This window comes from Lamprobacter sp. (assembly GCF_034860625.1).
Lineage (GTDB): Bacteria > Pseudomonadota > Gammaproteobacteria > Chromatiales > Chromatiaceae > Lamprobacter.
Genome location: NZ_JAYESN010000038.1, coordinates 1 through 42,319, shown reverse-complemented (window position 1 = coordinate 42,319; position 42,319 = coordinate 1). Strand labels below are relative to the sequence as shown.

Genomic DNA, 42,319 nt, shown 5'->3' with positions numbered 1-42,319 from the left:
AGCAAGGTCGGATAGAGCTGATTCTCGGGCTCTTCCACGCACAGCAGCGGACGCGGATCAGGGTCATAGAGTAAGACCAGATACGCGAACAGCTTGATCGTCCCATCGCTGACAGAGCGGTCGATGAACGGATCGGTGAATTGCTCGTTCTGGAAACGCAGGATCAACCGACCATCTTGCGTTAAAACGGGCTCGACATTGCTGACCCCAGGGACTCGATGCTGCATGGCCGAGACGATTTTGGCAAAGCGCTCCGGTTCGTTCTCGAAGAGATTGCGCGCAACGAGCTGTAGATTATCGCCCGTCACCGAAAGATGACTCGATTCACCAATCGCGTCTTTACTGCCTCTAGCAAGATTGATATGGAAATCGGAGACATGCCAATTTTCTAGGAGTTGGCGCAGGGCGTTCGCTGCCTTGAAGCGCTCGAACTGGCCAAGACCCTTGATTGCAAGCGCATCGGGAGCAACCGACTGCTGTTCGCGTTCTGGCGCATCATCCAGCTTGTCGACAGCCTCCTCGTTGCTTACCGCGTAGCCCGTGCCATTGGCAAAATCGATGAAGTGAAACGGAGAGCCATCGCGTCCGCGCTGATAGCGTAAGACCTCGCGTTTGACGACTGGCTTGCGATCATCGAGTCCGATCTTCAGCAGATAGGTCACGAGGCGCTCAACACCGGCGATCTCCATCCGAAAGCACAGCTCGATTTCGATCGATTCACCTAGATCGACATTGCGACTGATGACTTCCTGAAAACCACCGCGTGCTTGCAGCGCCTGGCGGACATTGAAGGTCAGGCAGTCCTTGAGAAAGCCAAAGACATCGAACAGCGTCGATTTCCCGGAACCGTTAGCTCCAACGATAACGCAAAAGCGAGGAATATCGTCGATGCGTGCATCGCGAAAATTCTTAAAGTTCTTGAGTCGAATCGATTCGATTTTCATGACAGCGCCAACCCAATCTGTTCGCCCTGTGATCCAGTCTCATGCGAAGCGTCGACGATGGCGCTCCAGGAGGCGATGAGTTCGTTGTAGGCGCGGGCCTCTTCGGCCCACTTCTTGCGCTCGCAGAGGGTGTAGAGGTGATAGGCGAGCTGGCGGATGTATTCGCTCTGCTCGGGCATCTGGGCGAGCAAGGCACCGGCGGTGCTTTCGCCGTCTTGCTCCAGTCGGCCGATCATCTGATGGCAGGCCTCCCAGACCGGCACCCGATCATCCTGCAGCGGGCTCCAGTCGGCGGGATACTCGGCCCATTTGAACAGCCGCACCTTGCCGCCGCCCGATTCGATCACGCCGGCCTCGCGCACACCGTCGACCGAGGTGCCCTTGGCGCGAGCCAGGGTGTCGGCCTCGCCGAAGGGGCCGGCGCTCCAGCCGTATTGGCTGAACCAGTCGTTGCAGAACAGGGTGTCGGCGTCGAAGCCGCTGCCTTCCGGGTTGAGATAGTCGGAGATGGCGCGGTTGATCATCACCAGGGCGTCGTGGACGCCCATCGGCGAGCCGTCTTGGTTCAACACCGCTTGGTATTTGGAGTAGATGGCCATGCCGGGGCCGATGGCGGCTTGAGCGAGATCGACCGGGGCGATGGGGGATTGGCCGGTCTGGCCGCCGATCATGGTCTCCAGGGCCTCGGGCATCTGCTCGCGCAGTTCGCGTTGGAAGTCGCGGCGGGATATGGAATCGGCGTTGGGATCGCGTTTGCGGCAGACGAGGACGATGGAGGATGCGAGGGCGTTAGTGCCTGAACCGATCATGCGGTTGCCCATCTCCGTGCGCATCGGCCAAGTTCCGTCGATCGAGAAACCGGCCTGAATCACCGCCTCGAGGAAGCTGACCCAGCCAGCGCTGGTGGTGCTGCCCTCCTTTGTTTCTGACTGCTTGAAGGCATAATAGATCGTGGTTGGAAACGCCGGATGGCTTTGATCGGCTAGATTCTCGATCGCACGAGTCATCCCATCCATAAAAAACTTTTCAGCCTTTTCCTTGTTGCCATGGCGGTAGGGTGTCGCAATAAGTTCCTCGGCTTTCGGAACCGCCATGGTCCCGAACAACGTAGGATAGATGTTCTTTAGGGACCGTCGTAACCAGACATAGAAAAAATCAGATAGATCTGCATAGCCAATGTTGTCGTAGTACGGGGGGTCACTCGAGATGACTTTGTGGGTACTCATTATTTGAGACCCAGCATCCGCCTGCTCGGCGAAGGATAATGGCAAGCTGGAGAGCGTTTGGCGTTCAATAACCCGGATAATGCTCCTAAGGCTCGTCTGGAAGTCTCCCGCAGCTTCTCCAAACAAATTATTTTCGGCGAAATCCCATATCATTGGGATCGCCTGTCGACCAAACAGATTACGAACTTGAGTCTTTGTGATTTCCCAACGACACAATGAATTGGCGATGTCTGACAAGCGGCTGACACCAAAACCCAAATAAACCGCCAAAGCATCCCCGTAAGCCGTCGCCCCCATCCCACCTTGATCGATCCCCAACCCATCATCCGCCATGTCCGCTGCCTTGGCATCGGCAATTGCCTTCTCTCGCGCCTCTTGCACGAGATCGGAGAAGGTCGTCAGAGCGAGAAGCTGGCGTGGGGTGAAGTAATCGCCGAAGGTCCTGAAACCATAGATTCGGCCTTGGGCATTACTAGCCCAGGTTCCACGGCTAGGAGTTTCCGGTTTCCAGCTGGGTTGAGCGGTTTCAGCGAGTTCTACTTGTTCAGCAATAGGGCTCAGATAAACACGCCCTCTCTTGCCCTCTGCGACAATTGCCATAAGCCGTTGCGACATCCTTCCAACATTCGCCTCATCGTCAATGTAGGCGTAGGTCATAGCGCTATTCGAGCAGAGACAACGGAAGCTGCCTCGACTGACCTTGGTGCCTTCCTGCGCCTCAGCCAGCGGCGTCCCAACCCGTACCTCAAACCGATACTGATCCCCCTCCACCACCGGCTCCACCCAAGCCTCCTTGCCCTTCTTGCTCGACAGCACGAAGCTCGACGCCAACGGCACATCGACATGGCTGAACGCCGGGTTCGGACTCTTCACCGTCCGCGCCCAGAGCCAGGCGATCACCGTCAGCGACTGCCCCTCGTAGAGCTTCAGATCGGGCCGCTTGGCGACCATCGCTGGCGTGATCTCGACCTTGGGATACAGATGCCCGATGCGCTTGAAGGCCTCTTCGCGCATCCAGTGCCCATAGCGGCGCACGTCTTCGGCAAGCCCGGTCGCACCCGGCCAGGGGGAAGAAAAGAGTTGAGAGGAGTGAGGAGTGAGTTCAGAGGAGTGAGGGGGCAGTTTTAGCGGCGGTGTTTGCGGCGCAGGGTTGTGAGGATTCGGCTGGTTTCGTCCAATAGGCCCCTGAGGATCTGCGTCTCCTCCTCCGGGAACCAACCGATCTGCTCGCAGAGTGTCAGCAACGTCTCCGTCTCCGCGAGTGATCCTTGCGCAATCGCTAGAAACTGCATCTTCTCCCGATCCGACTCCCGCGTCCAACCCTCGGCGATGTTCGCCGGAATTGAGACCACCGCCCGCGTGATCTGCGAGCGCATCCCGTAGGTCTCCTCTCTCGGCAACCTTGGCACCAGACGATAGACCGCCCTTGCCGCCAACATCGCCTTCTGCCAAACAATCGCCTCCCGATAATGCATGCCACTCACTCCTCACTCCTCTCAACTCACTCCTCACCTCAGGTCCGACCGGCGCACGCCCCGCGAACTTGGGCGGGATCTCGATCATCGCCTTGTTGATCATCACCGCGACCGGGTTCAGGTCGCTGGCGTAGGCCTCCAGGCCCAGGCGCTGCGCCTCCAACGGCAGCGACCCACCACCGGCGAAGGGATCATGGAAGGCCGGCAGCTTGTCGGGGTTGAACAGCTCGGCGGCCTGCGGATGGTCGCGGTTCAACTGGCAGGTCTCGCGCCAACTCTCGCGGATGGCCTCTCGGGCGCGTTCGAGCACCTCCTCGTTGTTGGTGTTCTCCCACTTGACCAGGTCGCGGAGGATGGCAAACAGCTTCTCGCGCTTGATCTCGGCCTCTTGCTTGTTGACGCCGTATTTGAAGCCACCGTCCTGCTGATAGCCGGGGTCATTGACCATCTGCGCGAAGATCACCGCCCGCGCTGCGGCGAGTGGTCGCCGCGCCCACCACAGATGCAGGGTGCTCGGATGCCCGTGGCGGATCGATTTCTCGCGCGATGCGGCGGCGTTGATGTCGTCGAGCGGCAGGGCGACTTCGATCAGCTTTTTGGGGGATTTGATGGTTGGTGTTGTCACGCGCTTATATCCGTTTCGTTCTCGAACCAGTTGTCGATGCGCAAGCCATTGAAATCGCGAAAGTCATTGACGTTCCGGGTGACCAAGATGCAGTCGTTGACGGCGGCGATGGCGGCGATCTCGGAATCGGGATACGCGGGCGTCTTGCCGGCCTTGCTCAGGCGCGCGCGCTCGGCGGCTTGCCAGTGCGCGGCGCGCTCATCGAAGCTCAGGATCGGCATGGTGGGCCTGAGGCGTTTGAAGAGATAGTCCTCGATCTGATCGCGACGGCGCCCCGGCGTCAGTCGAAACATCCCATAGAGCAGCTCCTGCCAGGTGATCGCACAGAGGGCCAGGGCGCGGCTGTGTTGGCGTAAGCCCTCAAGCACGGCGGCATTCGGGTGCTTGACCAGTGGCTCGGACAGGATGTTGGTATCGAGCAGGTAGGTTAATCCGGCCATGCGAACTCGCGGGGCGGCTGGCGATCGCGCCAGGCGTCGATCTCCTGCGCAGTCCAGTCGATGGGCTGAAAGTCAGGATCGGCACGCATTGCCTGAATCTGATCCCAGAAGTTTGGCGGATCGACGCTTTGGCAGAGACGGGTATAGGCATCTTCGGAGACGAGTACCGCCACAGGCTTGCCCCGACGGGTGATCCGAATCGCTTCACCGCGTTCAGCGCGTTGAATGAGTTGCGTCAGATGGGTCTTGGCCTCGGCGATAGAAGTATCAGGCATGGGTCAGATTCCTTATAGTCATCAAGATGGCCATCCTAGGCAGGGCCTTGTGCCGTTGTCCATCGTTCGGCCCGCGTCAGTCGGTAGAGTTGATGCGGACCTTGCAGCGCCCGACCCAACTCGCGCGGGTCATCATGCTCGGTCAGTCGCTCCATAAATGCGACCAACCGCTGTTGCACTGGACGATCCAGCTTCGCCAGCTCACGCTTAGCGCGCGGCTTTAGGGCAATCTGCCAGGGCATCTTAGAGCCCCAGTTCGCGCTTCACTTCCTCCAGCGAAATTGGCTGTTCGCCATCATTGAGGGCGGCCAGTGCGTCGCTAAGATCCTTGGCGTCTTCCAGATAATGCTCCACCAGGGCGGCAACCAGTTGTTCTGGAGTCTGGCCCTGAAACCTGGCTAATCCAGCCAGTGCAGTGGCCGCCTGATCAGGGATGTGAACGCTTAGATTCGTCATGCGCGACCCCGCAATGGGCGTGGATGTTGATCAAAGCTCGTCGCCAGGCAATGGCGCCACATCAGGTGAGGAATCCAAAAAGCGCTGATAAGCAGCACGATCGCCACGAGCGCCTCTTTTTTGTAAATGCTCAATTGTCATGATCGCGCTTATCTTCTCGGCAGCAGCGGATGAGAGCAATTGGTCGACGGTAATGCCTTGATCCTGGGCGATTTGCCTCAGTCGACCAGCAAGACTATCCGGAATATTAATCGTCAGGGTGCTCATGCCATCGTCTCCAATCGTCTCAACAAGAGGCCGGGAGGTAGAGGCTCAATCCCCCACCGCTCGACCCCTCTAAAATCGCGAAGGTTATGGGTAACGATGTACCGGCAACTTGCGGCAACTGCAAGCTCCAGCACAAAGTCGTCGTCAGGGTCCACGAGAACAGGTCGCCACCGATAGTAAATCTCTTGCAAGTGGCTGATTGAAATGAGGTAGTCGAGAAAGTCATCGACCTCCCTCGGCAGTCTTCCCGCCAAATTCTCACGACGAAGCAAGGTCGCTCGATATTCCTCGAACAAGGGCACCGACAGCGCAGGTTGAATCCGTGCGTCGGGAAGTAACGACATCAGCGCGCGAGATGCCCCATAACGAGATCGCGCGGCAGCCACAAGCACACTGGTATCAAGCACAACTCTCACGTTAGGCGCCTCTCAGCCTTGTCGCCAGGTGCGAAATCGCTCTGTGTTGTCGGGGGCGAACATTGCACGTTACTCACTGATTGGCGATCAGGTGATCGCGTGATTGGTCATCCTAGCGTATCTGGCGCAACGGCCCGCGCCAGGAGTTCATCCAGGCTGTAATTGATGCTCGCCACCCCAAAATCCGGCTCACGGCTGAACGGATTGCGCAGGTAGAACGGCCCCTCGTGCTGCTCGCCGTCGACAATCACAATCGCCAAGATGAACTGCTCAGCCTGGTTCAGCCCATAGAGGATCTCGTTGCGGCTGACGGTGATGGTGCGCTGGCCCTTGGCGCGGCCCTTGACCTCGATGTGCCGATCCGGCGGCAGCGAGCCATCGGCTCGCGGCGATGGTCTCGCGGTGAGGTCCCAACCGCATTTCTCGGCGCTGACATCCTTGACCTGATGTCCGAGCGCGGTCTCGACGGCGGTCACCGCTTGCATCGCGATCTGCTCGACGCGGGCGCGGGCGGCGGCATCGGCCTGGACATCGGTTGAGTGAGGCGTCTCGCCCTTACGCGCGGCGAGCAGCCCTTGCGGGATCACCAGCGCGCCGCTCATCACCACCGGCGTGCTGGAGACCAGGGTCTTCATCGCCGTCAGCTCGGCGGTGCGTTGTTGCAGGCGCGCGCTCAGCTCATCGACCCGGCGCCTGGCCATCTCGGGTTGCATCCGTGGCTGCCTGCCGGCCTTCACATCATCGGTCAGCTTCATGTAGCGGTCGGACCAATGGCTGATCTCCTTGACCAGCCGCTCATGGATCGCGTTGAGCTGCTTGTCGGCCTGGCGCTCGCGGCGGTCCTTGACCTCGGCGAGGTGCTCGGGGACCAGGTGCGCGGAGGCGTGGCTCAGGGCCAGGGCCTCGAGGTCGGCGTTGAGCCAGGGGGCCTTGAGCAGATCGCTGATCAGTGCCTGATCTGCGGGGTCGATCGGCACCAGGTCGAGGTGCGGTGCCCAGCCGGCGCGGGTCGCCTTGGCCTGTTGGTCGATCTGCACGAACTGCAGGCGGCGCGAGGCGAGGCCCTGCTGGCCTTGGGCGTCCGCGGTGCTCTCGCGCACACCGTGCTCGATCATGAACAGGACCTTGGGCTCAAGGCTCTCGTCGGTGGGGTCGACCAGCACCGCGCCCTGCTTGAGCTTGGGCCGGTGGGCCTGCAGGATCAGGTCGGTGGTGGCCTGCATCAGCGGATGCCTGGGGTGGATCAGGTCGGCCATCGGCTTGCCGGCTTGGCGGACCTGCTGCTTCTCAAAACAGATCCGCTCGTATTGTTTCAGCACCGGGGTGCGGGTCTCACCGATCACTCGATCGCGCTCGCGGATGATGGCCGGGACGTGCTTGACCTCGAAGCGGCCGGCCTCGCGCGGGCGCAGCTCGCCGCCGAGTGTGGTGAAGGCTTCGGTGAAGAAGGCGCGGATGAAGTAGGGCTGCAGCTTGCGCGCCTCGGCCTTCTCCATCTCCTCCTTGACCGCATAGAGCGCTTCCAGCCCCATGTGCTGATCGACCAGGGCGTTGCGGCGCAGGATCTCGTGCAGATGCTCGGCATCGAGCGCGCCCTCGATCACCTGGCTCATGCGCGCCTTCACCTCGGGGTCGTCGCCGTAGCGGATCGCCTGGACCAGCAGGTCTTTGAGCGAGAGGTTATCGAAGGCCTCGCCGAGCACGTCGAAGACCTTGCCGCCCAGGGCGGCGCGCTCGGTCTCGATCTTGTCGAACAGCTTCTGGAAGACCTCGCCCTCGCGGGTCTCGTTGGCGACGATGTTCCACAGGTGGCAGACCTCGGTCTGGCCGATGCGGTGGATGCGCCCGAAGCGTTGCTCGAGCCGGTTGGGGTTCCAGGGCAGGTCGTAGTTGACCATGAGGTTGGCGTTCTGCAGGTTGACGCCTTCGCCGGCGGCGTCGGTGGCGACGAGGACGGTGACCTCGGGGTCGTTGCGGAACTCTTCTTGGATCTTGCGCCGCTCGTCGCGGTGGGTGCCGCCGTAGATGATGCGCACCGCGTGCGGGTTGCCGAGCAGGTCTTGGATGCGCGCGAGCAGGTAATTGAGCGTGTCCTTGTGCTCGGTGAACAGGATCAGCTTGCGGCGACTGCCACCGGCGGTGAACATCTCCGGCTGGTCTTGCAGCAGGCTGGAGAGTTCTTCCCACTTCTTGTCGTTGCCGGAGGCGACCAGGCGCTGGGCCTGCTGCTCCAGGTCCTTCAGGATCAGGATCTCGGCCTCCAGCTCGGGGATGGTCTCGGCGGCGGAGGCTTGATCGACCACTTGGTCGGCGAAGCGCTCGTAGTCTTCGGCGCTCAGTTCGTCGTCGAGGTCGTCGGGGAGTTCGAGGAGTGAGTGGGGGAGTTCAAGGAGTGAGTGGAGAGGAGTGAGGAGTGAGTGGGATGTTGGCGAGGGATGGACTCTTTCCTGACTTCTCTCCACTCTTTTCTCTGCATTCACGTGCAAGCCGAGCTTTTCCTCACCGAGGCGGCTTTTTAGGCGCTGGCGTCGACGCTTGAGCGATTGGTAGATGGCCTCGGGGCTGGAGGCGAGGCGGCGTTGCAGTTGCGTAAGGGCGAAGCCAACGGTGTTGCGCTTGTTGCCGCCAAGCCGGTCGGCGCGGTTCATCTCCTCGCGCACATAGGTGGTGACCTGCTCGTAGAGGGCGGCCTCCAGCGGTGAGAGGGCGTAGTTGGCGGTGTAGGCGCGGCGCTCGGGGAACAGCGGGGTGCCGTCGAACTTGAGCAGCTCTTCCTTGACCATGCGGCGCATCATGTCGGAGACGTCGACCTGGTGCGCGCCTTCGCGGAACTTGCCGTAGAAGCGATCCCCGTCGAGCAGGGAGAGCCAGATCTGGAAGTCTTCTTCCTTGCCGTTGTGCGGCGTGGCCGTCATCAGCAGGAAGTGGCGGCTGATCGAACCAAGCAGCTCGCCGAGCTGAAAGCGCTTGGTCTTGGCGACCTTGTTGCCGAAGTAGGTGGCCGAGAGCTTGTGCGCCTCGTCGACGACGATCAAATCCCAGTCGGTGGTCCGCAGCTGGGCCTGAACGTCCTCGTTACGCGAGAGCTGATCGAGCCGGCAGATGAGCCGGTCTTGCTCGTCGAAAACGTTACCTGAAGCGCACTGCTCCTGTTTCTCGCGGCTGAAGACCTCGAAGTGCAGGCCGAATTTCTCCAGCAGCTCGTCTTGCCACTGCTCGGTGAGGCCACCGGGGGCGACGATGAGGATGCGCCGGGCATCGGCGCGCATCAGCAGCTCCCGGATCAGCAGGCCGGCCATGATGGTCTTGCCCGCGCCGGGGTCGTCGGCGAGCACGAAGCGCAGCGGCTGCTTGGGCAGCATGGCCTCGTAGACGGCGGCGATCTGGTGCGGCAGCGGTTCGACGTTGGAGGCGTGCACCGCCATCATCGGATCGAACAGAGCGGCCTGGCTGATGCGGTAGGCCTCGAGGCCGAGCTTGAAGGCGGCGCCATCGGCATCGAAGGCCCAGGCGCGACCGGCTTGGGCCAGTTCCAGGCGGGCCTCGTCGGTGCGGAACAGCATCTGCTCGCCAAGGCGGCCTTGGCTGTCTTTGTAGTAGGCGGTGAGGGCGTGATCGCCGATCGGCTCGACCTGGACGATGCGGACGATCTCGTCGTTGAGGATGCCGCGGATCTGGGCGCCTTTCTTGATGGCCTCGAGTCTGAGCATCCGGCGTCTCAGGAGGGCCGCGTCAGCACAACGCATTGAAGGCGGATCGGGACACCTTGGACTCCGATGGTGTCACCGTCGTGCACATGGATCGCGTGACCGAGGGGCGTCTCGGCGTTCGGTCGGCTAGGGTCAAGGCCGCAAGGAGCCAACTGGGCAAGAAACGCCCTCGACAGGTTCCACCTCATGTGATGCAAGACCGATACTCCTCCAACCCTTCCATGTCACCGCCCGGCTGCAGGCGAAGACCATCATAAGCTGCCTGATGAGACGGCTTAGGCACCTCTAACAGCAGCCACTAACAGAGACTAGCCCAACCATGCCGCTTTGCCAAACGGATCCTCTTTCTGAATGGCCAGCAAGGTGACCCCCTATCCCTACGACGAGGCTGCTGCTGCATGCGCTGGAAACATTTGGCGGCTAGACGATCTGCTCAACCTGGTCTAGCTGAGTCATCACGCGGTCAGCACTGACGCCAATCAGCTTAGGGTCGTCTTCCCGAAGTCTGAGTGATCGCGCATCGCCAGCAAAGAGCGCGGTCTTGAGTCCAAGCTGTTGTGCTGGCCAGATGTCATTACGGCGATCGTTGCCGATGTAAAGCACTTGTTCTGGCGGGATGCCGTGCTTGCGTGCGAGGCCATCGAGGGCGACTTGGTAGATGATGGTTGATGGCTTGGCTTCGCGCAGTTGGTAGGACCAGGCGCTGCAGCTGGGCTCGAGTCCGAGCTCGGCGGGTGCTTGGCCAAGAACGGCTTCCAGGATCAAGGGTGTGTAGAACTGGGCATTGGAGACGATGCCGAGCAGTAAGCCGCGTTGGCGTAGCGCGCCGAGTAGGTCGGCCAGACCGGGCATCGGCCAGACCGGATTGATCCGGCACTCGTACTCCACTGCAATCCGTTCCAACTGTTGTGGGGTTGCCTGGTATCCATGCTCGGCAAGCAGGGTTGCCCAGATTGCTCGAATATCCACTTCCGGGTAAAGCTTGCCACTGGCCCGAGCATCTGCGTGATCGGCGCGGATGGCAGCGCTCAGACGCTCGCCGATGGGGGCTCTCAGCTGTTGCTGGATGCCGCTCCGCGATGGCCGGGTGTCGGCGTTAATGCCTGCATTTGCGAGCAGTGCTGGGAGGCCGATCGACCCCGACGGGTTGCCGCCGAGCCCAATATCGCCGCTGGCGGAGATCAATAGCGTGCCGTAGACGTCGAAGAGCACGGCTTTGATCCCCTGGAGCGGCTCCAGCCATGGCTCCATGCCGGTCGGCTTGGGCTCGAGTGGGGTGCTGAGGTCGCGGATACGCGCGATGAGTGTCTGGTCGGTCATGCGCCGCTTCCAACCGGGGTATGGGCGTGATAGGCGTTTGTCATGCTAGAGCTTGTGGTGTCTGGCTCAGGTTCGCAGCAGGTGGAGCCGCTCCGGGGCCTGGAAACGGGCGATGAGCGCTCGGCCATCGGCCTGGTCGCGCAACGGGGCGGTGGGGGCGTTGAGCAGAGATTGGTAGATCGCTTCAAGCCGGCGTCGGTAGCCGTCGATCAGGTATTCGCGCTCGACCACAGCCTGGTTGCGCGCGATCAGCTCGGCCTCGGCGGCGAGCGGCGGTGAGGTAGCGTCGAGGGCGGAGCCGGCGGCTGGGTCGGCGCGGACGTGCCGTAGCACCTGTGTTTGCGCGTCTTCGTCGAGGCGGCCGAAGTCGACCCGGCTATCTTCATCCAGGGCCACACGCCAAGCGCGTTCGAGGTCATCCGCCTCGCGCTCGCGACCATAGGCACTGGCGGCGGCTGCCAGGGCTTGATCAAGGCGCCGGCGCAGCGCTGCCGCATCGAGCCAGTCAAGCGGCACCGGCAGGCGCCGATAGAGCCCGCTGAGGTCGAGCCCGTCGGCGCTGAAGTCGGCAGTGATCTCGGGCAGATCGCGTCCGGCGACGGGTCGGCCGATGAGCCAGGGCTCGAGAAACGCGAGGCCGAAGCCTTCGGCGACGCTGGTGGTCATCAGCGCATGACTGGAGGCGAGTAGGGCGCCGAAATCGCTGTTGCCGGCACCAAGCTCGAGGTCGACCGGCAAGGCTAGCTCCCGAGCCAGTGAAACCCAACGCTGGTAGATGGGCTGCTCCAACGGATTCTGGGGTGCTAGGGTCGTTGCAAAGCGATCGTCAGGGCCGGCGAGCGCGGCCCAGAGCAACAGCTCGCCGAGATTCTTGCGGCGGATGGCACGGGTCGGATAGAGCCAGCGGCGATGATCGATGCCGACTGCGGTTTGCTGGCGGCTGGGCGGACGACTGGCCTTGCTGTCCTGCTCGCCCGCGAAGGAAACCGCATTGGGAAGACGATGGAGTTGCGTGCTCGGCACGCCCGCTGCAGCAAAAAAGCCATGATCACGCAGATTCAAGGTTGCGTAATGGATCTGCGGCGCCACTGGATAGAGGTGCGCGGAGAGTCCTGCACCATCTTGGGCGCCGATGGTCTCAAGCATGCGCCGGTAGAGGGCAGGGCGGCCGTCCTCAGCGAAATCATGCGGCTGCAGCAACAAGCGATGACCAGCCTCGGCGAGCGCGCGGAGGGCGTCAGGGAGGGCGAGGTTCTTGCCGAGGCAATGGTTGTGCACATGCCAGAGGTCTGGAGCAGCGCCGAGCATGCGCTTTGCGGCCTGCTCCATGGCTTGCTGTAATGCCTTCGACCCCAGGGGCGGGCGGCGCTCCTCGTAGCCGAGCGCGGGGATTACCTCGATGCGGGCCGCGAGCGAGCCTGGTTGCTGCGCTGGCTCACCGCTCAGCACCAGGACCGAGTGACCTGCCGCGGCAAGGGCCGCGCAGGCGTGCTGGATCACCCGGGTGACACCCCCGGTCTGCAGATGGAAATGGACGATCGCGATACGCATGCTGTGGGATCATAGCCTGGATCGCTTGCCGATTTGATGATTCTGCTGTGACGCGACCGGCGCTGCGGCCCTGTGTCGAAGGCGACTGAGCGCGATGCTGGCTGTTCGCGGCCTGGTTGGGCACAGGTTATGCCGCACCGGGCGCACTGTGGCGCCCTGCAACCTTGGCCAGCAGGATCGACGGCAATGGTCTTGAGCGCTCGCGATGGATTCGTGGCAGGGTCGATGATCGAGCATCAATCGCCGGATGATTGCCGATTGCAGCTCGGCCTCCTTGACGACCGCGTAGACAGTTCTTCAAACAGATCCCCCGCAGTGCGCATGAAGCAACCGGAAAACATTGGTTTCGTCTCGACTCGCTTTGCCGGTACCGACGGTGTCTCATTGGAGGCGGCGAAATGGGCCGAGGTGCTCTGGCAAAGCGGGCATGTGAGCGCCTGGTATGGCGGCGTGCTCGATCGCGATCCGGCGATGAGCCTCTGCATCCCGGAGGCCTTCTTCGATCATTCGGAGAACCAGTGGATCAATGCCCAGCTTTGGGGCCGCACCCGTCGCAGTCCTGAGGTCAGCCGCCGCATCCGCGAACTGGCGCAGTATCTGAAGTCGACTCTTTATGCGTTTCGTGCGCATTTCGACCTCGATGTGCTGATCATCGAGAATGCGCTGACCATCCCGATGCAGATCCCGCTTGGGGTGGCGATCACCGAGTTCCTGCTCGAGACCGGGATGCCGGCGATCGCCCATCACCATGATTTCATGTGGGAGCGGCAGCGGTTCCAGATCTCGGCGGTCGATGATTATCTTGAGATGGCCTTTCCGCCGCGCGTGCCGCATATGCAGCATGTGGTGATCAATCAGGCTGCGCGTGAGGAGATCGCTTGGCGAAAGGGGTTGCCAAGCATCCTGGTCCCCAATGTCTTCGATTTCGAGAACCCTCCAGGTCCGCCCGATGCTTACGCGGCCGATGTGCGCCAGGCCTTGGGGCTGCACGACCAAGAGCTGCTGGTGTTGCAGCCGACGCGGATCGTGCCGCGTAAGGGCATCGAGAACGCCATCCATCTGATCCGCCGGCTCAAGCTGTCGCACGCGCATCTGGTCATCTCGCATCACAGCGGCGATGAAGGCTACGAGTATGAACGCCAAATACAGCAACTGGCGCAGGATGAGGGGGTGTCGCTGAAGCTGTTCGGCGAGCGTATGGCCGACCGTCGCCAGCTCGATCAGACGGGGCAGAAGGTTTATGTGCTCAGTGATCTCTATCCACATGCGGATCTGGTCACCTTTCCGAGCCTCTATGAGGGATTCGGTAATGCGTTACTCGAGGCGATCTACTTCCGACTGCCGATCGTGATCGGCCGTTACAGCGTCTATCAGCGCGATATCGAGCCCAAGGGCTTTCGCTTGCCGGTCATCGACGGCGTGATCGACAAATCCACCGTCGAGCAAACGCGGACGATCCTGGCCGACCCTGGCTATCGCGCCGAGCTGGTCGAGCACAATTACCGCGTGGCGAGCCGCTTCTACAGCTACCGTGTGCTGCGCGATAGCCTGCGCAGCCTGATCAATAACGTGCGCAACATGACGGAGTGAGCCATGGTGGTGGTTGAGCGGCGTGTCTATGAGCGCATAGGTGAGCGTCTCAGACGACTCTATGGCGAGGATAGACTACCGCAGCTGATGGATCGGTTGCAGCTGATCATCGGGCGCTATGGCGTCGGCGCTGATTGTCCACCCGAGGCCCTCGGCTGCGCGCCTTGGGATCAGACTGATGCGGTGCTGATCAGCTATGGCGATATGGTCTGCGCCAGCCAGGAGGCGCCTTTGGCAACGCTGCGGCGCTTCCTCGAACAGCATGTTGGCGACGCCATTTCGGGCTTGCATCTGCTGCCCCTGTTTCCATACAGCTCTGATGATGGCTTTGCCGTGATCGACTATCGGCAGATCGATCCGGTGCTTGGCCGCTGGTCGGATGTCGACGCGCTGGCCGAAGACTATCGGTTGATGCTCGACTTGGTGGTCAACCATGTCTCTAGCCAGAGCCGCTGGTTCCGTGCTTACACCAATGGCATGGCACCAGAGCGCCACTACTTTATTGAGGTTGATCCCAAGGCTGACCTGTCGGCGGTGGTGCGACCGCGCACCTCAGCGTTATTGCGGTCCGTGCAAACGCCCTATGGCGAGCGCCATGTCTGGGCCACCTTCGGCCAGGATCAGATCGATGTCGATTTCAGCAATCCAGATGTGCTCTTTGAATATCTGGATATCCTACTGTTCTATGTGCACCACGGCGCGCAGATCATTCGTTTGGATGCGATCGCCTATCTCTGGAAGCAGCTCGGTAGCCCCTGTATCCATCTGCCGAAGACACATGAGGTGGTCAAACTGTTGCGTGACTTGCTGGCGCTCGTGGCGCCGACGGTGCTTTTGATGACCGAGACCAACGTCCCGCACGCCGAGAATATCAGCTATTTTGGCGAGGGTAACGAAGCGCATATCGTCTATCAATTCAGTCTACCGCCGTTGTTGTTGCATGCCATGCACAGCGGTAATGGGCGCTATCTAACCGAGTGGGCCGCCTCATTGGCGCCGCCGCCTCCGGGCTGCACCTACTTCAACTTCACCGCTTCGCATGATGGCATCGGGGTGCGCCCACTTGAGGGTCTGTTGCCGCAGTCGCAGCTCGATGCCTTGGTCACGGCGATGGAGGAGCGGGGTGGGCTGGTGTCGCGGCGGAGCAATCCGGACGGCTCGGCAACGCCTTATGAGCTGAATATCACCTATTTCGAAGCGGTTGGAATCCCCGGCGATCAGGAGGTTTCAATCCGGCGTTTCCTCTGTGCTCAGACCATTGCGATGAGCCTCCAAGGCATTCCGGGCATCTATTTCAATAGCTTGCTTGGGGCTTCTAATAATCTGCGCGGGGCTGAACAGAGCGGGCGCGCGCGGACCATCAATCGGCAGAAATGGGCGTTGCCGGAGCTTGAGGTCATGCTCGGCGAGGACTCCAGCCATCAGGCGCGGCAGCTGTTGCCTGAATACCTGCGGCGGCTTAGGATTCGGCGCGCGCAGCCGGCCTTTCATCCTGATGGCCCGCAGCAGGTGCTGGAGCTATCGGCTGGCCTGTTTGGGGTGCGTCGTCTGGCGCCGGATAACAGTCAGTCGCTCTGGATGATTGCCAATCTCACCGGTGCGCCGGTTCAGCTTGGCTTCGGGCGTTTGGTGCGACGGCCGCGCGAGCTGAACTGGACCGAGCTGATTGGTGGTTGGCATCACAACGGCGAGCAATTGCCGAGCCGGTTCGAGCTAGAGCCCTACCAGGTCGCTTGGCTGGTCGGACGCTGATGGGCGTCCTGGTGGCTGGGTCGATCGCAAACAGAGCCTTTAAGATGCCGTCCATGTTGCCGTCCATCTTCTCCTTCTTGATGATTGCCAAACGCTGGCCTTCAAATCCTAAGGATGCTGGCAGGCCTCTGCCAGGTCTCCGCAGCAGCTTCTATGCTGCTGCGCTGCCGCTCCTGTTGCTACTAGGACTGTCGCTGGTTGGCTGTGGCGGCGGCTCCGGGCCTCGGGACGCTGCCGATCTCTTGCATGTGGGCTGCTTGCAGCAGCCTGAGCGCGGACGCTGTGGCCAACCCCGTCCAGCCTTCTACTATGACTATCAGTCCGATAGTTGCCGCCCGTTTATGCAGGGCGTTTGCGACCCTGATTGGCTGTTTCAGTCGTTGCGCGACTGTGTTCGCATCTGTGGCGGACGTCCCGCCCCTTGAGAAGGACAAAAAAGTTGCTTGCTTATCAGCTTGATTGGGCGGTTTCTTCCTCTTCTTGAGGGTGCATCCTTCTGACTTGGGTCTTGTCAGGCGAGGGGCTCGAGGTGCAGGTGCGGATGCTGCTCATCCATGCCAGCGGCATCGCCAGGGCCATGCGGATGCGCCTCTTCGCTGGCGCTCACTGGCAGAATGGCGAGGTGGCCGTGATGCACGCCGGGCTGGGCGATGACGGCATCGGCGAAGGTTTGAACCCGGTTGCTAGGCCCGCGCAGGATGACGGTCTCCAAGCAGTAATCGTGACTCAGATGCACATGCATGGTCGAGACCGTGAGGTCGTGATGATCATGGTGGGCCTGGGTGAGCCGCGCGGCGAGTTCGCGCTCATGATGGTTGTAGACGTAGCTCAGGGTCGCAATGCAGTCTCCCTCAGGCTGGTCCGCGAGCTGTTCGCTATGGAGCCGGTCGCGGATGAGGTCGCGGATGGCCTCAGAACGGTTGTGATAGCCGCGCCTGGACATGTAGCCCTCGAAGGCGTCGGTGAGGGCGTCGTCAAGTGTGATGGTAAGGCGTTGCATCCTGGTGAGTAGTGAGTAGTGAGTGGTCTTGTTGGGGGGCGGTTGCTTGTTGATGACCGACGACGGAGGGCTTGTCGGCCCGTTGCAGTGGCTGACCCTAAAAAGAGCATCTTAACCGCAGATGACGCAGATGACGCAGATGAATGCAGAGCTTTCAATACAGGGCTGAGAGCCGCAGGCTTCCGCTTGGGTAAGGTTCTGATGAGACAAGCCTTGGGGCGAAGCTGGTATGATCTTTTTGCCGATTCTGCTTATTGTTGTCGCTTATGGCCCACATCCCTGATGGAGTTCTCTCTGCGCCTGTGCTCGTCACCGGCGCCCTGATCTCAACCGGTCTGCTCGCGATCGCGCTGCGCCGCCTGCGCGAGGCTGATCTCCCGCAGGCGGCGGTGCTGGCCGCCGCCTTTTTTGTCTCCTCGCTGATCAGCGTGCCACTCGGCCCGAGTAGCGTGCATCTCTTACTGAATGGGCTGATGGGGCTGCTGCTGGGCTGGGCGGCACTGCCCGCGATCTTTGTTGCGCTGTTATTGCAGGCGGTCTTTTTCGGCTTTGGCGGTCTGTTGGTGCTAGGCGTGAATACCATGAATCTGGCGCTACCTGCGCTGGTTGTCGCGCTGCTGCTGCGGCCGATGCTGAAACGCGTACTGGGGCCTGCGCCGCCGCAAGGCTTGAGCGATTCTACTGAGGCGGCCGATGTTGACGCGGTGCTCGATGTTGACGCGGTGCTTGATGCCAACGCAGGCGAGAGCGCTGCTGTATCTTCTGCGACGGCAGCCGAGGCCGAGGTCATCAGCCCGCGGCAGCGTCATCAAGCCTTCGGCTTTGGTGTTGCTGCCGGCCTGCTTGGCGTTGCGCTGACTGCCCTGATGCTCTGCGGGAGCCTGCTCATGAGCGGTGAGCCCTTTGCGCCGGCTGCGCGCCTGATCGCCATGACCTTTGTGCCCTTAGCCTTGGTCGAAGGGCTGCTGACCGGCGTCGTGGTCACCTTCTTACTGCGGGTCGAGCCAGCGCTGCTGAGATTGGGCGAGGTTGGCCAAGATGCTGAGTGATCTACGCGCTCAGTGCCCTGATTGGCGGGTTCGCGCTTGGGTTGCCGGCAGGCTGCCGCGACAGGCGCCGGGGTTAGCGTCTTCGCTGGGCCCTATCCAGGTTGCCGGGAGGCTGCTGGTCGGCCTGGCCCTGTTGATCCTCAGCGGTCCTGTGCAGGCCCATCGGTTGCAGGTCTTTGCCAGCGCGGATGGGGACCAGATCCAGGGGCGAGCCTATTTTGTTGGCGGGCATCCCGCGCGTGGCATCGAGATCCAGCTGCTGGACGCCGATGGCCAGCGGGTAGCTGAGCTGAGCTCGGATGACGAGGGGCGGTTTCGCGCTCAGGTGCCTGCCGCAGAGGAGTATCGAGTCGTTGCAAAGTCGGCTGACGGTCATCGTGCCGAATGGCCGATCGCGGCCTCCGAGCTGGTCGGAGCGTTTGATGCTGTCACAGCATCGGCTGCACCTGCTGCGGGCGTCTCGAGCAACGGCCTGAGCCCGGACCTCATTGTGGCGATGCCAGCGCTGGCGGAGCCCGCGCGCCAAGACGATAGGCTGTGCTTTCCTGCCGGCACCGACCTCGAGCGGGCGCTGAGTGCTGCGATTGAACGAGGGTTTGAGCAGGGGGTCGGGCTGCAGCTTGAGCAGCGGCTTGAGCAATCGATGGCGCGACAGTTGCTCCCATTGCGCGAGGCCCTGGCTGAGGCGCAGGGGCGAGCCTCGTTCCGTGACCTCTTGGGGGGGCTTGGCTATATCGCTGGCCTTGCCGGACTCGGCCTCTGGTGGACGCGGCGTCGCGAGCAGCAGCGCTCCGTCCGGGACAATATCGATGACTGATCCGCTAGGGCCGGGCCAGGCTGGGTCTGATCCGTTGACCTCGGGTGAGGCCAAGTTCGGTTGGGCCGATCCTGCTCGGGCCAAGTCTGCTCAAGGCGGGCTCGCGCGGGTTGAGCGCATGCAGTCCAAGCTGGGATTGGGCCTGCTCGAGCAGGCCTTCGGTGAACGACCGGATCGACTCGCCGTATTCGATCCGCGCGCACGGGTCATCATCGCGGCCCTGTTTGCGACTACAGTGGTCTCGCTGCAGTTACTGAGCACGGCAGGCCTGGCCTTGTGCGGCGCGATCTTGGTCGCCTGGCTTGGCGGTGTCTCGGTGAGTCGTTTGCGCTATCTGCTGCCGCTCGAACTGTTGATGCTGGTGCTTGTGTTGACGCTGCCGTTCTCGGTGCCCGGGGCTCCACTGCTACAGCTAGGGCCTTTTGCAGCCAGTGCTGAAGGGCTTGCGCTGGCGCTGCTGATCCTGCTCAAGGCCAATGCCGTGGTGCTGATCCTCTTCGGGTTGGTCGGCGCCATCGGCCCCGGCCCAACGGTACATGCGCTGGCGAGCCTGGGGCTGTCGGCTAAGCTCTGCCATCTGCTGTTGCTGACGTTGCGGCAGATCGAACTGGTCGGTGCTGAATATCGCCGTATGCGCCTGGCGATGCGGGCTCGCGCCTTCGTGCCACGCAGCGATCGGCATAGCTGGCGCGCGCTGGGCTGGCTGATCGGGATGTTATTGGTGCGCAGCCTGGCGCGCGGCCAGCGGGTTGCTGATGCCATGCGCTGCCGGGGCTTCGCTGGCGAGCTTCGGCTGTTGCAACGATTCCACTGGCAGCGATCCGATACGCTGCTGTTGTTCAGTACATTGCCGGTGCTCGCGGGCCTGCTGCTGGTCGATTCAAGCTTGATTCAAACGTGATAAAACTCGATTCAAACGAGACCTCCAATGCCCAGCCCGAGCTTATGTGGATCGCGAAAACAACCCATCTGGACGCCCTGAGATGGATGATCCTGGTCTGACCAGCGGCAGCGGTGATCTGCTCGTTGAGCTTGCCGACCTGACCTTCGGCTACGGGGGCAGGCCGCTCCTGAGCAGGGTCAATCTGCGGATCAGCCGGCGCGAGCGGGTGGCGCTGATCGGCCCGAATGGCGCTGGCAAGAGCACCTTGCTCCATCTGATCGTCGGCCTATTGTCGCCGAGTGCCGGTCAGGTGCGGGTGCTGGGCAGGAATTGTTGTACTGAGGCCGATTTCCGCTTTGCGCGCGCCAGGGTTGGACTGGTGTTCCAGCACAGCGATGATCAGCTGTTTTGCCCGACCGTACTCGATGATGTTGCTTTTGGGCCGTTGAATCTGGGGCGTTCGCCGGCGGAAGCGGCCGCTGCCGCCGAGCGCAGGCTGGCCGCGTTGGGTCTGGCGGGCTATGGACCCCGGGTCACGCATCGCCTCTCTGGCGGTGAGAAACGCTTGGTGGCCTTGGCCACGGTGCTCGCCATGGACCCCGAGTTGCTGTTGCTCGATGAGCCGACCACGGGGCTGGATGCGGCCAGTGAGGCGCGTCTGCTCGACCATCTGGATGCGCTGCCGCAGGCCATGTTGATCGTCTCGCATGAACAGCGGGTGCTCGAGCGCCTCAGCACCCGAGCGCTGTTGCTGCAACAGGGTCGGTTGGTCGAGGCCGAGTTGCATCGGCATCCGCATCAACATCGTCATGCCCATCTGCATTTGCATACGCCCGGCCTCGAGCATGATCAGGACCGCTTCGGTCAGGACCATATCAATGCCTTGCCCTTGCATGCGCATGCGCATCCCGGTGATGCCGACGAGTCCTGAGATCCTTCCCCAATATCCCGCCGCTCTGCGGCGTCTTGGCACGACTTGCACTGTTCCCGTCAGGCACCAGTCCGAGCGATTCGTTTATTTTCGTCGACTGTTCTACACTAGTGTGAACCAGTTCACAGTTTGCGTTCAGGACAATCGATGGATAGTCAGGTTGATCCGGGTGATACATTGCAGGTCTATCTCAGCACGTTGCAAGAGGAATTCCGCCGGTCGCTGGCCGAATCATTATCGTCGAGACGTTCGGGTTACCCAGAGCAGACTGAACAGGATCTACAGGACCCAGCGGCGAGCCAAACTGCGGTCTTCACGTTTGTCGTCGATGGCTCGCGCAAATGCAGTTCCGCCAGTCCGATCAGTCCGATGTGATCGAGTTCGCCAAGATCCCCTCATCCAGTGGTGACGTGGCCAGGCTGCAATCCCATGGCATCCAGATAGGCGCTCACGCTAGCGGCCTGACTGTAGTCGGTGACGGCCTGTTGGAGCCTGCTCGCCGGAAGCGGGGCGTCAAGTGTTTGCAACATGGCGCTGGCCATCGCCTTGCTATCGCCAACCGGGACGAGAGGGCCGTAGCGTCCGTCTAGGAGCAGCTCGCGCGGGCCGCTCGGGCAGTCGGTTGCCACGGCCGGGATTCCCAGGGCCAGGGCCTCGGTGAGCACGTTTGGCGAGCCTTCCCAGGCCGAAGAGAGGACGAAGAGATCGGCGCGTGCCAGCCAGGCATAGAGATTGGTCTGATAACCCGGCAGCTCAAGATCGCCATCGGGACCGAGCCGCAGGCCCAGCGTCTTGGCGAGGGCCTCGAGTGCATTGCGACCGCGCCCATCACCGATGATCAAGAGTCGGCAAGCGCGCTCGCATCTGACCAGGCTGAATGCGCGCACGAGCGTCGGGAAATCCTTCTGGCGCTGCAAGCGGCCGGCACCGATGATGACGGGTATCGATTCGGCCTCATCTAGCCAAGGGTGGGGGCAGGCTGCGGCGGCCAGCGCTTTCATGCGCGGTGTGATGACCGGGTTGCGGATCACTCGGATCTGGCCGCGGGGGAGCTGTGCGATCTGCGCGGTATCTTCGGCCACCCCCTTGGAGACGGCGACGATCTGCTCGATGGCGGGATAGAGTCGACGGATCGGTAGCAACCGCAGCCAGCGTTTCAGTGGGTTGCTGGTGGATAGGGCGGCGGACAGGTTGGTGCCGAGCCGCAACACCAAGCGCGTGTCCGTGCGCGCGAGCGCGCGCGCCATGACGGCAGCACGACCAGCGCGATCCTTGACCGCCAGCACGACGGCTGGGCGTTCGCGACGCAGCCAATCTGCCAGCGCAAAGCTGGCCAGCAAGGTATGACCCGGCCTGAGCGGGATGCGCCGAACCGTGGCCGGCAGTTGCTCGAGCGCGGCACTTGTTGCTCGCACCATCAGCAGGTCTACCGCATAGCCTTGGTCGCAGAACCCCTGGATCAGATGCACGAGCATGCGCTCGACGCCACCTTGGCCAGAGAAGGAGGCAAAGATCGTGATCCGTGTCGTTGGTGCAGGCATCGCTCTGGCGAGACGCTGGAATGTCAGTCAATGCCGGCAGTGATTCGTGAGTGATCAGCCATCGATCAGCGAGTAACGAGCCCGCGAGCGCGTCGCAGCATTGAGCGCAGATCCTGGGTCTGGCTGGCTCAGGCGGTGCTGCTTGCTGCGCTTGAGGCGATCTCGCGAAGACAATTGGGACAGAGACAATCCTCGTATTGGCCTTGTAGGCTCTTTAGCACGGGTAGCGATACCTTGACGGCGACGCAGTCGCAGTTGCGCAGGTCGTCGACCTTGCACTCGAAGTCGGCATGGCAGCGCGGGCATGCTTTGCTGCCTTGGGTGATCGGCTGGTTCCAGGTCATGGATTCGTCCTCATATCAATTCGTCCCCATCGGGTCTTGGGCTCGGCGTCTTCTATGTCTTCAGGCTCTGGCGCTTGAGTCTCTGGGCGCTTGAGTCTCTAGATGGTGCAAGCCGCCGCTGTTTCCAGGGCTCAGCTTTTCCTTAAGCTCTTCCTCTGTACCGTTTGTCTTTAACTGAAGTCGCCGCGGCGTGCGGCCTCGGTGATCAAGGACAGCGCGGGATGTTTGATGCGGCGCTCGGCGGTGATCGCGTAGAGCCGCTCCTTCAATTGGGGCGCGCGCCCGATGACTCGCACCTTGTATTTAGCGAGCACATCGGCTTCAACCGACCGCGGTGCGGTGAAGACACCGGCGCCGGCCTCGCCGAAGGTCTTCATCAGCGCGCGGTCTTCGATCTCGGCGACGACCCGCGGCTGTATCCCCTCGCGCTCGAGCCAGAGCTCGAGGGCTCGACCGAGGGCGCTTGCGCTGCTCGGCATGAGCATTGGTGCCCCGTTTAGGCTGGCAGGGAAGTTGTCGATGAGCGCATCCGCGCTGGCCGTGGCCGCAAAGAAGCTGGTTGCGGATTCACCGAGCGCATGCGAATAGGCGCGAATATTCAGCGCTGGGCTGATCGGGCTATCGGCGAGCACCAGGTCCAATTTGTGGACGGAGAGGTCGGCGAGCAGATCGATGAGCGGCCGCTCGGCACAGACCAGTCGAACAGGCTCCGGCATGGTTAAGACTGGCGCCAAGACGCGATGCGTCAGGAGCTTGGGGACCACCATGGCGATGCCAACATTGAGCCTGAGGCCACCTGTTGGCGTGCGGCCAGCTAGGACATCTTCCAGCTCATCGCCGAGGCGGAAGATATCGTCGGCATAGGAAAAGACCAACCGACCGGTTTCGGTCAGGGCCAAGCCTCGCCCCGATTTAGTGAACAGTTTGTCGCCCACCTGTTCTTCGAGCTCGCGGAGTTGGCCACTGATGGTCTGGGGTGTCAGATGCAGGATCTCAGCGGCGCGCGCGATCGAGCCGTGCGTCGCAACAGCCCAGAAGTAGCGCATGTGCTTGAGGTTTAGGTGGGGCATTCCGGGATTGAGGTGGCTGCGAAGCCGCCGTTAGGTGCTCGCGTCGATGATCAACGGGCTGTCGAGCGGCTGGCCGTCGAGCTGTGTGCGGCCATCGCTGCCGAGCCTCAGTCGGCCCTCGGCAAACCAGCGCACCGCGAGTGGGTAGATGCAATGCTCCTGCTTCAACACTCGCGCCCCGAGTCGGTCAGCATCATCGTTTGCCTGCACTGGCACCCGTGCCTGCAGAATCGCCGGCCCACCGTCGAGTTCAGCGGTGACGAAGTGAACCGTTGCCCCGTGCATCGGGTCGCCGGCCTCGAGCACCCGCTGATGGGTGTGCAGGCCGCGATAGCTTGGCAACAGCGACGGATGGATGTTGAGCATGCGGCCTTGCCAGTATTCGACAAAGCCTGGCGTCAGGATGCGCATGAAGCCGGCGAGGGCGATCAGCCCGGGGTCCGCCGCGCGCAACAGCTCGGCGAGGGCGGTGTCGTAGGCTTCGCGCGTCTTGAAGCCGCGATGGCTCAGCGTTTGCGTTGGGATGCCGACGCGCTCCGCTCGCTCCAAGCCGAAGGCGTCAGCACGATTGCTGATGACCAGCGCAACCTGAAAGGGGGCCTGATCGTGCTGGCTAGCATCGATCAGCGCCTGTAGGTTACTGCCGCTGCCCGAAATGAGCACAGCAAGCCGGAGCGGACGGTTGCCGTCGAAACGGGTTTCCGCCGTCTTGGGACTGTTGTCGGTCATCTGCTCTGGCCTTTTCTCGATCAGGTTAGCGATCCGCGATAGCGCACCGACGGAAGTTCGGCATCGCTGGCCTCGATGGCACCGATGATCCAGGCCTGCTCACCCTGTTCAGCGACGGTTGCGCAGGCGGCCTCGGCCTGCTCGGCGGGTACACAGGCGATCATGCCAACGCCGCAGTTGAAGGTGCGCAGTAGCTCGGCATCGGCGATGTTGCCCTGCTCGCGTAGCCAGCCGAAGATCGGCGGTAGCGTCCAGCTGTCGAGATCGATCAGCGCCTGGGTGCCCTTGGGCAGCACCCGCGGCAGGTTCTCGGTGATGCCGCCGCCGGTGATGTGGGCGAGGGCATGGACCTCGAGCGCCTGGATTAACGCGAGGGTTGACTTCACATAGATGCGGGTCGGGGCGAGCAGCTGTTCGCCGAGGCTGCGCCCCCTGGATACTGAGGAAGATAGGATCGGAGCGGGTTGCGCAGAAGACGCCTGTGCTGAAGATGCCTGTGCTGAGGGCACTTGATCAGATGGCGGCGGTGCTGAGGACGCTTGTGCTGAGGACGCTTGATCAGATGGCGCCTGCGCTGAGGATGCCTGTGCCAAGGATGCTGGCGTATCGAGCGGCGTTGTCAGCGGTATCGCGCTCAGCTCGAGCACCTTGCGGATCAGTGAATAGCCGTTCGAGTGCGGGCCGGATGAGGCGAAGGCGATCAGCGCATCGCCAACCCGTACCTGCTCCGGGCTGATGATGGCGGATTTCTCGACGATGCCGACGCAGAAGCCGGCCAGGTCATAGTCGCCCTGCGCGTAAAGGCCAGGCATCTCCGCGGTCTCGCCACCGATCAGCGCGCAGCCGGCTTGCCGACAGCCTTCGGCGATGCCGTTGACGACTGCGGTTGCGACCTCGACATCGAGCGCACTGGTCGCGTAGTAGTCGAGAAAGTACAGCGGTTCAGCGCCGCAGACGATGATGTCGTTGGCACACATGGCGACCAGGTCGATGCCGATGCTGTCGTGCTGGCCTAGCTCGATGGCCAGCTTGAGCTTGGTGCCGACGCCATCGGTGCCCGAGACCAGCACCGGCTCGCGATAGCCGCTCGGCAGCTCGAATAGGCCGCCGAAGCCGCCGAGTCCAGAGAGGACGCCGGGCCGATGGGTGGTCTTGACCGCGGGTGCGATCTGCCGCACCAGGCGTTCGCCGGCGTCGATATCGACACCAGCGTCTTGGTAGCTCAGCGATGGTTTGCTCATTCGGGCCTGTGACGATAGCGAGTGAACAGTGCCGCGCCCAAGAGCGCGCTCGGTTCGAGAAGGCTCGGCGTGAACAGCCGAGATTTGAAAGCCTGCCATTCTAGCGCGATTTCAGCCCAATCCGAGCCTTCCAGAACAGGCCTGTTGGGCATCCGATCACAAACCAGAGGTTGGCCGAGAGCAGGGGCTCGCCTGGGGTGTCTGCTGCTGCGGTGCGAGGATTGCTTGCGATCCTGAGTCTGCGACGGCGCGGTCAGCGGTGCAAGAACGCATTGCAAGCGAATGTTGATTCCGGTTCAGTACGCCTTGCTGAACAGCATGGAGAATGGACCCGAGCGCGGTTTATTGGCGGTTCATCCGCCGTTCATCCGAGGTTGATCGACCGTTTCTAGGTTGAAAACTGGCATAGCACGCGCATTCAGCAGTTGAGCAACCTTTATCAGAGGGCCGTCGAGCCGATGTCTACCGTCAAGAGTACCTGTTACGAATGTGATGCCAACTGTGCGATCGATGTCACCCTCGACGCGCAGGGCGAGCCGGTGTCGATCGATGGGCCGGATTGCCCACGCTGCTATGTGCAGCTCGATCGACGCAATCATCCCGATCGGCTGCTGTATCCGCTGAAGCGGGTCGGACCGCGTGGCAGCGGCGAGTTCGAACGCATCAGCTGGGATGAGGCGCTCAGCACCATCACTGAGCGGCTCAGTCAGACCCGTGACCAACATGGTGCACCAGCCGTCGCCTTCTTTGCCGGCTATACCAAGGAGGCGCGCCCGCAGTTGCAGCGCCTGGCGCATGCCTTTGGCTCACCGAATTACATGACCGAGAGCGGCTGCTGCTTCTCGGCGACCAAGGTGGCTGAGGAGGTGACCTTCGGTACCAAGATCAAGACCACCTCCACCGTCGCCTCCTACAAGACTAAATGTCTGTTGGTCTGGTCGACCAATCCGCGTGGCTCTATTCCGCCCTTCCATCTGCATCCGCAGGCGCATGCCAAGCCGGGGCGGCCAATGATCGTGGTCGATCCGCGCCGCACGCCGCTGGCCGATCAGGCCGATGTGTTCCTGCAGATCCGTCCCGGTACCGATGGCGCACTGGCGCTCGGTTTTCATCATCTGATCTTCGCCAATGGCTGGCAGGATCAGGCCTTCCTCGATGAATGGGCGAGCGGCGTCGAGGCCTTCCGCGACTATGTCGCCGAGTTTCCACCCGAGCGCGTCGCCGAGATCTGTGGCATTGACCCTGCCGATCTGCGCCATGCCGCTGAGCTGTTTGCGACCCTGCATCCCGCGCAGATCATGCTCTCACCGACCGCGACGGTGCAGCACAGCAACGGCTTCCAGAATCATCGCGCGGTGATCCTGCTCTCGCCGGTCACCGGCAATCTCGACCGCGAGGGCGGCAACCGCTTCTTCAACGACAAGCTCAACCCGAAGCCGATCGAGCTGTTCGATCACTGCGTCAACGATCTACCACCGCGCGTCGGCGATGAGGTCTTCCCGGTCTGGACCCGACATTGGCCGGCGGCACAGAGCATGCTGCTGCCCGATTGCATCCTCGATGGCAAGCCGCAGCGCATCCACAGCCTGCTGGCGATGGGCATCAACACCGCGATGTGGGCCAATTCCAAGCGCGTCGAACAGGCATTGGGCGCGCTCGACTTCTTTGCTGCCTCGGATTTCTTCCACAATCCGGCTACCCGCATGGCCGACATCGTGCTGCCAGCGGCGACCAACCTGGAGCGTGAGGCGCTGATCGCCTATCCCGGCTGCGCCTTCCAGGGCGAGCTGCGCTATCGGTATCCGGTGGTTACGCCCAAGGGTGAGGCGCGCCCCGACGCCCAGGTCTGGCTCGAGCTTGGCGTGCGCCTGGGCATGGCGGAACAGTTCTGGAATGGCGACCTGGCGGCCTGCTGGGCCGAGGCGGCCTCAGGGTTCCCGGATGACGTGCGTGAGGAGGTCTATTCCAACCCGGACGGCGTCACCGTGTACGCGCAGACGATTGATGATCTGGTCGAGCACGGCTATCTCGATGCCGACCGCCAATACCGGCTGCATGGCTTCAAGACCGTTAGCGGCAAGGTCGAGTTCGACTCCCAAGAGTTGCGCGATGCCGGCCATGATGGCCTGCCGATCTGGCGCGAGCCGGCCGAGAGTCCGCTCTCAACCCCCGATGTCGCGCGCGACTTTCCGTTGGTGCTGACCAGTGGTGCGCGGCACAAGCACGCCACCCACTCCCAGCACCAGTATCTGGAGCGGATGCGCAAGGCGATGCCGGATGCGCTGGTCGAGCTGCATCCGGATGATGCCGCGTTGCGCGGGATCAGCAACGGCGATGAGGTCATGGTGTCGACGCGCCGCGGCAGCGTGCGCTTCACGGCTCGAATCACAGATCGCATCAAGCCCGGCGTTGCTCATTGCGCCCACGGTTGGAACCATGCCAACGTCAACGAGCTGACCGACGATACCGCGCTTGATCCGATCAGCGGTTTCCCGCCGTTCAAGTCGCTGCTCTGTGACGTTGCGCCGGTGCAGGGTGCCGGTCTTAAAGCCGCTTGATGGGTGATACGATGCGACAAGGAGGTCGCCGCTGATGCCCAAGGCCGGTCAGTGTTTTCAACCGGTGGCGGCCAGCGGCAACAACCGGTAACAACCGATAACAGCGCGTCAGATACTCATCGGAGACTGGATCTGTGATTAACCGAGGGCGCCGGCGGTTCATACAAGGGGTGTCGTCAGCGGCCGTCGCAGCCGGCTTTCCGGCCATCATCAAGGCACGTGATGCAGGGCCGACGCTGCGTATCCTGGGCACCCATGCCACGCTGCAGGAGCCCATCCGCCAGCAGGCCGAGCGCGATCTGGGCTTCCGCATCGAACTGCTGCCAGGTGGCAGCTCGCAGGTGCTCCTGCAGGCATCCACCGAGCCAGATAGCTTCGATGTCTACGAGCAATGGTCCGACAGCATGCGCTTGCTCTGGCAAGCCGGGACCATCCAGCCGATCGATGTCAGCCGCCTGAGGTACTGGGACGAGGTCAACCGTCTGAGCAAGACCGGCCGCATCACCGAAGAGGCGCCGATCGGTGCCGGTGACCCGCCCAATACGATCCTCTATGTGCAGCCGGATGGCGCGCTGGGGCCAACGCCGCAGGCACAGATTAGCTACTTGCCCTACGTGCATAATGTGGACGCCTTCGGCTACAACAGTCGCGTCATCCCTGAGGCTGAGCCCTATGTCGGCGAGAGCTGGGGTTGGCTGCTCGATCCCGCCTACGCCGGGCGTGTCGCCCTGGTGAACGCGCCGAGTATCGGCATCTTTGACTTGGCATTGGCCGCTCGAGCGCGCGGGCTGATCGATTTTGCCGATCTGGGGGCGATGACCGCTGAGGAGGTCGATGAGCTGTTCAAGATCGCGATCGCCTACAAGCTCGATGGCCAATTCCGTTCCTTCTGGCGCTCGATACCACATTCTGCCGAGCTGATGATCTCGGATGATGTCTGTCTCGAGAGCATGTTCTCGCCGGGGGCGTTGATGGTGCGCGCCGCTGGCGTGCCTTGCGTCTACGCCGCTCCGCGTGAGGGCTATCGCGCCTGGTTCGGCGTGATGTGCTTGTCGCGGAGCTGTACGGACGAGCGTCAAGAGGCCGCTTACGCCTTCATGAACTGGTGGCTCTCGGGCTGGGCCGGGGCCTACATGGCTAGGCAGGGCTACTACATCTTCAACGCAGAGCGCTCGCGGCCATTCCTCGGCGCCGACGAATGGGGCTATTGGTACGCGGGGCAGCCAGCGCAACGGGCGTTGCCTGGCACCGACGGCCGCATCGTGGTCAAGCCCGGAGAGGTGCGCCATGGCGGTTCCTACGTCGAGCGCTGGTCGCACGTCGCCGTCTGGAACACGGTGATGCCGACCTATGACCTGAGCGTGCGCCGCTGGAGCGAGCTTGTTCTCGCCTGAGCGCAATGCGGTACCGCTCGCTGCGCGCTGGCTGCCACTGCGCCAGCGGGTTGCGGCCACGGTGTATCTGACGCTGCTGCTTGCCCTGCTGTTTGGCGTTGGTGCCGTCTGGATGGCGCAGATGACGCGCTCGCAGGCCAATGAGCTGGTGCGTCTCGCGGATGCTTCGAAGGCGGTTCGCGGCTTCCGCACCAACGTCGACAAGATGCAGTTTGCCGCCTATCGCTTCGTTGCCTCCAACCATGGCTCGGCGGTGATCCAGGTCAGTCGCCTTTACTCAGAAACCCGAGCCTCGCTGACGGACTGTCTTGTCACGCACTGCGTCGACGCCAGCGCAGAAGGGCGAATTGAGGCGTTGATGGAGGGCTTGGATCGATTCCACAAGGCCTTCGTCGACGCCGTCGCCCAGCGCGGTGTCTTGATCTCGATCATCGATCAGCGCTTTAAGCCCAATCTTGACTTTGTGCGTCAGCAACTGCCAGCGCTCGTCCAATCCGAGTCGTCAGGGGCTCGAGCCGACTCGGCGCAAGCGCTCGATGCCGTTAGCCTGCAGGCGATTCAGCGGCACTTGCTGGCTGTCGAAGGGGCGACCGATGCCTTGCTCTACAGTGCGAATCTGCCGTCCTATAGCGGCTTGGCCATCGACTTCGAGTGCGAGCGCGGCCACCTTGCCCGGCTTTCGCCATCCGTATCCGAAGCCTCGGTCGCCGCTATTCAAGCCGCGTTGGAGCAGATGGAGCGCGTTTGGGGCACCCTGTTGCAGCGCGCCCGCGGCTATCTGTTTCTGGTGAATGTGGTCATGGCGGCGGATGCGCATGAGATGCAGGTCATTGCCGGTCAGCTCGAGCAACAGATCGAAACGGCGCTGGTCGACGCGCACCGGGGTACCGACGCAAAGCTCCTTGGGTTTGCATCTGCGCTCATCCTGTTGCTGCTGCTCGGGAGTCTTGCCGTGTTTGTCCTCGGGCGCGCCATGGCGACGAGCGTGACTCAGCAGCTCAAGGCGCTGACACAGACCTTCAACGATCTCGCCGCCGGCTCCCGCGCGCAGATCCGTATCGAAAGCCCGCACAACGACGAGATCGGCGAACTGGCGATGGCGGCGGCCCGCTTTCGCGACGCGAATGCCGAAATTCATGACCTGTTGGCGCGTTATCAGACCTTGAATGAAGCCTTGGAGTCGAAGGTTGCCGAGCGCACCTCCGCGCTGGAAGAGAGCAACCGACAGCTCGAGCGCTTGGCGCATACCGACCGGCTCACCGGGGTGCTCAATCGCCGAGCCCTAGAGCAACGGCTTGAGGACGAAGTGAAGCGCAGCCAGCGTTACGGTCGTCCATTCTCACTGATGTACCTGGATCTCGACCACTTCAAAGAGATCAACGATCGCCATGGGCATGAGGTCGGCGATGCCGTGCTGGTACGGATTGCCCGCGAGGTTGGTGCCGTGTTGCGCGCGCATGATCGGCTTGGCCGCTGGGGCGGTGAGGAGTTCCTGATCCTCTGCTCCGAGACGACCAGTGAGGACGCGCGCTCCCTGGCGGAGCGCATTCGAGCGCAGGTCGAACAGCTTAAGCTCGAGTCCGTTGGTCAGGTCACCCTGAGCATCGGCATCGCGAGCCTGGCGCCGACACAGACGGTGGAAAGTCTGCTTGCCGAGGCCGATCAGGCCATGTATCGGGCCAAGTCGCTGGGGCGTAACCGCTGTGTGTTGGCGCCATAGGCTTCATATCGGCCGAGCAAGTCAACGCACTTGAATGTCCACCCGTTTTCCGGCGCGGTGCAGCAGTCCGACCAACTTGTCGACACTGAATCGATCCGTTTTGCGGTTCAAGATTTCAGAGATACGCGTGCGTGGCACGCCAAGCTCGTCCGCCAGCGCTTGCTGCTTCTTGCCGCGTTTGCGTAGCTCCTGCTCAAGCGCGATCAGCAACGTTTCGCGCGCCATCATAGCGGCGGCCTCATCAGGCGGAAATCCCAGATCTTCGAACACGTTGCCGCAGCTGACGGTCATTTTTTCGCTCATGTCATGCCCCGATCTGCTTGAATCGCTGGCGCCCAAGTGCAATGTCGCTTGGGCTGGTCTTCTGTCCTTTCTTCCGGAAGGCGTGCAGTACATAGACAGCGTTACCAATCGTCGTGACGTAGAAGGCGCGGAACTCGCCGTTGATGCTGATCCGTACTTCACGCACCCCGCTGCCGACGGTCTTCATTGGCTTCCAATTCGTCGGATTAGCTCCTAACTGAATGCGAAGCAACTGGCGCCCCATCTCGCGACGGGCCCCCTCGGGAAAATCCCGAATAGCATCGCGGCTGGTGCCCATGAAGATGAGCGTTTGCATGCGAGTAAATGTACAAACTTTTGTACATTTGCGTCAAGAACTAAGGAGGTAATTGCTTATGCCCTTCATCGGTGTTCTTCCCGAGCGCAAACCGCTCTTCAAGCCCGAACCACGTTGCGATCTGCCCGTGAGTGACGCGGCCGCCTGGCGGCTGAATCCGGCACATCGATATCTCTACGACAAGCTGCGCCTCGCGCTCGATGCCGGGCTCACCGCCGCGCCCTGTGGCGTCAGTCCAATGGATCTTGGCATGGCCGAGGATGCCGAGGTGTTCGTGAAGCCGATCACCAACCTCGCGGGCATGGGGCTGAGTGCGCGCTCGGTGCGCGCCGACGCGGTGCCGATGGAGCCCGGGAGCTACTGGTCTGAGCGTCTGACCGGACCACACAGCAGCAGCGATTGCCTGGTGCAAGACGGCGAGCCGCGCTGGTTTGCGCATACCCGTGGCTCTGACGAGAAGGATGCCTCGCGTCCGATCTATTGGGAGATCGGTGCCGAGCTGCCCGATGCCGAAGCCTGGATTAGCGCTTGGGTGCGCCGAAATCTCGCCGGCTACACCGGCATCTGTAATATCGAGCTGATCGGCGGCAAACCGATTGAGGCGCATCTGCGCGGCTCCAATGGCTTCTTTGATTTCTATGGCCCAGGATTCATGCCAGCTTGGGTCGCGCTCGTGGATGGCGATGACTTCAGCCCGCCACCGCCGATCCCGGGCGGTTATGTCATCTCGGTGTTTGGTGAGGCTGATCTCAGTGAGGAGAACGTGCAGGCGGCTGAGTCAATGGGTGTCAAGGTGCAGCCCGATCCGAGCACGCCGGGCCGGGCGGCGATTCTGCGCTGTCGTGAGTGCGAGGCGGGGTTTGAGGTCTATCGGCGGCTGACGGGGCGGACGTTGGCCTAATAACACTACTCATCCTCCCAGAGGTGCCGCGGGTAGTCTTTGTAAATGGCCTTTAGACCCTCGTGATACTGACGGCTTGCCCAGGCTGTGCGCGCCATCTGGGTTGGTGAGGCGAGATGACGGTTGACGCGCATGGGAACCTTTTCGAGCGCTGTGTGGGACTGTTCAGCAAAGTTGTGGACGAACTCCTTTAGCGGCAGCTCCGTAGGCGTCAACGGGTGCATGCAGTCATGGATGTCGTGAGGATTGTCGACCCAAATTCGCGGTCTTATGGCCTCGTAGTCTGGTGTGCCTGGGGATGGCGTGCAGACAGTGAAACTGCATTGCAGCGGCGGTAGACCGCGAACGTAGTCGCCGAGACGGTTAAACTCCGCCGTGCCATATTCAGGCTGAACCATGAAGGCGGCATGCACGGCAATGCCCATGCTCCGCAAATGGTCTAAGGCGCGCTCATTGGCCGCAACGGAGCCGCCCTTGGCAGAGCGTTTCAACTCCGCATTGGTCGGGAACTCAAAGCCGAGGAAGGCGGCGTCGAGACCGATCTCACGCCAGCGTCGCAACAGCTCCGGCGAGCGGTTGACCGTGGTCGCTCGCGTCCAGGCAAAGAAACGCTTCTTGACACCGCGAGCGGCCAGGGCGTCGGCGAGCTTCCAGGCGAAGTCCTCGTCGATGAAATTCTCGTCATCGCTGAAGTAGACATGCTCGGCGTCGAGGGAGGCGATCTCCTCCACCACAGAGGCCACTGGTCGCGGTTGGTGCAGTCCGCCGCACAGGTGCGGCACGATGCAGAACGAGCATTTCATGCGGCAGCCCCAGGAGGTTCGCACCATGGCAACCCGTGGGAACAGCGGATGCCAGCGTGGTAGCTTCTCTGCGGTCCAGATGCTGCGGTAATGGCGTGTGTCCCAGAGATCTCGGCGTGGCAGCGGCAGCGTCGCCGGGTCCGGAAACAATGGCCAGTTTGTCTCCTCGTCATCGGACCAAGTGCCGTTCGGTGCCAGCACCTGCGGGATGCCCTCCAACGAGCGCCCGGCGGCGATGCTGTCCACGACCTGTTTGAACGGTTCGCAGCCCTCGCCGCGGACGATGGCATCAATCGCCTCGATGCGATAATCCCGCGGGTCGACCGTGGCATGGTGGCCGCCGACGACGATGCGAGCAGAGGGCAGGTATCGACGCGTGATCTGGGCGATCTGTTTGACGATGGACGCTTCGTGACTGTAGCCGGTGATGCCGACCAGGTCCGGCCGGAAGCCTCGTAGTCTGTGCAGCAGTGCGAGCCGCGGCCAGGCGGTTAGGCGCAGATCGAGGATGCTTGTCTCGTACTCCGGACCGACGGCCGCGGCCAGGTAGCCGAGTTCGAGCGGCTCCATGAGCTGAAAAGCTTGCAGACCGAGCACCGAGCGCAGCCGGGCCTTGGGTTTGATCAGTAAGATGCGCATCGCGAAAGGGTCTCCGCGCTCAGGAGGATTGAGATTTTAGAAGCAGTCCGGGTCTGAGGGGCAGGGGGCTGGTCTATCGCTGAGGGTTTCCATGGTTGGGTAGCTGCCGGTCGCGGTCTATACCTTGCTGGCCATTCCGCTCAGGTGACGCGGGCTAGCATGCGCTGGTTGCCTGTCAGCCGCGCCCAGAGCTTGCCGGTGGTGAACCAGGTGACATAAAAGGCCTCGAGTGGCCAGCGCGCGAGCCATGAGGGGCGCAGTGCGGCGCCGATGCCCTCGGCAGCGCAGGGCCGGTGCGGCAGGCTCAGGCTGTCCGCCATCTGGACGACACGGGCCAGATGATAGCGGTTGGTGATCAAGGTGAGTGGCTGCGGTTCAGCCCCTGCTAGCAGTTCGCGTAGATTGCGCAGGTTGGTCAGGGTGTCTGCTGAGGCCTGCTCAAGGCCGATGTTCAGCATTGCGCCGCCGGGCAGCATCCGCAGCAGTTGTGCACCGGCTTCAGCCTCGCTCAGGCTGGCATCTCCAGTGCGACCGCCGAGGATCAGTATGCTGTGCTGCGGCCGCCCGGATGCAAGCCGCGCGGCCGTCTTCAGCCGGTCGCAATAGTCCCGGTCAGGCCGATCCTCAACCAGTCGTTTGCCGAACACGACCAACAGATCGCTATCGGGGTCCTTGACGGTTTTGAGTCCAACGTTCAGCACTCGTGCTGCTGCAATGAGCAATGGCAGGCCTGCGGTGGCGGCAACCAGCACGAGGGTGAGCGCGAAGGTTCCCAGCCCATCCCAATCGATGCCGTTGGCCCTTATCATGGTGGCGCCGCCTGTCTTGAATTCCGGCTGAGGCGTCCGTTAGGCCGCAACCCATCGTCGGCCTCTGGCCGAGGCTTAGAGTGACGCGAGGCGCGCCCGGATTTGGTTGTCCAGGTTTTGCACCCAGCTGTTGTAGTTGGAATGGATGGTGCGCTTCGAGGCGTCGTATTTCAGATTGGTGCTGCTGGCGTAGCGGATGCTATAGCTCGAGCTGGAGTATGGGATCTCGACCTTTGCCATGTGGTCGCGGAGATAGATCGTCCCTGTGATCAGGCCCGGTCGGGTCTGTTTCATGGCCCAGCCAAGGCTGTTGCCAGCAGACTGAATCGTCTTGCTGACCTCTGCCGCGGAGACCCCCGGCGGTACTGGCTGACCGTTGAGTTCGCGGACGGGAGAGGTGCGGCAGCCGGCAAGGCCGATCAGCGTGAGGGCGATCAGCAGTGCCGAGAGCAGGCGCTTATCGAACAGGCGTCGGGGAAAGGTGATGGTGAACTCGCTTGCCATGTGCTGTTTCCTAGGTTTGTCATTGCCGCCGCGGCCAGCCTTTAGGAGACCTTCGCGGTGTCTCGTTGCCACCGCGTGCGCGGTGGCCCCTGCCTCCCAATCGATCGGATCTTGGGTCCGGTCGAGAAAGGATTTCTGTGTCCGTATCAGTCGCTGTCGCCAAGCGGTAGGCGCGCGCTGAAGCGGGCTCGATCTCGTAGCGAGCGCATCAGGCCGCTTGGATACATGCCGCGGCGCAGTAGTCGACTGCCAACCAGCCGGATGATGCTCCAGGTGTCGCGCCAGGGTCGGTAGTGACTGGGCCTGGCGTCCGCGCTGTAACGGGTTTCGATGGGCACGCAGCGCACTGCGGCGCCGGCGTTGACGGCGTCGATGAGAAGTGCTGTCTCGGCGGCGAAGCCCTGGCCTGGGCGCGGGCGCAGATCCAGCTGTGCGATCACCTCCGCTGGGTAGAGACGGAAGCCGGACTGGGTGTCTTCAATGCGTTGCCCACAGGCCCAGGAAATCCAGAAGTCCGCCGTTTCGTTGGCGAAGCGACGCAGCGGCGGAGCCTGCTCGCGATTGTGCGTGCGAGCGGCGATGACCAGCGCGGCTGGAGTCAGCGTCGCGGCTTGTTCCAGACGTGGGATGTCGCTGCAGCCATGCTGGCCGTCGGCATCAAGCGTGATGATGCGTGTGGCGCCTGCCTGCAATGCGCGGGCGATGCCGGTGGCGAGAGCGAAGCCCTTGCCCAAGTTGGACGGGTGGCAGATTAGCTCCAACCTGGAATCCGTGACTGCTTGGACGCGCGCGACCGTGTCGTCGCTGGAGCCGTCGTCGACGACGATGACCCGGTCGGGGTCTTGTGCAAGCGCGCCGGCGACAACAGCAGCGATGGTCCGCGCCTCGTTGAAGGCGGGGATGACGATCAGGGTGCCTTTCATGCCATGGCTCCATTGACGTTGATGATCTGGCCAGACAGGTAGCCGGAGTCGCCGCTGACCAGCCAGCCGACCAGGTCTGCGATCTCTTCTGGCCGTCCGGCTCGGCCCATCGGCACGAGGCGGCGGATGGTCGCGGTATCGAACTGGGTCTCGGCGTCGGTGCCTCCGATGATGCCTGGGGCAATGGCATTGACCGTGATGCCACGTGAGGCTAGCTCTAGGGCGAGGGCCTTGGTCGCGCCGTGCAGGCCGGACTTGGCCGCCGAATAGTTGACCTGGCCGCGGTTGCCGATGACGCCGGAGACCGAGCTGATGTTGATGATTCGGCCCCAGCGCTCGCGGATCATCGGCAGCAGCAGCGGCTGCGTGACGTTGTAAAAGCCGAGCAGGGCGACATCGACGACCCGAGTCCATTGGTCTGGCTTCATCCCGGCCAGGGGGGCATCGTCGTGGACACCCGCATTGTTGATCAGGATCTGGATGGGGCCGTCTTCCAGCAAGCCCTCGAGCGCGGCGCGGGTGGCGTTGCTATCGCAGACGTCGAAGACCACTGCGGCGGCCTGTCCGCCATCGGCGCGGATCGCGTCGCAGACCGCCTCCGCACGCTCTGGGTGGCCGTGGGCATGCACATGGACCTGACATCCCTCGCGGGCTAGGCGCAGCGCGATGCAGCGACCGAGCGGCCCGCTGCCGCCGGTGACCAGTGCCCGCTTCATGCCCGGGCCTCCCGGCGCTGCATCAGCGTAATGGCGCCGCGTGCGCAGCAACCTCCATCGCTGTCCAGTCTGAAACGGTAGATGGCGTTCGCGCCGGACCGGGCCTCGAGCCCCACGCTGACCTGCAGCGGTGCCTTGAGCCCGTCGAGCCGGGGCACCTCGAACTCCAGGTCGTGCACGGCGGCGAGCAAGAGGACTTGGCCGCCCTCCAGCTCGCTGCAGAGGACACCGTGGATGGCAGCGGCCTGGGCCGCGTATTCCACTGCATTCACGGCGCTGAGTCTGCCATCCTGGCGCAGTGGATTGGTCGTTGATCGGTGCGAGTCCGTCATGCATTGGATGCGGTCGCGGTCCCACTCCAGTACCTGATCGAGCAGACGCATGTCGCCAGCGTGGGGAAGCTTGGTGTAGAGGTCGTCAAGCGCATTCATCGTGCCGGCTCTAGGTCCGCGACGAGCCGAAGCTCCGGCCAGTAGGGAAGCAATACAGGCGTCGCTCGGGCGCTGGCAATGGCGGCGAGTAGGGGGAGAGCGCGAGCAGCTGGATTACCGATGCGCAGGGTCTCGAGCTTCTCGTCTGCCATCGCTGTTTCTGGCTGCTCGGCGGCTGCGGCGTCCAGGTTCAGTTTGATCGTCGCGCCCTCATCGCCGTCAGCAGCAGGCGCCAGCAGCAGCGCGCACGCAAAGGCACAGGAAAACGGCCGATGCGGGCTCAGCAGTATGGGCGCTGGCACATCAAAGGCGACCAACAACACAGCAGCCCGTTTACAGGCCACCTGCGTTGCCGCCTCCAGCAGTCCGGCGGCGAAGCTGCTATCGCCGGCAGCAACGCTGGTAGATGCCTGGCGGCACCCCGTGGCGATCGACCAGTAGCCAGCGACGGCATTGTGGACCGAGTTCTGAAATACCGTCGGCGACGGCGGCTGCTGATGTTCATAGATGGCGCGGCACATGCTGTCGATGAGCGCCATGTCGCCATCCGCCGACGCGAACACGCTGCCTAGATCCTGGCCAGCAAGGCCGGCTGCTGCCGTTGCCTGTCGTGCCGCCTCCAGCGCGAGTTTGGTTGCCAACGTCGCGCGCCGACGCTCGTTTGGGGTGAGGCGAGCGGGTGGGGGCGCCTGCAGCGTTTCATGCTCGTAGTGTTGGTCGCCGCGCAGCACGGCGGTGGCGTAGGACCAGTCCTTGAGTCCAGGGGCAATGATGCCAAGTCCGAGCGGCCGTACTCGCATCAGGTCCGTCCTAGCGCGAGTACGCAGTTGTTGCCGCCAAAGCCGAAGGAATTGCTCAGCACGCGGTCAATGGACCGGTACTGGCTGCGGCGTATCAGTGGCGCGGACAGGGCGGGGTCCAATCGCTCAGTATTCAGTGTGCCCGGCAGCAGGCCGGCCTCGATGCTGAGTAGCGAAAGCACCGCCTCAACAGCGCCGGAGGCGCCGAGGGTGTGCCCGGTCCAGCCTTTGGTGGCGCTCACTGGCACGCTGTCGCCGAATACAGTTGAAATGGCCTGGTCCTCGGACTGATCGTTTGCCGGCGTGCCAGTGCCATGTAAATTCACGTAATCGATGTCGGTCGCGGCGAGGTCGGCGGTCTCCAGTGCTGCACGCATGGCGAGGGCAGCGCCGGCGCCTTCCGGGTGGGGTGAGGCGATATGGTAGGCGTCGTCGCTTTCGCCGTAGCCGAGGAGGGCGAGATGGTCATCGCCTTTACGTTTCAGTTCTAGCAGCGCGAAGGCGGCACCCTCGCCGATACTGATGCCGCTGCGACCCTGGCTCCAGGGTGCGCAGGGGGTGGGTGATAACAACCCAAGGGCGTGGAAGCCCATCAAGGTCGTGGCGCACAGGGTATCAACGCCGCCAACCACAGCGGCGTCGCAGACGCCCGCCGAGAGTGCGCGGTGGGCCGCCGCAAAGGTCTTGGCGCCGGAGGAGCAGGCGGTGGAGACGACCAATGCTGGCCCCTCTAGGTCGAGCCGGCGGCGGCAGAAGTCGACGATCGAGACATAGGCATGGGTGGTCGCGAAGCGCAGATCCTCGCCGAGCCCAGGAGTGCCTTGCTCGAAGTGCTGTTGATAGCAATGCTCACTGTGGCGAATGCCAGAGGTGCTGGTTCCGAGGAAGAGGCCGATGCGGGAGGCGCCGACGCGTGCGCGGGCGGCTGCGACCTGCTCGGCGAAGCCGTCGCCCTCCAGCGCGAGGGCGGCGAGCCGGTTGTTGCGGCAGTCGAAAGCAGCCAGGTCGCCGCCGAGCGGATTGTCGTCGAGCCCATCCACCACACCGACCCAACATGGCGCTGACACCTCGGCCATGTCACCAGGACGCAGCACCGGGCGCATGGCGGCCAGCGGCTCGAGGTGCGCGGCGAGACCATGGCCCACCGCAGTCGTGGCGGTGTAGGCGCTTATACTTGCGGGTTCAATCGGCATAATCCCTGTGCATCGGCGTGTCTGACCCAAGTAAAGGACTCGCTTGCGGCCATTGTAGCGAGTCAGGCGCTGCTCTCGCCAGCAGCAGCGAGAAGAAATAGGCGCAGAGGATGCCGGCAGCGACTGTAAAGCCGATTGCGTTCAGCGCCGGGATTGCCGACAGCGAGAGCATCGCGAACATCGCGAAGCTGGAGCCGGCGCCGACACTGACCGAGAACAGGCTGCGCTGTCGGTCAGCTGCGGTGGCGGTCGGGCGGCTCAGGAAGAGGCTGTAATCGATGGCCAGCCCCGCCACCAGCAGCAGCGAGACCAGGTGGAAGAGGTTGGCGCTGCCATGCACTAGCAGCACCAGCAGAAAGCTGATCACCAGTGCGATAGTCATTGGCAACAGGATTTGCGCCAGCCGTGACGAGTTGCGCAAGGCGAGCGCGAGCGTCACCAGGAGGATGGCTGCGGCGATCAGCAGCTTCTCTAGGACCTCTGTAAAGAAGTCAGAGAGCAGCTTGGCGGTTCCATCGCGCAGATCGAGATAGGTCATGCCATGGCGTTCGGCGATGTCATTGAGCGCATCGACGCCGGCACCCTCGACCACTCCGGAGAGCGGTACTAGCCCCAGCCAGCGCTCGCCGAAGGCTGTGAGCAGCATGCCCGTGCGCGTGCCGATCAGCCCATCGGCCAGATCCTCGACCCGCAGCGGGGGCAGACTGTGTGAGGCCTGGACAGCGTCGATGAAGGGCTGAAAACGCTCCAGCCGAAAGGGGAGTTCCGTATTCGCGCTTGCCAGCGCGGCTGTCAGTTTGTCTTGCGTCGGTAGCTGGTCTTGGCGCGCCTGCTGGATCCCGGGGCTGGGCAGCCAGCGATCGACGCTGTCGAAGCCGCCGATCAGACCGCGCATTGCGAGCCCTTCGAGATCCGGACGAGCGGCCTCGAGCCGTTCCAGCAGGGCCGCTTGGTTTTCTTCGATCAGGTAAAGCAACCTTGCCACGTCCGGCGCGCCGAGCTCGGCGCGGATCGCGCTGTCTTTGTCGAGCTGGCTCTGGGGAATGACGCTCAGGCGCCGAATGTCGGTCTCCCAAGGATTGTCCTGCACCGAAAGGGCCAGGCCGAGCACGAGGCTGCTGGCTAGTAGCAGGATAGTGCCGCTGCGTCGTGATAGCCGTGGCAGCCGTGACTGAAGCGAAGTCAGCCAGGGGCGTTCCGGCAGCTGATAGCCAGCGGGCAGTAGCCTTGGCAAGAGGTAGCGCGATGTCAGCGCCGCGGTGGCCAGTCCAGCGGCAGCGAGGACGCCGAGCTGCGACAATCCTTGAAAGCTGGTCCAGGCCAGGGCCGCATAGCCCAGCACCGTGGTGGCCATGCCGAGCAGCAGTGTGCGCCAAACCGCCCGGCGGCCGGTGGCATCAGTGCCGGCGGTATGGGCATAGACATGCACCGGGTAGTCGAGTGCGACGCCCAGCAGTGTGACGCCCAGCGCCAGGGTGATGCCATGCACCGAGCCGTACAGGAGCGATACCAGCAGAGCGCCCACGAGGATGCCGCTGGCCAGCGGCAGGATACCCAGAGCCACTAAGGCGGCAGAACGGAAGGCCAGGGCCAGGATCAGCGCAACGATGAGGCTGGCCGCGGTGCTGAGCAGAAGGGTCTCGGTCTTGATCTGCTGCTCCGAGCTCACGGCGAAATAGCCTGGACCGGCTAGCTCTAGCCTCAACGCTGAATGCTCCGGAAGGCTGCCGAAGGCGTCTTCAATGGCGCTGATAGCGCGGCGTTGAGCAGCGATATCCGAGGCGTTGGCGCTGGTCAGCGCGACCAGTAACGCGCTTTGGCCATCAGGGCTAAACCAGACCCCGTGGCGGCGGCTCGGCCTCTGGTCCGGGGCCATTGAAAGGAGGATCTGGCGATAGCAGGCTGTGGGATCTTCGGGTAGGCGTTGTTTGTCGAGCATGGCCAGACCCGAGGCAAGCTCATCGAGTCGCTGCTCGAGTGCATCTCGCAGCGTTGACGCGTTCAGCGCGTCGGCGCAATGCGCGGGCGGTCCGACGAGGTAGCGGTACTGGAAAAGGACAGGGTCCGTGCCGGCAGCTGCCGCAGTTAGGTCGCCATTGGCGATCTCGAGGAACGCATCCTCTTCACGCAGCCGCTCTGCCAGGGCTCGGCTGGCATCTGCCAGTGCCTCGCTGTTTAGGGTCGCGTTGATCGCACTGATGCGCAGGAGCAGCGTGCGGGCAGCGACACCGCTGCGCACCTGGGAGAGCAAGACCTGATCTTGTTGCGAGACTCCACGGGGCAGGAACTGAGACAGGTCCGTGCTGGGTCGCAGGTTGAGCACGCTCCAGGCTCCCAGTAACACCAACGCGCCGAGCCAGGCTACAAGCAAGGTCCAGCGACGAACAGCGCGGTTCATGGCTTAGTCGAGGTCAGCAGGCTCGCGGGCGAGTAGCCGCATGCGCAGCCTGCGCAGGTCGCCGTCCGGCTCTTCCATCGCGATGGTGCGAATGCTGGCGCCATCGCCGATCATGCTGATGCGACGGAACAGATGCGACAGGCCGCTGCGCCGGGGTCTGAGGTCTAGGGTCCAGTGCACGTCGGCAGGGTGATAGTCGAGGCGGTAATCGGTACGTAGTGCGGTGAGGTGACCGGCGAAGGTGGCTCGCAGTGCGCCC

40 protein-coding genes and 1 pseudogene are annotated in these 42,319 nt (G+C 62.7%); 11 read left to right on the top strand and 30 right to left on the bottom strand.

What is annotated here, in order from left to right; all coding sequences use genetic code 11:
* The 12 genes and pseudogenes from VBE63_RS11915 to VBE63_RS11870 form a co-directional block, all read right to left on the bottom strand.
* The coding region (locus VBE63_RS11915; protein WP_323683246.1) for an AAA family ATPase at positions 1-944 on the bottom strand (944 nt) is incomplete at its 3' end.
* A gap of 2,350 nt (positions 945-3,294) precedes the next feature.
* Complete coding sequence (locus tag VBE63_RS31380) at positions 3,295-3,609, bottom strand: four helix bundle protein (protein WP_416274543.1); 315 nt, start codon at positions 3,607-3,609, stop codon at positions 3,295-3,297.
* 400 nt (positions 3,610-4,009) lie between these two features.
* A pseudogene (locus VBE63_RS31375) lies at positions 4,010-4,270 on the bottom strand (DUF1156 domain-containing protein); the annotation flags it as partial.
* A complete protein-coding gene (locus VBE63_RS11905) occupies positions 4,267-4,710 on the bottom strand; it encodes a type II toxin-antitoxin system VapC family toxin (RefSeq protein ID WP_323683244.1) in 444 nt (147 codons plus the stop codon). The pseudogene VBE63_RS31375 and the gene VBE63_RS11905, both read right to left, overlap by 4 nt.
* The gene (locus tag VBE63_RS11900) at positions 4,698-4,985 is read right to left on the bottom strand and encodes a type II toxin-antitoxin system Phd/YefM family antitoxin (RefSeq protein WP_323683243.1); all 288 of its coding nucleotides are present in this window, start codon (positions 4,983-4,985) and stop codon (positions 4,698-4,700) included. The genes VBE63_RS11905 and VBE63_RS11900 overlap by 13 nt, the downstream gene beginning before the upstream one ends.
* Positions 4,986-5,020: 35 nt before the next feature.
* Positions 5,021-5,227 (bottom strand): hypothetical protein, encoded by a 207-nt coding sequence (locus VBE63_RS11895; protein ID WP_323683242.1) that lies wholly within the window; start codon positions 5,225-5,227, stop codon positions 5,021-5,023.
* A 1-nt stretch (position 5,228) separates the two neighbouring features.
* Entirely contained in the window at positions 5,229-5,441 is a 213-nt protein-coding gene (locus VBE63_RS11890) for a hypothetical protein (protein ID WP_323683241.1), read from the bottom strand.
* 30 nt (positions 5,442-5,471) lie between these two features.
* Positions 5,472-5,708: a toxin-antitoxin system HicB family antitoxin gene (locus VBE63_RS11885; protein WP_323683240.1), complete on the bottom strand. Its 237-nt coding sequence runs from the start codon at positions 5,706-5,708 to the stop codon at positions 5,472-5,474.
* On the bottom strand, positions 5,705-6,115 hold the full coding sequence (locus VBE63_RS31370; protein ID WP_416274542.1) for a putative toxin-antitoxin system toxin component, PIN family: 411 nt from the start codon (positions 6,113-6,115) through the stop codon (positions 5,705-5,707). Before VBE63_RS31370 ends, VBE63_RS11885 begins: the two co-directional genes overlap by 4 nt.
* A 116-nt stretch (positions 6,116-6,231) precedes the next feature.
* Positions 6,232-9,834, bottom strand: coding sequence for a helicase-related protein (locus tag VBE63_RS11880; RefSeq protein ID WP_323683239.1), 3,603 nt, complete (start codon positions 9,832-9,834; stop codon positions 6,232-6,234).
* A 420-nt stretch (positions 9,835-10,254) separates the two neighbouring features.
* Positions 10,255-11,154 carry an HAD family hydrolase gene (locus VBE63_RS11875; RefSeq protein ID WP_323683238.1) on the bottom strand — a complete coding sequence of 300 codons (900 nt, stop codon included), beginning with the start codon at positions 11,152-11,154 and terminating at the stop codon, positions 10,255-10,257.
* Positions 11,155-11,220: 66 nt separating this feature from the next.
* Positions 11,221-12,705, bottom strand: coding sequence for a glycosyltransferase (locus tag VBE63_RS11870; protein WP_323683237.1), 1,485 nt, complete (start codon positions 12,703-12,705; stop codon positions 11,221-11,223).
* 321 nt (positions 12,706-13,026) lie between these two features.
* Here VBE63_RS11870 and VBE63_RS11865 point away from each other — a divergent pair, with 321 nt between their 5' ends.
* From VBE63_RS11865 to VBE63_RS31365, 3 genes are read left to right on the top strand one after another with little or no spacing between them, the layout of a single operon-like run.
* Positions 13,027-14,295, top strand: coding sequence for a glycosyltransferase family 4 protein (locus tag VBE63_RS11865; RefSeq protein WP_323683236.1), 1,269 nt, complete (start codon positions 13,027-13,029; stop codon positions 14,293-14,295).
* A 3-nt stretch (positions 14,296-14,298) separates the two neighbouring features.
* A complete protein-coding gene (locus VBE63_RS11860; RefSeq protein ID WP_323683235.1) occupies positions 14,299-16,047 on the top strand; it encodes a sugar phosphorylase in 1,749 nt (582 codons plus the stop codon).
* The gene (locus tag VBE63_RS31365) at positions 16,047-16,472 is read left to right on the top strand and encodes a BPTI/Kunitz domain-containing protein (RefSeq protein WP_416274541.1); all 426 of its coding nucleotides are present in this window, start codon (positions 16,047-16,049) and stop codon (positions 16,470-16,472) included. The genes VBE63_RS11860 and VBE63_RS31365 overlap by 1 nt, the downstream gene beginning before the upstream one ends.
* Before the next feature lie 86 nt (positions 16,473-16,558).
* On the opposite strand, the gene nikR is transcribed toward VBE63_RS31365, so the two are convergent.
* A complete protein-coding gene (nikR, locus tag VBE63_RS11855; protein WP_323683234.1) occupies positions 16,559-17,047 on the bottom strand; it encodes a nickel-responsive transcriptional regulator NikR in 489 nt (162 codons plus the stop codon).
* 266 nt (positions 17,048-17,313) lie between these two features.
* On the opposite strand from nikR, the gene VBE63_RS11850 reads away from it, so the two are divergent.
* The 4 genes from VBE63_RS11850 to VBE63_RS11835 all read left to right on the top strand — a co-directional run bounded on the left by VBE63_RS11850 (position 17,314) and on the right by VBE63_RS11835 (position 20,727).
* The gene (locus VBE63_RS11850; RefSeq protein WP_323683233.1) at positions 17,314-18,096 is read left to right on the top strand and encodes an energy-coupling factor ABC transporter permease; all 783 of its coding nucleotides are present in this window, start codon (positions 17,314-17,316) and stop codon (positions 18,094-18,096) included.
* Positions 18,077-18,913: a carboxypeptidase-like regulatory domain-containing protein gene (locus tag VBE63_RS11845; protein ID WP_323683232.1), complete on the top strand. Its 837-nt coding sequence runs from the start codon at positions 18,077-18,079 to the stop codon at positions 18,911-18,913. The genes VBE63_RS11850 and VBE63_RS11845 overlap by 20 nt, the downstream gene beginning before the upstream one ends.
* Positions 18,906-19,814, top strand: a complete 909-nt coding sequence (gene cbiQ, locus VBE63_RS11840; protein ID WP_323683231.1) for a cobalt ECF transporter T component CbiQ — start codon at positions 18,906-18,908, stop codon at positions 19,812-19,814. Before VBE63_RS11845 ends, cbiQ begins: the two co-directional genes overlap by 8 nt.
* A gap of 82 nt (positions 19,815-19,896) precedes the next feature.
* Positions 19,897-20,727 carry an ABC transporter ATP-binding protein gene (locus VBE63_RS11835; protein WP_323683230.1) on the top strand — a complete coding sequence of 277 codons (831 nt, stop codon included), beginning with the start codon at positions 19,897-19,899 and terminating at the stop codon, positions 20,725-20,727.
* A gap of 395 nt (positions 20,728-21,122) precedes the next feature.
* On the opposite strand, the gene VBE63_RS11830 is transcribed toward VBE63_RS11835, so the two are convergent.
* The 5 genes from VBE63_RS11830 to purM form a co-directional block, all read right to left on the bottom strand.
* A complete protein-coding gene (locus VBE63_RS11830) occupies positions 21,123-22,268 on the bottom strand; it encodes a glycosyltransferase (protein WP_323683229.1) in 1,146 nt (381 codons plus the stop codon).
* Positions 22,269-22,396: 128 nt separating this feature from the next.
* Positions 22,397-22,612 carry a cysteine-rich CWC family protein gene (locus VBE63_RS11825; protein ID WP_323683228.1) on the bottom strand — a complete coding sequence of 72 codons (216 nt, stop codon included), beginning with the start codon at positions 22,610-22,612 and terminating at the stop codon, positions 22,397-22,399.
* Positions 22,613-22,782: 170 nt separating this feature from the next.
* On the bottom strand, positions 22,783-23,682 hold the full coding sequence (nhaR, locus tag VBE63_RS11820) for a transcriptional activator NhaR (RefSeq protein WP_323683227.1): 900 nt from the start codon (positions 23,680-23,682) through the stop codon (positions 22,783-22,785).
* Between the two features lie 30 nt (positions 23,683-23,712).
* Complete coding sequence (gene purN, locus VBE63_RS11815) at positions 23,713-24,411, bottom strand: phosphoribosylglycinamide formyltransferase (RefSeq protein ID WP_323683226.1); 699 nt, start codon at positions 24,409-24,411, stop codon at positions 23,713-23,715.
* Positions 24,412-24,431: 20 nt separating this feature from the next.
* Entirely contained in the window at positions 24,432-25,652 is a 1,221-nt protein-coding gene (purM, locus tag VBE63_RS11810) for a phosphoribosylformylglycinamidine cyclo-ligase (protein ID WP_323683225.1), read from the bottom strand.
* A 458-nt stretch (positions 25,653-26,110) separates the two neighbouring features.
* Here purM and VBE63_RS11805 point away from each other — a divergent pair, with 458 nt between their 5' ends.
* The 3 genes from VBE63_RS11805 to VBE63_RS11795 all read left to right on the top strand — a co-directional run bounded on the left by VBE63_RS11805 (position 26,111) and on the right by VBE63_RS11795 (position 31,324).
* Positions 26,111-28,210: a molybdopterin-dependent oxidoreductase gene (locus VBE63_RS11805; RefSeq protein WP_323683224.1), complete on the top strand. Its 2,100-nt coding sequence runs from the start codon at positions 26,111-26,113 to the stop codon at positions 28,208-28,210.
* A 170-nt stretch (positions 28,211-28,380) separates the two neighbouring features.
* A complete protein-coding gene (locus tag VBE63_RS11800) occupies positions 28,381-29,604 on the top strand; it encodes an ABC transporter substrate-binding protein (protein ID WP_323683223.1) in 1,224 nt (407 codons plus the stop codon).
* Entirely contained in the window at positions 29,591-31,324 is a 1,734-nt protein-coding gene (locus tag VBE63_RS11795) for a diguanylate cyclase (RefSeq protein ID WP_323683222.1), read from the top strand. Before VBE63_RS11800 ends, VBE63_RS11795 begins: the two co-directional genes overlap by 14 nt.
* A 21-nt stretch (positions 31,325-31,345) precedes the next feature.
* On the opposite strand, the gene VBE63_RS11790 is transcribed toward VBE63_RS11795, so the two are convergent.
* Both VBE63_RS11790 and VBE63_RS11785 read right to left on the bottom strand, forming a co-directional pair.
* On the bottom strand, positions 31,346-31,627 hold the full coding sequence (locus VBE63_RS11790) for a helix-turn-helix domain-containing protein (RefSeq protein WP_323683221.1): 282 nt from the start codon (positions 31,625-31,627) through the stop codon (positions 31,346-31,348).
* Position 31,628: 1 nt separating this feature from the next.
* A complete protein-coding gene (locus VBE63_RS11785) occupies positions 31,629-31,943 on the bottom strand; it encodes a type II toxin-antitoxin system RelE/ParE family toxin (protein ID WP_323683220.1) in 315 nt (104 codons plus the stop codon).
* Between the two features lie 58 nt (positions 31,944-32,001).
* Here VBE63_RS11785 and VBE63_RS11780 point away from each other — a divergent pair, with 58 nt between their 5' ends.
* Positions 32,002-32,844 carry a hypothetical protein gene (locus tag VBE63_RS11780; protein WP_323683219.1) on the top strand — a complete coding sequence of 281 codons (843 nt, stop codon included), beginning with the start codon at positions 32,002-32,004 and terminating at the stop codon, positions 32,842-32,844.
* A 5-nt stretch (positions 32,845-32,849) separates the two neighbouring features.
* On the opposite strand, the gene VBE63_RS11775 is transcribed toward VBE63_RS11780, so the two are convergent.
* From VBE63_RS11775 to VBE63_RS11730, 10 genes are all read right to left on the bottom strand, one after another.
* Positions 32,850-34,286, bottom strand: a complete 1,437-nt coding sequence (locus VBE63_RS11775) for a B12-binding domain-containing radical SAM protein (RefSeq protein ID WP_323683218.1) — start codon at positions 34,284-34,286, stop codon at positions 32,850-32,852.
* A 140-nt stretch (positions 34,287-34,426) separates the two neighbouring features.
* The gene (locus VBE63_RS11770; RefSeq protein WP_323683217.1) at positions 34,427-35,095 is read right to left on the bottom strand and encodes a YdcF family protein; all 669 of its coding nucleotides are present in this window, start codon (positions 35,093-35,095) and stop codon (positions 34,427-34,429) included.
* Positions 35,096-35,170: 75 nt separating this feature from the next.
* Positions 35,171-35,599, bottom strand: coding sequence for a hypothetical protein (locus VBE63_RS11765; RefSeq protein WP_323683216.1), 429 nt, complete (start codon positions 35,597-35,599; stop codon positions 35,171-35,173).
* A gap of 146 nt (positions 35,600-35,745) precedes the next feature.
* Positions 35,746-36,522 (bottom strand): glycosyltransferase family 2 protein, encoded by a 777-nt coding sequence (locus VBE63_RS11760; protein ID WP_323683215.1) that lies wholly within the window; start codon positions 36,520-36,522, stop codon positions 35,746-35,748.
* A complete protein-coding gene (gene fabG / locus VBE63_RS11755) occupies positions 36,519-37,238 on the bottom strand; it encodes a 3-oxoacyl-ACP reductase FabG (RefSeq protein WP_323683214.1) in 720 nt (239 codons plus the stop codon). Before fabG ends, VBE63_RS11760 begins: the two co-directional genes overlap by 4 nt.
* On the bottom strand, positions 37,235-37,669 hold the full coding sequence (locus VBE63_RS11750; protein WP_323683213.1) for a hypothetical protein: 435 nt from the start codon (positions 37,667-37,669) through the stop codon (positions 37,235-37,237). The genes fabG and VBE63_RS11750 overlap by 4 nt, the downstream gene beginning before the upstream one ends.
* Positions 37,666-38,469, bottom strand: coding sequence for a beta-ketoacyl synthase chain length factor (locus VBE63_RS11745; RefSeq protein ID WP_323683212.1), 804 nt, complete (start codon positions 38,467-38,469; stop codon positions 37,666-37,668). Before VBE63_RS11745 ends, VBE63_RS11750 begins: the two co-directional genes overlap by 4 nt.
* Positions 38,469-39,662, bottom strand: coding sequence for a beta-ketoacyl-ACP synthase (locus VBE63_RS11740; RefSeq protein WP_323683211.1), 1,194 nt, complete (start codon positions 39,660-39,662; stop codon positions 38,469-38,471). Before VBE63_RS11740 ends, VBE63_RS11745 begins: the two co-directional genes overlap by 1 nt.
* A complete protein-coding gene (locus VBE63_RS11735; protein ID WP_323683210.1) occupies positions 39,652-42,060 on the bottom strand; it encodes an MMPL family transporter in 2,409 nt (802 codons plus the stop codon). Before VBE63_RS11735 ends, VBE63_RS11740 begins: the two co-directional genes overlap by 11 nt.
* A 3-nt stretch (positions 42,061-42,063) precedes the next feature.
* On the bottom strand, positions 42,064-42,319 hold a 256-nt coding region (locus VBE63_RS11730), incomplete at its 5' end, for a LolA-related protein (protein ID WP_323683209.1).

What these genes read in the sequence shown, in the direction of transcription:
- VBE63_RS31380 (WP_416274543.1), bottom strand. Translation starts at nt 3,609, where the DNA reads ATGTTGGCGGCAAGGGCGGTCTATCGTCTGGTGCCAAGGTTGCCGAGA.
- VBE63_RS11905 (WP_323683244.1), bottom strand. Translation starts at nt 4,710, where the DNA reads ATGGCCGGATTAACCTACCTGCTCGATACCAACATCCTGTCCGAGCCA.
- VBE63_RS11900 (WP_323683243.1), bottom strand. Translation starts at nt 4,985, where the DNA reads ATGCCTGATACTTCTATCGCCGAGGCCAAGACCCATCTGACGCAACTC.
- VBE63_RS11895 (WP_323683242.1), bottom strand. Translation starts at nt 5,227, where the DNA reads ATGCCCTGGCAGATTGCCCTAAAGCCGCGCGCTAAGCGTGAGCTGGCG.
- VBE63_RS11890 (WP_323683241.1), bottom strand. Translation starts at nt 5,441, where the DNA reads ATGACGAATCTAAGCGTTCACATCCCTGATCAGGCGGCCACTGCACTG.
- VBE63_RS11885 (WP_323683240.1), bottom strand. Translation starts at nt 5,708, where the DNA reads ATGAGCACCCTGACGATTAATATTCCGGATAGTCTTGCTGGTCGACTG.
- VBE63_RS11880 (WP_323683239.1), bottom strand. Translation starts at nt 9,834, where the DNA reads ATGCTCAGACTCGAGGCCATCAAGAAAGGCGCCCAGATCCGCGGCATC.
- VBE63_RS11875 (WP_323683238.1), bottom strand. Translation starts at nt 11,154, where the DNA reads ATGACCGACCAGACACTCATCGCGCGTATCCGCGACCTCAGCACCCCA.
- VBE63_RS11870 (WP_323683237.1), bottom strand. Translation starts at nt 12,705, where the DNA reads ATGCGTATCGCGATCGTCCATTTCCATCTGCAGACCGGGGGTGTCACC.
- VBE63_RS11865 (WP_323683236.1), top strand. Translation starts at nt 13,027, where the DNA reads ATGAAGCAACCGGAAAACATTGGTTTCGTCTCGACTCGCTTTGCCGGT.
- VBE63_RS11860 (WP_323683235.1), top strand. Translation starts at nt 14,299, where the DNA reads ATGGTGGTGGTTGAGCGGCGTGTCTATGAGCGCATAGGTGAGCGTCTC.
- VBE63_RS31365 (WP_416274541.1), top strand. Translation starts at nt 16,047, where the DNA reads ATGGGCGTCCTGGTGGCTGGGTCGATCGCAAACAGAGCCTTTAAGATG.
- nikR (WP_323683234.1), bottom strand. Translation starts at nt 17,047, where the DNA reads ATGCAACGCCTTACCATCACACTTGACGACGCCCTCACCGACGCCTTC.
- VBE63_RS11850 (WP_323683233.1), top strand. Translation starts at nt 17,314, where the DNA reads ATGGCCCACATCCCTGATGGAGTTCTCTCTGCGCCTGTGCTCGTCACC.
- cbiQ (WP_323683231.1), top strand. Translation starts at nt 18,906, where the DNA reads ATGACTGATCCGCTAGGGCCGGGCCAGGCTGGGTCTGATCCGTTGACC.
- VBE63_RS11835 (WP_323683230.1), top strand. Translation starts at nt 19,897, where the DNA reads ATGGATGATCCTGGTCTGACCAGCGGCAGCGGTGATCTGCTCGTTGAG.
- VBE63_RS11830 (WP_323683229.1), bottom strand. Translation starts at nt 22,268, where the DNA reads ATGCCTGCACCAACGACACGGATCACGATCTTTGCCTCCTTCTCTGGC.
- VBE63_RS11825 (WP_323683228.1), bottom strand. Translation starts at nt 22,612, where the DNA reads ATGACCTGGAACCAGCCGATCACCCAAGGCAGCAAAGCATGCCCGCGC.
- nhaR (WP_323683227.1), bottom strand. Translation starts at nt 23,682, where the DNA reads ATGCCCCACCTAAACCTCAAGCACATGCGCTACTTCTGGGCTGTTGCG.
- purN (WP_323683226.1), bottom strand. Translation starts at nt 24,411, where the DNA reads ATGACCGACAACAGTCCCAAGACGGCGGAAACCCGTTTCGACGGCAAC.
- purM (WP_323683225.1), bottom strand. Translation starts at nt 25,652, where the DNA reads ATGAGCAAACCATCGCTGAGCTACCAAGACGCTGGTGTCGATATCGAC.
- VBE63_RS11805 (WP_323683224.1), top strand. Translation starts at nt 26,111, where the DNA reads ATGTCTACCGTCAAGAGTACCTGTTACGAATGTGATGCCAACTGTGCG.
- VBE63_RS11790 (WP_323683221.1), bottom strand. Translation starts at nt 31,627, where the DNA reads ATGAGCGAAAAAATGACCGTCAGCTGCGGCAACGTGTTCGAAGATCTG.
- VBE63_RS11785 (WP_323683220.1), bottom strand. Translation starts at nt 31,943, where the DNA reads ATGCAAACGCTCATCTTCATGGGCACCAGCCGCGATGCTATTCGGGAT.
- VBE63_RS11780 (WP_323683219.1), top strand. Translation starts at nt 32,002, where the DNA reads ATGCCCTTCATCGGTGTTCTTCCCGAGCGCAAACCGCTCTTCAAGCCC.
- VBE63_RS11775 (WP_323683218.1), bottom strand. Translation starts at nt 34,286, where the DNA reads ATGCGCATCTTACTGATCAAACCCAAGGCCCGGCTGCGCTCGGTGCTC.
- VBE63_RS11770 (WP_323683217.1), bottom strand. Translation starts at nt 35,095, where the DNA reads ATGATAAGGGCCAACGGCATCGATTGGGATGGGCTGGGAACCTTCGCG.
- VBE63_RS11765 (WP_323683216.1), bottom strand. Translation starts at nt 35,599, where the DNA reads ATGGCAAGCGAGTTCACCATCACCTTTCCCCGACGCCTGTTCGATAAG.
- VBE63_RS11760 (WP_323683215.1), bottom strand. Translation starts at nt 36,522, where the DNA reads ATGAAAGGCACCCTGATCGTCATCCCCGCCTTCAACGAGGCGCGGACC.
- fabG (WP_323683214.1), bottom strand. Translation starts at nt 37,238, where the DNA reads ATGAAGCGGGCACTGGTCACCGGCGGCAGCGGGCCGCTCGGTCGCTGC.
- VBE63_RS11750 (WP_323683213.1), bottom strand. Translation starts at nt 37,669, where the DNA reads ATGAATGCGCTTGACGACCTCTACACCAAGCTTCCCCACGCTGGCGAC.
- VBE63_RS11745 (WP_323683212.1), bottom strand. Translation starts at nt 38,469, where the DNA reads ATGCGAGTACGGCCGCTCGGACTTGGCATCATTGCCCCTGGACTCAAG.
- VBE63_RS11740 (WP_323683211.1), bottom strand. Translation starts at nt 39,662, where the DNA reads ATGCCGATTGAACCCGCAAGTATAAGCGCCTACACCGCCACGACTGCG.
- VBE63_RS11735 (WP_323683210.1), bottom strand. Translation starts at nt 42,060, where the DNA reads ATGAACCGCGCTGTTCGTCGCTGGACCTTGCTTGTAGCCTGGCTCGGC.